Source organism: Umezawaea sp. NPDC059074 (assembly GCF_042738955.1).
Classification (GTDB): Bacteria; Actinomycetota; Actinomycetes; order Mycobacteriales; family Pseudonocardiaceae; genus Umezawaea.
In genome coordinates this window covers 1-54,711 of the sequence record NZ_JBHYHC010000010.1, presented here as the reverse complement: position 1 = coordinate 54,711, position 54,711 = coordinate 1, and the positions used below count along the sequence as shown (strand labels likewise).

Below are 54,711 nucleotides of genomic sequence, written 5' to 3'. Positions count from 1 at the left end.
CCCAGTCCTTCGACCACCGCACCAACCAGTGGTCCACGCCGGTCAAGTACGCCGACGGCGACTCGGACTCGCACAACTACCCGACGCTCGTGCAGGCCAAGGACGGGCACCTGCTCTCGTTCCGCGGCAGGCACAACGTCGAGCTGGTGCTCAACCGCGCGCCGGAGGCCCACTCCTCGGAGGGCGTCTGGTCCGAGCGGGTGATCTCCAAGGACGCCGCGACGTACCCGATGCCGTTCGTCACGGCCGACGGCACGATCTTCGTGTTCTTCCGGGAGACCTCGCACGACCTGGTCCCGGCGATCCCGACCGACACGCGTCCGATGCAGTACGTGGTGTCCAAGGACAACGGCCAGACCTGGAAGACCTCGCAGGAGCTGACCGGGAACAAGTTCGCGCTCGGGTCGGACACCCGGACCGACAACATGAACGAGACGTACTTCGGCCAGATCCGGCAGGAGCCGGACGGCCGGGTCCGGATCGTCTACACGCTGGCGGGCGGCGGCCCCGAGGGGCACCTGCACGACCGGTACCACCGCAACATCTACTACACCTGGTTCAACCCGAAGAACCTGCACTTCTACTCGGCGAGCGGCCGGGACCTGGGCACCCAGGTCGACGACGCGGACCAGGAGAAGTACCTCAAGGTCATCGAGACGCCGCTGACGCTGCCGAACGCCGTCAAGTCCCCCGACTACATCCAGCTGGTCGGGACGACGCTGGGGCAGCCGTTCCTGCTGTGGTTCAGCGGTGACGAGGCCAAGGGCCCGCTGCACAACTACCTGTCGTGGTGGAACGGGTTCAAGTGGCAGACCAAGGAGGTCGCGCGCGGTCTGCGGGTGCGGGAGATGGAGCCGCTGAACTTCGCCACCTGGCGGGTCTACGCGACCGAGGACGGCAAGCCGAACGTGAACACCTACAAGGTCACGCTGGGTCGCACGTGGGAGGCCGAGACGGTCATCCCGACCGCGAAGCCGGTGCAGCGCATCGAGCTGATCAAGGACTTCCGCGACCCGGTCCGGGTGCTGCTGTCCGGCGCCTCGTCCGCGCGGGAGGTCGCCGTGGCCGACGGCGACATCTCGGTGGCGGGCATCAAGCGCCGCTAGTCCCCTGAACGACAACGCCCCCGTGAGCAGGTGCTCACGGGGGCGTTGCGGCGTTCGGGTCGGACTACTGCGGGGTGGACTTGCGGCGACGCATCACCAGCAGGGCGCCCGCGCCACCGCCGACGAGCACGATGCCGATGATCAGCGGCACGAAGATCGACGCGCCGGTGCTGGCCAGACCGCCGGTCTCACCGCTGCTGCCACCGGCCGGGACGGGCTGGGTGGTCGTGGTGGGGGTGGCCTCCGTGGAGGACGGCGCCGACTCCGTGGTCGACGGCGTGGTCTCCTCGGTGGTCGTCGACGGCGGGGTCGAGGGGGCCTCGCCCTTCGCCCACGACGCGGTGCCGGTGGCCTTGAGGTCGACCTTGGCCGGGAACGCGACGATCAGCGACTGGGTCTGGAGCTTGTCGTTGCTGCTCACGAAGAGGCGGCCCTGGGTCAGCTCCGCGTTGGCCTCGACCGAGAAGGAGGCCTTGCCGTCCGGGGTGCCCTCGGGGACCTTGACGAAGAACTCCTTCGCCTTCACGCCCGCGTCCTTGACCGCGAGGGTGCCCTCCTTCGGGCTGGACAGCGTGTTGCCGTCCTTGTCCGCCAGGGTGACGCCCGAGGGGAGGTCCGCCTTGAGGACGACCTCGCCCGCCGTGGTGGTGACCGTGAACGGGCCGATCAGGTCGCCGGTCTTGCCCGTCTTGTCCGCGGGCTCGATGGTCAGCGTCGGGGTCGGCTGCTCCTTGACGCCCTCGTTCTTGGAGCCGGTCAGGTAGTCGTAGACGGCGACGACGTCGGCGTTCTTGACCTTGCCCTTGTCCAGGTTGGCGCCGTCGCTGTAGTGCCAGATGGCGGCCTGGGTCGCCCCGATCGCCTCTTCCTCGCTGACGTCCTTGCCGACCTCCTTGCCCAGCGCCTCCGCCTTGATCAGCGGGTACGTGTGCTGGAGGATCCAGCTGATCTTGTCGGCGTTCTCCTTGAACTTCGTGGTCGGGTTGGGGTGCTTGTCCCAGGCCACTTCCTTGAGCCCGTGACCGTCCTTGAGCGAGGTCGGCAGCTCGACGCAGTAGGACTGGACCTTGGTCTGGGTGTTGTCGATCTGGAGGCCGATGAGACTGGTGTCGAGCTTGTCGCCCTTGCCCTCCAGGAAGACGTCGACGCCGCCCTGGTCCCATTCGCCCTTGGGCTTGACGTGGACCTCCGCCGAAGCCGGCAGGGCCGAGGCCATGAGGGCGATGGAGGCGCCTAGGACTGCCGCACCAACGCGCGACGCGCTCAACCGGGATGCCATGGATCTCCTTCAAGCTCTCGAAAACTAGCCCGAATCGGGTGAGAAGAAGTGGGATCTTGTCGTCCGACAGGGGGCGGTACCCCGTTTTTTTCGTGGATCCGACAGGAATCGGCGGAACACTATCCGATCGCGTTACACCTGATCGTGTTCGGGTAACCCCTCGTGCCGTTATGGCTACGAACAGCGAGAACGCGGGTTGACACTCCACAGTGGACGATCAAATGACGATGATTGATCATGTTCACGGACCTGAACTTGCAGAATGCACGGTGCAGACCGCCTGGTCCATTAGCGCATTTCCGCAGGTGGACCCCTGTTAATGAGCATTCAACAGTCAAGGACTGACCGTTCTGCGATCACACTGTTACCGAACGGTGATCAGGGACGACCGCCGCCCCGCCCGCCGCTGGGCCGAACGGACCACCGGGCCGACCGCCGGACGCGCACACGGCCCGGAACGACCGGTCACGCCACCAGGTCTACCCGCTCGGTCGCCCGGATGTCGCTCGCGCGCAGCGACGTGCCCGGCAGGCACAGCGCGCCCACGTCGGGCGCCTGCCCGCTGAGGATCCACCGCGTCAGCCCCGCGAGCTGGTAGGCGATCATCGGCGGCACCGCGTCGCCGATGTGCCGGTAGGCGTTGCCCAGGATCGACACGTCGAACTTGAACCGCCGGGGGAATCCCTGGAGCAGCGCCATCTCGCGGACGGTGCACAGCCGGTGCTGCTGCGGGTGCGCGTACCGGCCGTTGCCGACGTGCGCGCACTCGCGCTTGATCGTGCGGGCGGGCTCGTCCCACCACATGCGGCCGTAGACGTCCGGGTGCGACCCCCACCGGCCCGTCTCGATGATCTTGAGCTGAGCGGGGTTCAGCAGCGCGGCCGTGGCCTCCGAGCCCACGAGGTCGGCCCACGAGCCGCCGTCCACCGGGATCGCCCGCATCCGGTGCAGCGTCCGGTCCTGGCGGAACGACGGCGACACGTGCGTCGGGTCCTTCGGGTGCGCGAACCCGGCGGGCACGGCGGGCAGCCGGGAGATCGCCCGGCGCACGGTGATCGCCGACGGCCGCACCTCGAAGCCGTCCCACAGGTCCTCCAGGCTCCGCAGCGGCAGCCCGGCGTCCACGGCCACCACCAGCGCCCGCTCGCGCAGCTGCGGCAGGCCGAAGCGGGACAGCAGGTGCGAGTCCGCCGCCACCCGGTAGCCGAGCTTCTCCAGCTCGTCGGCCAGGCCCTCGAGGTGGTGCCGCTGCCTGCCCTTCACCAGCTCTCGGGCGTTCTCCATCAGCACCACGCGCGGCCGCAGCTCGGCCGCGTACGCCGCCACCCGGCCGACGAGGGAGTTGCGCGGGTCGTCGCGCAGGTGGTTCGCGGCCGTGGTGCGGCTGAACCCCGAGCACGGCGGGCACGCCACCAGCACGTCCAGCTCGCCGCGCCGCAGCCCCCACGCCTCGCGCACCTCGGCCGGGTCGACCGCGGCCAGGTCCAGCTCCAGCGGGTCGATGCCGATGTTCGCGCGGTAGGTGCCGTTGCAGCGCAACGAACCGAGCTTCGACGACGGCTTGCCGATCTGCGCGTCGGCGGCTCCGACGACCGCGAAGTCGGGGTGCGCGTGGAAGCCCAGGCTCATCCCACCCGCTCCGGAGAACAGGTCCGCCACCCGGTAGGTGGCGCCGCGGAGAGGTACTGGCGCCGGCACGAGCGTGATCGTACGGCTGGGTGTCACCCGTTGTCGCAGACGACCCGTCCGCCCGGCGACACCGCGCTCCCCGCGCCATCCCGTAGGTTCCCGGCTATGGAGCTGCCGCCCGCCTGGCAACGGCCGGATCCGTTGCGTGGTCTGGAAGCCGTGCCCTGGAACGACTTGTCGGACGGGCGCGGGTCGGCGCGCGGGATCGACGAGCTGCTGCGCGGGGTCGTCGACGAGGACCTGTCCCTCCGCGCGGCCTCGTTGGCGAGCCTCGTCGACCGGCTGCTGCCCGAGGACACGGTGTCCGAGGCGAGCGCGTTCGCCGTGCCGTTCCTGGCCGAGCTGGGCGCGAACTACAAGGTCGCGCCGGACGTCCGCGACCGGCTGATCTTCCTGCTGGCCGCGCTCGGCCTGGCGGGGTGCGGGTTCACCGAGGACGGCAAGCGGACCTGGCGGCGGTGGAACGCGCTGGGCCGCGAACTCCCCCGGCTGTCACCCGACTGGATCACCCAGACCCGTTACGCCGTCGCGAAAGCCGCGCCGAAGGTGTTCGAGTCGCTGGCCAACGCCGAGGTGGCGTGCGTGGTCGCGCTGGCGACCGCCGTGCCGGAGGCCGTGCCGACCCAGACCGCGCACGTGGTGTGGGACATGGCCCACGGCTCGAACCACCGCTCGTCGGCCGTGCTGGTCGACGCGGCAGCCGTCGCCCACCACCTCGTCCAGGGCCGCGATTCCGACCACTGGGCGCTGCTGGGCACCGCCCAGGACTACCCGGACCTGTTGCGCGCCTACGAGGACGACGACTACCCGGCGCACCAGCCGGGCGCGGTCACGATGGCGTTGATGGGCTACCGGTTGGCCTTCCTCGCCGCGTACGGGTCTCCGGAGTGAGATGTTCGCTGGCGGAGCCTTCGAACATCTCACTCCGGAGACTTCAGCTTCCGGGAAATGACACAGCCAACCGGACTAGCTCACTCGATCAGGCCGTGACGGCTTCGCCCAGTTCGACCGCCACCAGGCCCTCTTCCGCGATCGGGATCGCGGGTTCCAGCGGGCCGAGGCACGTGCCCCACTCCTGGTCCGCCAGCGCGAACGCGGCGACCGTGAGCGCGGCGACGGGACGGCCGGACTGGAGCTGCTCGGCGTGGAAGTCCAGCTCCAGCCGGGCTCCCAGCGGTGACGGGCGCAGCCGGAGCGTGGCCTGCGGGGCCTCCTCCGGGTGCGCGAAGCGGCACGACCAGTCGGTGAAGACGATCGGCCGTTCCACGACCTCGGTCGGGGTGACCGCGCGGACGTTCGCGCCGACCGACCCCGAGCGGAAGTTGTCCGCGGCGCCGAGCAGCAGCTCCTCGAACTCCATGGACGAGATCCCGAGGTCGTGCCCGGCCACCAGCGCGACCTGGACCAGCGACACCGGCACCTGCGGCAGGGCGTCCTCGAAGCAGACCATCGCGCCGCCGTAGCGGGTGTTGATCTCCGTCGGCAGGAAGCCGTCCTCGGTGGCGATGCCGTCGAGGGTGAACGTGCCGCGGTAGTCGACCGTCTCGCGCAGCCGCTCGCCGACCCGGCGGGCCAGGTTGCGCATCTCGTCGCGGATCCACGTGGGCGGGTCGTAGTAGGACGCGCAGCCCGCGTAGAGGAACCTCGCCGAGCCGGCGCGGCGCGGCACGACCATCTCGATCGGCCGCAGCACCGCCGTGCCGTCCGGGAACACGATCCCGTGCACGCTGACCGGGATCCCTTCCAGGAACGGCATCACGCGGATGAAGTCGCACTTGGGCGCGAGCACCTCGAAGGCGTCCGCGGCCTCCTCGCGGGACCGGACCCGGCGGACGAAGTTCGCCCCGCCGTTGATCGCCGGACCGTCGCCGGACCAGACGACGCCCGCGCCGCGGTCCAGCTTCTCGGTGGCGGCCCAGAGGGCGTCGGCGTCGAGGTCCAGGACCACGGCCGGTGCGCGCGGCGCGGACAGCTCGTCCCACAGCGCGTCGATCGTGGTCTTGTTCTCCAGCTCGACCCACTCGGGGCGGCGGTGGTTGAGGACGGGTCGCCCGTTGAACTCGGCCGTGGAGACGTACGGGGTGCTGATGACCAGCGCCTCGCCCTCCGGGTCGAAGTCGTCCAGGACGGCGCGCACCTTGGCGTTCGGGCGCTCGAGGAGCTGGGTCACCCGGCGCTGCTCCGTCGCGACGAACCCGCCCGCGATCCCGAGCGGCACCCAGCGGGCGACCTCGGAGTCGTACAGGGGCGCGTGGTCGTCGGTCGACAGGACGAGCGTGTGGCGAGCTCCGAGCTGGTTCAGCTCGGAGACGCGACTACTGAGCCGCGTACCCCCGGCGAGCACGACCTTGCGGTCGCCGAACAACGTGCGAAGGCGCTCGTGGAGCGCGGAGAGTGCAGGAGTCATCGCCGAGATCTCGCTTTGATGAGCAGCGGAGGAGAGCACCGGCGAGCGCCGGGTGATCCGCACTGTAGAGGCACCCGGATGGATCGGCGAAGCACGGTCCGGCAACAACCGGGTGAAAGTCGCGGGACGGCCGCCGGACCAGGGCGGCCGCCGCGGTGTCGATCAGCGAGCGGCGTCGCGAAGTACCTGGTCAACCCGGTTGAGGAAGGCGCGCGCACCCTTGGGCTTCGGGAACGCGAGGTGGAGCGAGGACAGGGCGTCCGAGGACGCGGGTGCGGCGGCGACGATCGCCGCGGCGTCCTCCAGGAACCTCTGGCGCTTGGCCATCAGGTCGGCGTGCTCGGCCAGAGCACCGCCGATGCTCATGTGCACTACTGGATGCGGGTAACTCACTTGAGGTACATCGGTCCACTCGAACGAGACCTTGAGGGGCAAATTTGGCCAGGTGTCCTTAATCCGATCGGGCGACGTCTGCTGGGATGGGGGAATGCGAGTACTGGTCACCGGCGCGTCCGGGTTCATCGGCCGCTCGGTCGTCGACCTGCTGCTCGCCGACGGGTGGTCGACGAGGGTGCTGACGCACACCGCCCCGAGCCGCGACGACGTCGAGTCCGTGCACGGTGACCTGCGGGAACCCGCTTCGCTCAAGCCCGCGCTGGAGGGCGTCGACGCCGTCGTCCACCTCGCCGCGGCGGCACGGGTGCGGGAGTCGTTCGAGCAGCCGCTGCGCTACTACGACGTCAACGTGGGCGGCACGGTGAACCTCCTGGGAGCGCTGCCAGGACCCGTTCGTGTGGTGTTCGTCTCCACCGGGATGGTGTACGGAGCCCCCCTCTCGCAGCCGATCACCGAGGACTTCCCCCGTGCCCCCTCGAACCCCTACGCGGCCTCGAAGGCGGCGGCCGAGGACCTGATCGGGTGGACCGCCCGGTCCGGCCTGATCGGCGCGACGTCCCTGCGGGTGTTCAACGTGGCGGGCGGCGTCGACCGCGACGGCACCCGCGTGATCACCCGAGCGGTGGACGCGGTGGCGGGCGGGCAGCCGTTGACGGTGTTCGGCGACGGGTCGGCGGTGCGGGACTTCGTGCACGTCGACGACGTCGCGGCGGCGGCCGTGCTGGCGCTGGGCAGCAGCGAGCCGGGGCGGCACGACGTGTTCAACGTCGGCGCGACCGCGGCGAGCGTGCGGGACGTGGTCGAGTCCGTCGAACGGGTCACCGGACGTCCCGTCCCCCTCGTGCACGCGCCCGCGCACCCCGGTGAGGTGCGGGAACTCCGCGCGGACACGCGCAGGCTGCGCGAGGTGCTCGGCTGGGCGCCGACCCGCTCCGCGCTCGACGACCTGGTCCGCGACCAGTGGCTCAGGCGCGCCTAGGCACCGGGATCCGCTCCAGGTCCCTGGCGACCACGATCTCCCCGTCGAACACCTCGGCCGCCTCGGCGTGGAACCGCGACGAGTCCGGGTAGCGCTGCGAGAAGTGCGTGAGCACGAGCTTGCGCACCCCCGACTCGGCGGCGACGGTCGCGGCCTGGCGGGCGGTGAGGTGGCCGTGGTCGACCGCGTGCCGCTCGTCCTCGTGCAGGTAGGTCGACTCGATGACCAGCATGTCCGCGTTCTCGGCGAGCGCGTACACGCCGTCGCACAGCCGGGTGTCCATGACGAACCCGAACCGCTGGCCCGGCCGGGGCTCGCTCACCTGCTCCAGGGTCACGCCGCCGAGGACGCCCTTCTCCTGGAGCTCGCGGACCATGGGTCCGGCGATCCCGTGCTCCGTCAACCGGTCGGGCAGGATCCGCCGCCCGTCCGGCTCGACCAGCCGGTAGCCGAAGGTGTCGAGCGAGTGGTCGAGCCTGCGCGCCTCGACCACGCCGAACGGCCCTTCCGCGATCACGCCCTCCGCGGTGACGGGCTCCTGGCGGATGTCCGTGACGTCGTAGAACGAGCTGGCGTGCCGCAGGCGTTCGAAGAAGTGCTGCCCCGACGCCGGGTAGTGGGCGAAGACCGGGCGGGTCACCTTGTCCAGCGACAGCCGCTGCACGATCCCCGGCAGGCCGAGGCAGTGGTCGCCGTGGAAGTGCGTGACGCAGATCCGGGTGATGTCGCTCGCGGCCGCCCCGGCCATCAGCATCTGCCGCTGCGCGCCGTCGCCGGGGTCGAACAGCAGGCCCTCGGCGTCCCAGCGCAGCAGGTAGCCGTTGTGGTTGCGCGCACGGGTCGGGACCTGGCTGGCGGTGCCCAGCACGATCAACTCACGGATCGACACGGCACGACGTTAACGTTGGGGCCATGGAGAGCCTGCGCGCGGTGTCCGAGTGGCCGGTCGACAACGCGGCGACCGCCGTCGTCGCCTCCGACGGGCGGGTGGTGGGCAGTCACGGCGAGGTCGACCGGCCGTTCCCGCTCGCGTCCGTGACCAAGCCGCTCACGGCGTACGCGGTGCTCGTCGCCGTGGAGGAGGGCGCGGTCGAGTGGGACCAGCCCGCCGGGCCCGAGGGCTCGACCGTGCGGCACCTGATCGCGCACACGTCCGGGCTCGCGTTCGACAGCTCCGCGGCGCAGGCGTCGCCGGGCACGCGGCGGATCTACTCCAACACCGGCTTCGAGGTGCTCGCGAAGACCGTGGAGGAGGCGACCGGGATCGCGTTCCGCGACTACCTGGCCGAGGCCGTGCTCCAGCCGCTCGGCATGGGGTCCACCGCGCTGGACGGCAGCCCCGCCGCCGGGGCCGTGTCGACCGTGGCCGACCTCTCGCTGTTCGCGGCGGAGGTGCAGGCGCCGAAACTCGTGTCGGCGGAACTGGTGGCCGAGGCGACCACGGTCGTGTTCCCCGGCCTCGCGGGCGTCCTGCCGGGGTACGGCAACCAGCGCGCGAACGACTGGGGCCTCGGGTTCGAGATCCGCGACGGCAAGACGCCGCACTGGACCGGCTCGACCAGCTCCCCCGCCACGTTCGGCCACTTCGGCCAGAGCGGCACGTTCCTGTGGGTCGACCCGGCGGCGGGCGCCGCGTGCGTCGCACTGGCCGACCGCGCATTCGGGAAATGGGCAATTGAGACGTGGCCGTCGTTCACCGATTCGGTGTTGGCCGAACTGAAGTGACCGTCTTGAATGGGATTCGGTAACAAATTCTGAATACGCCGACTGCTAATCTCCGCCCCGTTCAGCCCGGAAGTGGATGGGGAAAAAGATGAAGAAGCTCGGCACAGCGTTGTTCGCCTGCGCTCTCGCCCTCGCGGTGGCACCGGCCGCCAACGCGGGAACCCAGCGGTCCTTGCAGGTAGTGGCACTGGGCGACTCCTACGCGGCCGGTACGGGCGCGGGTGACTACGAGCCGGGAACCGACGGCGTGTGCTACCGCAGCGCCAATTCGGCGGCGGCCGTCGTGGTGAGCGACCTTCGTTCCAGGGGAAAGAAGGTGGACTTCGCCAACGTCATGTGCAGCGGGGCCGCGATTCCCGATCTGAGCACCGCGTTCAAGGGCGAGGCGCCTCAGTTGGATTCGCTGAAAACCACCACCGACCTGGTGCTGCTCACCATCGGCGGCAACGACGTGAGCTTCGCCGACTACGCCGGGTTCTGCATCCAGGCCGACTGCACCGGGTCTCGACTGGTGCTCGACCAGCTGCCCGCCATGACCGCCAAGCTCACCGCGTTGCTCGGCGAGGTCAAGCACCGCAGCCCGCGCGCCCGCGTCGTGCTCGGCGGCTACGGCCGCGCGTTCTCCCCCGCGGCCAACGCCCCCGACGTGCCGCTCGACCCGATCTGCGGCGACGGCATCCTCACCCTCCCGGAGCGCGCCGAGGGCGCCGAGGTCTCCAAGGGCGTCGACCGGGCGATCCGCGACGGCGTCCGCGCTGCCCGCCGCGGCGGCGTGAACGCCGTCTACGCCAGCGCCTACACCGACGGCGGCACGCTCCGCGCCGAGTTCGAGGGCCACTCCGCCTGCCAGGCGGGCACCCCCTTCTACCGCGGCCTGGAAGCGCTGGCCCCCGGCCAGGAGGGCCCCGTCGCCGTCCTGCACCCCAGCAAGGCGGGCCAGGCGGCCTTCGCGAAGCTGCTGGAGTGCGCCCTCTAGACCCCGCGAGCGGCCCGCCCGCGCGTCAGGCGGGCCGCTCGTCCCCTCTTTGCGACTCCAACCGCAACGCCAGCTGCTGCAACACCGTCGCCACGTCCGCGTCCTCGCACTGCTCCTCGTACGCGTGCGCCACCGCCTGGAACCCCAGCGTCAACCCGGCCGTGAACGCCGCCACCCGAGCCATCACCTGCTCCAGCGCCAACCGCACGAACTCCGCCACGTCCTCCGTCGCCGAGTCCGGCACCGCCACGGAGTAGCTGAACACGTCCTCCTGGAGCAGCTTCAACGCAAGCCGCAGATCATCCGCTTCCCCGTCGCCGCCGTGCATCAGCGTCAGCACGCCGATGGCCCGCTGCATGATCTCCTCGTTGCGCATGAACCGAACGATCCCACCAGCGGACCCCATCGCGGCGGAATAACACCCGCTCAGTCCCGCGGTCGCCCCCTCGCGGCTCAAGATCCACCGGATCGGATGCCCGTTTCTAGATCGGCGCGACGAGTAGGGCTTTCCCCTGGGAGGCCGCGTAGCCGAGCGTGTAGCCCGTTCCGCTGCCCTGGTCGCCGGAGCGCGGGAACCCGATCACCAGGTCGCTCTTGTCGACCATCCACCGGTTGCGGGCGAGGTAGGCGTCGATGCCGACCTCGTCGATGTCCAGTTCCACGAGTTCGGCCAGCCGCCCGGCCTCGTGCCACTTCACGATCGCCGCGGAGGCCTGGTCCGGCTGGTCCCGCACGGTCCGCGGCACCACCACCGTCACCGCGGCCTTCGTCTCGGCGGCCAACCACTCCAGCGCCGCCGTGTCGACCCCGACGGCCCCGCCGACGAAGAACCGCGCCTCCGCCACCGCGAACGGCAGCACGTACGCCTCGAACACCTCGACCAGTTCCTCGGCGGACAGGTGCTCCACAGCCCGCGCCCCGGTGATCGTCACGGACCGAGCCATTCCACACCCCCGCCATGGTCATCAGCACCACAACGTTCTCACGCCCACCCGGGGACGTTCGACGGGCAGCACGCCTACCGGTCCTCGTCCCCTCCAGCCTTGACGAGCCGCCGCAACTCGGTCAACGCCCGGTGCTGCGCGACCCGAACCGCTCCGGGCGCCATCCCGACCGCGTCGGCCGTCTCCTCGGCCGACAGCCCGACGACGACCCGCAACACCAGGATCTCCCGCTGCTCCGCGGAAAGCGCTTCGACCAGCTCGGCCGAGAACCCCGGAGCCGACGCCACAGCGCCCCCGTACTCCCGCCCGACCTCCCGCAACGCGATGCCGTACACGAAAGCCAGGAACGACCCACCCCGCCGCCGAAACTCCGCCAGCCCACCGAAGGCCGTGGAACACACGTCCCGAGCCACCCCGTCCGCCACCGCGAACGACCCGCCCACCCGCCCGATCCGCCCCCGGCAGTACCGGACGACGACCGGCCAGATCGCCTCGACGTCAACCCGCCCGCTCACAGCGGACCGCCCACTGACCCCGGTCCCGCCACCCTGCTCGACGTCGGTGCCCATCACCGGCCTCCTCCACACTGCCGTCCCGCCATAGACAGGACTCCCCCACGTCACCCCCGTGACGCAGGTTTGGCAACACTGTTGAGAAGAACCTCTCGCCCCCAAAACGACCAGGGCCCCGTGGAAACATCTCCACAGGGGCCCTGCCGTTGTGCGCCCGAAGGGATTCGAACCCCTAACCTTCTGATCCGTAGGATGGTGCGGCCACGCTGACCTGGCACTCCGCCCCACAGCCCGTTGGTGCAGGGGGTGCACAGGTAGCCGCGGTTGGCCTGCCATTGCGGTCAGAACTGCGGTCACTTTCCGACCCGCCCGCACCCCCGGCATCACCTCGACACACAGCCGATCTCGCGGACAGTGGAGGCGAGTCAAGGCACGTCCTCCCGCCTTGACGCGGCGCTTCTGGCCGTGACCGATCATGGCGGTGTCGGGGCGATGCCTTCTGTATTACCAGGGGGCCTGGTACTCGTTGGCCGTTGGCGCGAAGCGTCGGCGGGCGTCGATCGCCGTGCCCAGCTCGCCGAGGCGACCAACCACGCGATCGTCCCGGCTGGTACTCGCTGGCAGCGTGCTCGTGCTCCCTGCGTGCCGCCGGTGGTGGCGCTGCCGCCCATCGCCCGAGCCACGCCGCCCGGCCGCTAGGCGGAGCGAAGCGGGAGCCTGGCGTGCCGGGATGGATGCGGACACGGTGCCAAGGTGACAGGCCCAGCGCGCCGCCACCGGCGGCGCGCCTTGATCCCATAGAGCTAAGTTCGGCAATAACACTATCTATTAGATGGATTAATCTAGGAGCGATCTGCAACATGCGGAGGTTTGAGAATTGTCAAAAACTCGCACAAGGCTTTACTGAGCTTGCGCCGCTGATTCCTACTCAGATCCGCCGAAGACAAGCAAATAAGCATATGCGCGAAGTTTATTGGAAGCACTTTATCTGGACTGAAAACGACATCACAGGCTTGCCCTCTTGCATCGCCTGACGTTATCGAGGCCAGGCCGTACTCTGCACCAGGTAAAATATCCTCCGGCGCCACACTGCGCTCTTTTAGCAAAGTTTCAGCATACGACGATAGCCCGTCATCGCCGGTCTCTATCATCATAAATGCGGTAGATAAGCGATAGCCCCCAGCGCCATCGTCAAACACCCAATGAGTCGGGTGAACGTGCCTGTACAGAACCTCGTCATCGGGGGCGTTAAACTCACTTCTTACTAATTCCGCATCTGGCTGTAAGCCGGAACTATCACTCACCGCGCCCCCCTACTCTGCGCGCGTAAAGCAGCAGACCTTGCTTCAACAAGGCAGCCTGGTCATTGGGGATAAACCAAGCATCTTCCATTTCTACTACGGAAACTCCGTCAACATCGGAGGCATACGCAAATATTTCCCCACCAGCCTCGACGCCAATCTCGATCGACTGCTCCAAGAAGTGCCACTCTGCCTGCACCCCACCAGAGGGAAGAGGAACAAGACTTGGGGCAGGGACCTTATAAGCGCCCACATCAATCAGAACACGGATCAGCTTTGCGACCGTCTCCGCGCTCACGGCATATGAACCAGGGCCGTTCCAGTTTGCCGGAAGACCGACCACGTCACGCAGAGCTCGGCCCATGGACTGGACCCAACTGCGGCCTTGACCACTAGAAATAGAGATCGGACGCTCGGGCCGCGTGTGGGTTGCAAGCGGTATCGCCTTGTCAGAGCGCTGCGGGCTTACCTCCCAAATCGGAGGTATGTTCGCAATCTTGCTGGCAGACTCGATGGATACCGTCATTGTCGCCGCCCCCACTTTTGTTGCATATCTTCCGATGTTGCTGAAAGAAATAGCTTCTCCAGTCGATCATGAATTCGCCCAAAGCTATCTTGATACACTTCGCCGACATTGATGTCAGTCGTCGAAATCAAAGTCAATCTGGAGCCATCGACACCATCCGGATCAACTTTCATAGTCGTCTGCTGATCAGCCGTACTGTCATCATCAACAATCCACTGAGCAGAAACTAGAGAGCTATCGGAAAAACTAGTGTTCCCTCGCTCATGCGACCATTCCGTTATCAATCCATGCAATAGGTCAGCTGGCTGCAAATCAATTCTATTGATGTAGTCAATTTGCACGCGCACAATTCTATCTGCCAGGAGCACGCCCGGCAGCTTAGTTTGCAGCCAGTCACTACTTTCACCGATAAGCTCTTCAAGCTCAAGCAAGAGTGCATGATAGTCGGGATACGGGTTCCCGCCTGAAGTATAACGCCACGAACAGATCAATCGATCGAACTGAAATCTAATCAACCGATCATTCGAGTCATTACTTATCCACCAGCAGTATGGGGGAGTTTGACCATCGGAAAAGATTTTTATTCCAGGAACATTTAACTCATTCCAGGGAGGCATGGCCGAACGCTCAGCAACCTTCGGATAACGAGGCCTGAGACGGCTCAATAGGTCCCCGACATGCGCAGCTAAAACCCCAGAAACAGGCTCAAACAAAACAGTCAGCGACACCTCCCTCACGGGGGGTTGAGTGAACCGTACGGTTGTCATCGCGTCAGCCTCCGCGTATCGGCGTACCCCAAGGATATAGAGCCGACCGGCACGATGACACTGCAAAATGGCTGATTACTCGACGGGCGTACACGATCGTGTGGTTCCCTGACTTGTCGCACAGAGAGTTCCAATCACTTGGCTTCAACCACCATTGGCCTAGTCGAACCCACTTCCGGCTGCGCCGAAAGATCAATTTCAGTCACGCAACGTGCACGGCCGCACACTTGCGGGACAACTTGCCGACTCGTAGCACTACGGCCTCGTCACCCGGATGGTTCATCCACACTACGACCTTGCCGCCAAATGCCAACCCCTAGACAATGATCATGCCCCCCTAGCTCGCAGACGTTGCACTTCCGCCCACTAACTCCATCGGTCACTGATGGATTACATCTGCAACACTGCCGACAGTCGCCACCACAACAAGCGCACCCGCACTGAGCAGTGCTTCACGCTTAGCCGCAGTTCGGGCCAGGCCGATCATCTTTATTCCAACCCGTGCTGCTGCCGTTACATCTGACACGGAATCTCCTAGGAGCACACAGCTTTCAGGTAGCACACCTAGCGCCTGCACCATCCTCCTAACCACGGACGGGTCCGGCTTGAGCTTCGCAGGATCCGCACCTTCCCGACCTCCAACAGCGTCAACGTAACGAGCTAGCGCATGCATGCCTAGATACTGGTCGATCGAAACAGCAGAGTTGTTACTTGTCACAGCAGCTCGACGTCCCAGCCCATGCCATATGCGCATGAGCTGATGAGAGCCACCTGCGGGCTCGGCAAGTGCAACTGCGTCGACCTCGGAGGCAGTCAGTGCAGCCTCGACGTGATAGGCATCCGCCTCGCTAAGTGTCGCTGCGTAACGGAAGACGTCAAAAGGATCTTCGCTCCTGGCGACCTCGAGTGGCATATCCCCGTGTCCCCTGCCCTCCAACACACGACGTAGCCGATCTGCAACTTGGCTAGCTGAGATGCCAGCGAAGACGCGGCAGATTGGACCGTCAAAGTCTAAGAACAAGGCTTCAGCATTGATCATGGTCATACGTAGGGCGTTAAAGTCCCTCGCGGAGACTCGTTGCCCGGTCATCGCGTGTACTCAACTGCGATGGTGTCCCACAGACTGTCGAACCATGCGCTTGCTTGGTCTACATACTGGCTGCCTGTGCTGCTGTCGTCGTCGGTGACACTGTGCTGGAAGAGGACAGTGTCCTTACCCATCAGGTCATAGATGGCCTGTGGCTCGCCACCCAGTGAAAGCACGTGTTCACGGACTGGGTAGAAGCCGAAGAAGGCTTCTTGGTTGTTGAGCATGTAGAGCTTGAACATCGGCGTTGCCCTGTGGATGCGGACCTCTGCGCTGACGTCCTTGACCAGGCCAAGAGTGCCCAACTCGTTGACGTTGTCCACGATGGCGAGGGTGTGGCGGCGCATGATCTCTGCGGATCGCTCGCGGAACTCGGGGCTGTCGGAGAGGTCTGCAACCTTGCTGGGGACTGACCACGGGACGGTGGGGTCTGGCACGAGGATGCGGACGTGGATGGATTCTGGGCGTAGGCGGCCGATGCGGATCTTGTCCAAGGGTTCTTGGACGATGCCGTGGAGAGTTTCGCCTGAGAAGCCAGCGAAGTCGATCGTGACGTGATCGGCCTCGAAGGCTCGTTCTACGTGAGGGCGTAGTCCTACTGGGCGTTCGGTGCGCTCTCGGACGAAGACGCCGCTGCCCTGTCGGGAGACGATCAGGCCCTCTTCGCGCAGCTCGCGTAGAGCGTTCTGCACGGTCATCGGTGCTACTTCGTACTTCTTCGCCAGCTCGGAGCGGGATGGCAGCTTGTCCCCCGCCTTGAAGACCTTGGTCAGGATGGCTGCCCGTAGAGCGTTCGCCACCTGCACGTACGGCGGGCGAGGGTCGTCCGGGTCCAGTGCCATGTCTGCCTTCCAACGATGGTGTGCGCCTGCTGGTGTCCGCCACGCAAGGGCCTGGACGCAACTCGCAGACGCATTGCGTCTAGCCATTGCACCGCGCCCACGCGTAGTTGTCTAGCCCGCCTAGTGAGCTAGCTCGATCGTGTATGGGCGAACCGCTTGACTTGTCTAGCCAGGCTGGCTTACCTTCGGGTTGTCCAACTTGGACAGGTTGGCTAGGCAACTTGGAGGTTGACCGGCATGGCGATTCCCTACGGCACGCGGTTCGCGGTGGGCTTTGAGCAGGTGTTCCCGATGGGGGCGCTGATGGTTGGTGAGGTGGCTCCGGACATGGACTACCTGAGCCAGGAGGACAAGGCGCGGGGTAAGCAGCCCAAGCAGCGCGTTGACGAGAAGACCGGCAAGCGGCAGTGGAAGGTCATGGTCACGGACCCGTCCGCAGAGAAGGAGCGGGACGCGTCGGTGACCGTGGTGGTCACTGCTGATCATCAGCCGGTGCCGCCGTCGTCGGTGCAGGTGATGCCCGGTATGGAGGTGCGGCCCGTTGCGTTCGAGGGGATGACGGTCGAGCCGCGTGTGATGGGTGAGAAGTTCAAGTACCAGGGGTTCACGATTCGGGCTGCTGGGATCGCGTCGCCGAACGCTGGGGCGGCTCCGAAGCGGAGCGGTGGTGAGGGCAAGCCTGCTGGTGGGCCTGCGCAGGGTGATGCGAAGACGGCGGCCTGACGGTGGCGCGGCCGTCGCGTGAGGCGGTCGCCCGCTGGAACACGGCTTATGCGGAGCAGACGGCGGCGTTGTTCGCGGCTTCCCGGACCGGGGAGTTGGTGGCGGTGTTGCGGCTGGCCCGTGGTTATTCGGTCCTGGCGCAGGCGTGGCGGATCTTGGCCGCTGATCTGGCGGTGCCCTTGTGGGCTCGTCACGCCTGCTCCATCGCGGCTGAGGAGTTCGAGCGGCGTGCGTGGATCGAGGACTCCCGCGCCGGCTCGGCTGAGCAAGGGGAGCAGTGAGCTTATGGACACCGATGTGACCGCGGTGGCTTTGAGTGCCTACCCGGTGCTGCACCGGTTGGTGGAGTTGAGGGCGTCGGGGTGGGCGTTCGTGCACCGGTCCGACGCGGGTGGGGTCTCGCAGGTCGACGCGTTCCGGGCCTGGCCTGGTGGGTGGTTGGACTGCCTGCGGGTTCTTTCGGCAACCGATTCGATGGGGATTCGCACCGACGGTGGTGATCCTCCGGGGCTGCTGTGGGAGCGGGTTGGTGAGCTGGGGGACGTGGTCGACGGGCTGATCACATTGCCTGCGCCGGCCGAGCGGCTTGCTCCGCGGTTGGTCCGGTGTGCGGCGCCGCAGATCTGGACTCCTGGGATGCGGGGGCGGCGATGAGTGGCGGGCAGAAGCGGGCACAGCCTCGGCGGGGTCAGTACAACCGGATCATGGGCGCGCATCTGCGGGCGCTGCGACGGGAACTTGATGTTCAGCCTGGGGTGATGGCGCGGGCGTTCGGTGTCTCCACCGCGCTGATCTCGAAGGTCGAGCAGGGGCGGCGCGGGTTGTCGACGCAAGCGCTGGGCATGTACTGCGATGTCCTGGACGTCAGCCCGCTTGATCTCCTCATGGATGTGGCGGAGCAGTACCGGGCGGAGTGCGACCCCTTCTTGCCCGATGGCTATCGCGCCATCCGCAGGTCGGTCCGGGTGGTTGACGGCTTGGCGCTCTACGTCGATCTGCCTGAGCGGTACCTGCCCGCTGGCGCTCTGCGGCTGGCAACGGCGGCCCTCAACGACGCCTGACGGCGTCCGGAAAACGGTGAAGGGAGGCGGCAATGGGAGCGGTGGCCAAGGTTGACCCGTGGAAGGCCGCTCGGGAAGTGCGGACCTTGAAGGAGGCGCACGAAGCGCTGGGGAAGTTGCAGCCCGCACCGAGTTCGGCCCCGGCCGTGCTGCGGGACTACTACCTGCGCAGTGCAGTGATCTACGGCCAGGTCGCCGAGACCGATCGGGATCACCACCACGAGGCGCTGTACTGGTCGGCTCGTGAACGGGCGAAGGGAGAACGGCTCAGTCCCGAGGAGTAAACAGTCCTGTTAGGACATACCGCGTGATCTTGTCGGGTCATGCGGCGATGCCGCACGTCTTGTTGCGGCACAAGGGAAGCGTAAGACGCAGGAGCGGAACACGGCTACCAACCTCGCCGCTCCTGCGCTGTCCACCACGCGTAACGGAGTGAACGACATGAGCGTAGAGCCTGGGCGTGTTCCAGCGCCAGACGGGAATCTTGGTCGGCTGCTGTGGGCGCAGATCATCGCCTCGAAGCAGACCGTGTCCACGTACACGGTCGACTTCCGGAGCGGTGAGACCGTGGAGTTGGAGCTGACCCAAGCGCAGGCGGAAGGCTACGAGTGCTTGACCTGCAAGGCTGAGTGCGGGACCGGGACGGGGGCGTTCCTGCACGCGGGGTGGATCAACGACTTCAGCTCGGCGTTCCGCTGTGCCGCCTGCGTCGAGGGTGACGTCTGATGCGCGCCCCTAGGTCGAGCCGGTGGGTTGACCCGGCTCCGTTGGAGATCGCACGTCCGCGGCTGCCCTGGTGGCTTCTGCTGCCGTGGTGGCTGTTGTGGATCGCTGTGCCGGTCGGTGGCGTGATTTTGTTGCTGCGCTTGGGGTTCCGGCTCATTCGGCGTTACCCGATCTCGGTCGCGGTGCCGTTGTGCGGGGTCGCCTTGGTGCGGTACTGCGGCTGGTGGTGGTTGGTGTTCGTGGTCTTGGCGCTCGTCGCCGGATTGCTGATCTGGGGCGGGCTCTACCCGGACCCGTGTCGGCGGTACGCGGTGCTGCCGGTGCTCTCGGAGTGGCGGCGGGCGACGGTCTACGCGTTCCGGTGGCGGACGGTCATGCGGCTGGCTGACCTGGTCAAGCGTGACCGAGGCAAGGAGTACCGGCCTCGGCTGCGGGCGGTGCGGGCTGAGGGGTGGCGGGACCGCGTTCGGGTGCGGATGATCCCGGCCCAGTCGCCGGAAGCGTGGGAGCTGCGGCGGGACAACCTGGCGCACTCGTTCGGCGCTCGCTCGTGTCGGGTGCGGGTGCTGCGGCCTCGGGTGGTCGAGCTGGACTTGATCCACCGTGACCCGCTGGTCCGACCGCTGCCCGTCCCCGCTCTGGACGTGGACGCCAACGCGGTGGATCTGAAGAAGGTCACCGTTGGCCGGACTGAAACCGGTAAGCCGTGGCGGCTTCGTCTGCTCGGGTCTCAGCTCCTCGTGGTCGGCGTTCCTGGGGCCGGTAAGGGCTCGGTGCTGTGGTCGATCGTGTGGCAGCTCGCCCCTGCTGTTCGCGCAGGACTGGTGCGCCTGGTGGGCATCGATCCCAAAGGCGGTATGGAACTGGGTCAGTGCCCAGAAGCCTTCGACCGCTTGGTCTTCGGCAACGGTGCCGATGTGGTCGAGCTGCTGGAAGAGATCGCCAACGAGGTCAGGGAGCGCGCGGCTCGTTACCGGGGCATTCGACGCCTGTGGGCTTGGGATACCGGCGAACCGCTCACGGTGCTGATCGTGGACGAGTTGGCCGACGTCATCGCCTATCAGCCCGACAAGCAGCTTCGGGACCGTGCGGCTCGGGCCGTCCAGACGATCACCTCGCAGGGGCGTGCACCTGGTTACGTCCTGGTGGGCCTGGTCCAAGACCCGCGCAAGGAGATCGTCTCGTTCCGCCACCTGTTCACGACCCGCGTTGCCCTTCGGCTGGACGAACCGCAACAGGTGGACATGGTCCTGGGCGACGGTGTCCGCCAGCGTGGGGCCGCTGCTCACGAGATCGCGGAGAGCACTCCGGGCGTTGCCTGGGTGAAGCAGGACGGGCAGCGCGAACCTGATCGGGCGAGGGCCTTCCACGTAACCGATACCGATCTTGAGGTGCTGCGGGTCTACGTCACCGCGCCCGATGCCACGGTGCACCCGTTCCCGACGCGTCCCGACAACGGCGAAAGGGGCGTGGCGGCATGAGCGTCACCACGACCCCCGTCGACGTCCTGGGGCAGACCCGTGCGGCACGGATGCGGCAACCGAGGTCCCTCGACGTCACCAAAGCTGCCGCTGAGCAGCATGGCGTCTGCGTCCGGCCGTTCACGATGGAAGTGCAGGACCCGGACGCCTACGAGATCCGCTACGTCGCGGTGCCCTGCGGGTCCACGGTCGAAAGCGTCTGCAAGCCCTGTGCCCGGAAGGCGAAGGCGCTGCGGATGGTCCAGTGCCGCGAGGGCTGGCATATGGAGACCGAACCCGACTTCACCCCGGAACCGCCGACCGCTGATCAGACAGTGCTGTTGGAGCTTCGCGCGGACCTCGTTGCGCTCTACCGGGAGAGCGAAGGGGCTGACGCTGACGACTTCCGCGAAGAGATCCACAACATCGATGACGATCTTCGGCAACTCGGAGTCCGCGGGCGCTTCCCGTCTCCGGATCTCCCTGCCAAGCAGGCTCCGAAGCGGTCGACCAAACGCCGTCAGGAAGCGCCGAACCTGCCTCGGCGCAAGGTCGAGAAGCGGACTCTCGGGCGGGAGTTCGCGGGTGCCTACCGGCCGTCCATGTTCATCACGCTGACCCTCGACACCTACGGCCGTGTCCGTGACGACGGCACTCCGGTGGACCCGAACACCTACGACTACCGGCGGGCGGCTCGGGACGCAGTGCACTTCGCGAGCCTCGTTGACCGGTGGTGGCAGAACCTGCGGCGGGTCATCGGCTGGGAGGTCCAGTACTTCGCCACCGTCGAACCGCAGAAGCGCGCAGCTCCGCACCTCCATGCGGCAGTCCGCGGCTCGATCTCGCACGAGGTCATCCGCCAGGTCACCGCTGCCACCTACCACCAGGTGTGGTGGCCCAACCACGACGAACGCACCTACCTCGACGGGCACCTTCCCGCCTGGGACGCCAACCGCAAGGCCTTCGTGGACCCGGACACCCGACACCCGCTCACCGAGTGGACCGATGCCGTGGAAGAAGCGGACGTCCCGGCGCACGTGGTGACCTTCGGTCGGCAGGTCCATTCCAAGGGAATCCTTGGTGGCACAGAGGAATCCGGTCGCCACATCGGCTACCTGACGAAGTACCTCACCAAGTCGATCGGCGAGGTCGTCGAGCAGAACACCAACCGCCAGCGCCAGCACGCGGACCGCCTGGCCGACGAACTGGCCGTGACGCCCTGCTCCCCCACCTGCGCGGTGTGGCTGCTCTACGGCGTCCAACCCAAGGGCGCCAACTCCCGCACGACTCCGGGTCACTGCAAGGGCCGTGCACACCGGCGAACCACCCTCGGCCTGCCTGGTCGGCGGGTCTTGGTGTCGCGGAAGTGGTCTGGCAAGACGCTCGCCGACCACAAGGCCGACCGGAAGCGCTTCGTCACCGAACTCCTGGCCACGGTCGGCATCGAGAAGCCCATTCAGGACACCTCGCGGCTGGTCTGGAACAAAGTCCGGCCCGGCGACCCGAACGTGCCTCCGCGAAACCACCTCCTCATGCACGCCATAGCCCAGCGCGTGACGTGGAAGGCCGAATACGACCGGGCACTACTCGCGGCCAGCGACCCGCCAGAACTTTCGGCAACTCCGCAAGCAGCCTGATCAACGGGGGGACAGTTCGATGCCTGAGAACAACAAGAACCAACTACTGCCAGTTCAGACCGTCGCTGACCTTCTCGCGGTCAGCCGATGGACCGTCTACCGGCTGATCTGGGACGGCGTCCTCCAATCGGTGCAGGTGGGCCGCTGCCGCCGCGTTTCACGCGCTGCGCTCGACGACTACTTGGGTGATCTGCTCGGAGAGGTGGCGTGATGGAGCCGCAGAAGTCCGGTACTCGGCGTGCCAATGGCGAAGGAACGATCAAACAGCGCAAGGACGGCCGGTACGAAGCGCAGGTGTTCGTCACCACGCCTGATGGGCAGTGGACGCGCAAGAGCGTCTACGGGAAGTCCTGGGAGGACTGCAACAACAAGAAGATCGAGCTTCAGGACGCCAACCGGCGGGGAATTCCGGTGTCGAACACGAAGCTGACGGTCGCGCAGTTCTTCGCGTACTGGCTGAAGGAGATCGCAGAGCCTTCGGTTCGGCGCACCACCTTCAGCTCGTACGAAGGCCTTACGCGGCTCTACATCATTCCGGGCATCGGGAAGAAGAAGCTCAAGGAGTTGACCGCCCAGCACATCCGCTCGTGGCTCAACACGGTCAGCAAGACGTGCCAGTGCTGCGCCCAGGACAAGGACGTCAAATGGGCGGAGAAGCCTGGTCGGGAAGCTCGGTGCTGTGCCAGGAAGCCGAAGGAGTGCTGCAAGTCGGTCCCTGCTTCGGCAAGCATTCGCTACCTGCTCCGACTGCTGCGGGCAGCTCTCCAAGACGCGATGGAAGAGGATCTGCTGTCCCGGAACGTCGCCACGCTGGTCAAGCTGCCGGGTACTGGGAAGCGGCAGCACCGGGCGTGGAGTGCGGCGGAGGCGACCAAGTTCCTGGCCACGGCCAAGGAGCACCGCCTGTACGGGCTGTGGGCGGTCGGCCTGGCCATCGGGTTGCGGCGAGGTGAGGCGCTCGGTCTGCGGTGGCAGGACGTGGACCTGGTGGGCGGCAAGGTCACCATCGCGCAGGCGCTGCACCGCGTGGACGGCAAGTTGAGCCTTGACGAGGTGAAGACCGAAGCGTCGGCCGCGACCATCCCGTTGCCCACTCCCCTGGTCGCCATCCTGCGGCGGCACAAGGCCGGGCAGGCTGGTGAACGGTTGGCCGCGGGTGAGCGGTGGCGGAACTCGGGGTTGGTGTTCACGACGCCCATCGGGACGCCGATCGAGCCTCGCAACATCAACCGGACGTTCGAGGCGCTGTGCGTCAAGGCGGACGTGCGGGTGATCCGGGTGCACGACATGCGACACACGGCGGCGACGATCTTGTTCACCCTCGGGGTGGAGGCGGCGACGGTGCAGAGGATCTTGCGGCACAGTTCGATCAGTGTGACGACCGGCACGTACATCGAGGTGATCGACAGCGTCCAACACGATGCGGTCAACCGGATGGGCGTGCTGTTCGATGAGGCGACCGGCGAGTGAAGTGCGGTCACAACTGCGGTCAGGGCCCCTGTGGAAACTTCTCCACAGGGGCCCTGACCAGTGTGCGCCCGAAGGGATTCGAACCCCTAACCTTCTGATCCGTAGTTCTTGGGCTAGGGGTTCAGGATGTCACCGGGTGTTGCTCCTGTGCTGGTCAACGCCATGCAGGCGACACCGGCACCTGCCCTGAACGGGTACGGACTGAGCCCCCGTCTGAGACCCCCGACCGGCAGTGCACTACTTGGCTTCGTGGGTGGCCGGGGTGAAACCGGGCTCACACAAGGTGTCGATGGCTACTCCTCCGCTCCCGTACACGAGGGTCTCGCTGTCCCAGGCAAGTTCAACCTCATCGATGCCACGGTTGCGGATCATCCAGTCATAGTTCTGCAGCGCGATGCGCGTCTCATCAAGCATGGCTTCAAGGTATCGAACGAGAACGTAGTTACGATCAAGAGCTTCGCTGGGACCACAACCTGCGGCTCCCGACAACGGTTCAGCATCCTCATGAATACAGCCCCCAGCCCGTCCTCACCTACACGCCGAGACCAAGGCTGAGCATGAGCAGCGTCCACTCTGATCAGAATTTGATCTTACCATTCATTTTTGGATCTGAATTTTCGTCAAGTCCAGAGTCCCCGCCACAATAAGAATCACCACGACAATAAGAGTAAAGATTGCCCATACCGATGTCGCAATTTTTGAGAACTTATCCAAGGGGTCGATTACTCGAACTATTAGCGCAGCCAAGCGACTAGCAGGCTTTACACGAAGCGCAGATCGCGGCGAACCATCGGAGTCAAATGCGTCGACAGCTTGGCCCACCTTGGCATAGAAACTGAGATGAGCAGGACCTGCAAGAACTATGGTCACATCGCGCAGAATATCGACAATGGCCGAGGGATGGCAATAAGATAAGGAATCCGTACGCTTTAGATAGTTTTGCAGAAACTGGCCGCATCCATACAGAATAGATGCGACCGGATGGTTATACGAAAAATAATCGACTCGTCGACCAGCCCCCCTAAGAGCGCGCGCAGCACGATCCAATTCCTCCCTTCTCAGCTCGAGAGCACCCAATATCTTTCTACCATCAGCCACCGGGCCAGGGGATTCGATCTTCGAATTGAGGCATTCATTGACAACTACAGCAGCATGCTCCAGCGGCATCAAAAGCTGAATGGAATAATACAGAGCTAGGCCGACCAGCAGTGATAATAATTCCCCCGCGAAAACTAGAGCCACAAGCTGATCCAGCCAATCAACTTCAATAAAATGAGGCCAGAGAGACCATATTACGCGTGAATTCTTCTTGTCCAAAAGATCTCGAAATACGGCAATTGTTGCGCAATTTCCAATGGCGACCGAAAGTACCACCGAATATCTTAAGTGGATAAATAGAAATATCAATCTCAGAAATCTAACCCGTCGAATCTTTCCGACTTGACCGGCGCGAAATAGGAACACCGGAAAGGGCCATAGAGAATCGCGCCTCAACTGAAGAGAATAATATAGAAAGGCCATTATGGACGCAGCTCCGAATGCACAACCTACTACCGAAATCACCGGCACGGAGGCGTCAAACCGACCGCTCTTCAGCCAATACAATGCACGGTAACACAGCACAACAGCTAAACCGAGAAATAATCCGGAAACCACGGGAACCACTACTCGAATAAATACTTCCGCCAGGTCTCTTGTTGTCGCAAAGACAGCCTTCAACTTGGATCTCTTCCACAAAATTCGCCTCATACGCCACCATAAACTGGGTGCAATTAGGGGCATTACTCGTCGCGGACCAGTTTCACGAACCATCGATAATCGACTAAGATCGCTAATTTTGTAAGCTACTCCACCAAGCAGGGCACACCCAGCAAACACCAGCAGACTCACCGCCGGGCTGGACAGCAGCACCAGGAGAACCAAACGAGTTTGCATGATCTTTAATAGCACAATCCACCCAACTCGGGTAGATCGCTACTCGTGACTGGTAAAACGCATATACCTACTGAACGAGCCTAGTCAATCACCAGATCGTGGATTATCCGCCTCGAGATCCGCAAAATTGCCATGCTCCAGGTATGCGGTGCCCCCTCCGGCGTGCGCGACATGAGCCTGTGAGACTCGTCGAGCAAGCCGCGGGATCAGGTAGTTACCGATGTTCACCACCGGCACCCACTCCCAGCGGTCTAGCTCGGAGCCGTCCAGCTTGATCCGCTGCTCGTCCACGCCTAGCTCACCGCAGTCGAACAGCCAAAGGACCTTGTCGCCCTCGCCCTCGTTTGGTGCCCAGTCCACGGCCAGCAGGCGCTCCGGAACGCGTTCGAGTCCCAGTTCTTCACGCAGTTCGCGCCGACACGCCGCGGCTGGCGACTCCCCCACGTCGACGTAGCCGCCAGGCACGTCCCAGCCGTTGCCGTAGGTCTTGTGCACCAGCAAGACCCGGTCTTGGTCGTCAACGAACAACGCCCCGGCAGCCATCCGGGGCGTTGCGAAGCGGTCGGCATCCGTACCCATGCGCCGAGCCTACGGGCGCTGCTATTCCAGCCGCAGGCGTTGGGCGAGGCCTGCGAGGGCGTGACCGGGCTTGGTGCGTTGCTGCCGCATCCATGTGAGCACGAGCTGGCGGCTGAGGTAGTGGTGACGGACCTGTTCGGGGGCACGCCGCTCGGCTGCGAGCACGATCGCGAGGGCTTCGTCGGTCCTGTTCCAGGCGCTGAGCGCGCGGGCCGTCTCCAGGGAGTGCCGTACCTGGCGCTCGACGGGGAGGCCGGAGGTGTCGACGGCTGGGCCCAAGTCGACAGCGACCTGGACGTCACCGAGCTCCATGGCCGTGGCGACTCGGTGGATCTCGACGTTGGTCGGGCCGAACGCGGTCCACATGTGGTTGCCGTCGGCGCCTTGGCGGTCCGCGGCTTCGCTCGCTTCGCGGAGGAAGTCTTGGGTGCGTCCGCGGTCGTCGGTGCGTGCGGCTGCCATCGAGCCAGCCAGGAACAGGCTGCCGTAGATCGACAGCATCGCGTTGTCCGCGTTCGATAGCTCGGGCTGGAGCAGGCTTGCGGCCGTCTCGGTGAGCTGGACGGCAGGTGCGTAGCGGCCAGTGGACAGCAGGGCGTGGACCACCAGGCGGAGCAGTGAGCCGAGGATGACCGGGTTGCCAGCCTGTTGGGCCGCGGCTAGGCCGCGCTCCGCCGCGATCCACGCGAGGTCGGTCTCACCAAGCTTGGTGAGCATCGACGTGGCCGCCTGGTAGCTGAGGGCCAGCAGTCCCTGCGCTTCGGCGCCGTGTGCCTGCACTGCTTGGACCGCGTCGGCCAGCAGCAGCGGGGCGCGACCGGCGACGAACCCATACTTAGACGCCTGGTAGGCGTCGAACACGACTCCGACCTCACGCCGTAGGTCGTCAAGGTCGATCGGTTCGGCGTCGCTGCTCGGCATGGCCAGCAACGGCGTGAGCTGGCGGTAGTCCATGAGTGCGGCCCGCAGGGCGGGCACGGTCTTCATGCCGCTTTCCGCGTTCCAGTCGAGCAAGGTCGGTTCGCCGATCAGGTCGCCGACCGAGATGTCGAGCGCGTCCGCGAGGTTGCGGATCACGGACAGGCGGTCCAGGTCGATCCGGTTGTTCTCGATCTTGCTCAGCCAGTCGGTGGTGCGGCCTACTCGACCGGCCAGCACCTCCTGCGGCACGCCCCTGCGTCGCCGGTACCAGGCAACTCGTTCGCCGATGGTCAGTGAGTTCGTCATTCCGCGCATGGCCTCAGCCTCTCCGCAGATCGTCGACCCACCCCGGAAGGTTTTTCCGGGGTCCGTCGCCCACTTCGCCTGAAGCTACCCACATCGCAGTGATCTCGGGAGGCAAGTGGTGTCACAGGGGGACGACGACGTGAAGGTGGTGACCGCAGCCATCCGCGACCTGACTATGCAGGTCGACGAGCGGCTGGACCGCCTGATGGTCATTCGGCGTCGGCAGCTAGCCGCCGCTCGATCGCGTCGACTCGATCGACGAGAACCGTAATCGCGTCTTTCAGCACCGCCAGTTCGGTGAGGACGGGGTCCCCGGCGTCCGGGTCGCCTGGGTCCTTGCCCTCGAGCACCAACCACAGGTGGTCGCTGGGCCAGCCGAGCGCTTCGGACATCGCGGTGAGGGTGCGCTTGCTGCGGTCCCGCGGCTGGAGGTTGAGCTGGATCTCCCGGACCGTCTGCAAGGCCAGTCCGGAGCGCTCTTTCAGCTCGGTCTGCTTCATGTCGAGTTCGGCCATTCGAGTGGTGATGGCCGCCGAGACGGCGTCCCAGTCCTTCGACACAGAACCTCCCTGAGCTGCTGATTTCAGTACTAACGCTAGCGGTTCGCCAGCGAACCGCACGGTCGGGGCAGAGCCCCATGACTTGACGTTGCTAGTTTCAGTCCTAATATCAGCACTAGCACTAGTTGCCCGTCTCTCAGGGCTCTCCGATCTAGCTAGGAGCAGCAGATGACTCAGCAGTTGACGCGGATGCACCGGGTCAAGGCCGTGGCCGAGATGCTGGACGTGTCGGTCGCGACGATCTACCGGGCGATCGAGTCCGGCTCCCTGCGGGCGTTGAAGGTCGGCACCGGCAAGGGCGCGCTGCGCATCCCGGCCGACGCCATCCAGGAGTACGTCACCGCCTGCCAGCAGGCGGCGCTCGCGTCCGTGCCGTCGCTGCCGGTGGTGGCGTGATGTTGGGACACAACGACTTCACCCTCGCCGACATCGACGAGACCCGGCCCTGCATCGGCACCGACCCCGAGTTGTGGTTCGGCCCGGCCGACGACGTCGCGCCGGACCTGCGCGAGTCGCACGTGGAGCGGAACGCGCGGGAGAACTTCGCCAAGCAGCTGTGCGCCGACTGCCCGTTCGCGGCCCAGTGCCTGGAGCAGGAGCTGCGGCACGGCGTGGGTGAGCAGTGGGGCGTACGGGGCGGCATGACGGCTGGCGAGCGTCAGCGCCTGCTGCGCCAGCGTCGCGCCGCGGAGCTGCGTCCCGTCGCGACCGAAGCGGCGGTGGCGTGATGAGCGTCGACTTCTCCCCCACCATTCGCCAAGCGGCGCAGCTGTTCGCGTTGGCGCAGCACCTGACCCGCCACCCGCACCTGCGGACCGTGAACATCTCCGAAGACGCGTTGCAGCTCCAGTACTCCGACCACCCGGCCGCTGACCTGCTGGCGTGGGCGGACAGCCTGGCCGAGTCCCGCGCGTCGGTGCAGGCCACCAACGGCCTGGCATTCGTCCGGCTCGGCAACGAGTTGCCGCCGTGCGTGGCCAGCGTGTGGACCACGGTGCCCGGTTTGGCGGCCGTTCTCGGGCTGGACGACAACGCTCGGTGGACGCCGCTGGACCTCGACGTCCTTCGGGTATTCGCCACCACGTCCGCCCGCGAGGTGGCGTGATGCGCGCATCGCGGGTGGACTTCCAGACGGTCGTGTTGCCGTGGAACGGGGTCGCGGTGATCTGCCGTGGTCTGCGGGACGGCTTGCCGATGTTCGGCTGGCGCGGCAAGCCCGGCGCCGTTCCCGCGGGACTCCACACCCGTCGTCAGTTGCGGGCCAAGGGTTTACGCCCCGGCGGGGCGGACCCGGACGCGTTGCTCGTGTTCGGCCACCAGCTCCCGGCGCGGACCGAGGAGGTCTGCGAACTGTGGCGCGAGGAGATCGCGGTCCCGGTCCGGTCCATGACGCCGCGGATGTGGCTGGCGCACGAGGCCGCGATGCGTGCCCGCCGGTTCTGCCGCGACCACCAGGACTACGTGAACCACTGCGTGCGTGGCCCGCTCAAGCAGTGCAGCACGTGTTTCGCCAACGACACCAACGAGTCCGAGAGGAGCGCCGCCTGATGGACCTCGACCTCTGGCAGGACTGCCCCGCGTGCCAGGGCAGCGGGTTGAAAAGCGATTGGTACCACGACTGCGGCGTGTGCGACGGCACCGGTGCCGTGCCCGTGTTGTGGCCCGAACAGGACGAGGACGAGGAGCTGTCGTGACCATCGGACGCATGTTGACGCTGCCGCTGTGGGTGGCGCTGGGTCTGGTGCAGGTGCTGGTGATCCCGGTCGGCGCGGCAGCGCTGGCCTGGTGGCTGGCCTCGACCCCGTGGGCGCTGGGCATCACGGTGGCGGCGTTGTTCTACCTGCTGTGCATCCGCTGGGCCGCCAGGGCCGCGCACGGTGGCTTGGTCCGCATGGTCGCCGCGCGGGCGGTTGCTCGGTCGGAGATGCGGGCCGCGGTGCGGGAGTCCAAGCGCGCCCGGCTCGACGAGGACCAGGTGCCCACCGTCTACGCCGGTACCTCGGAGGTGCGGGCGTCATGACCGGACGCAAAGCGGCTCTGTTCGCCGTGATGGGTGGCGCGCTGGTGCTGACCATCAACGGTGAGGTCCGCGCGGTGGAACCGATGCTGGGCCCAGGCTTCGGCATTGTGCTGGCGGCCGTGTTTGCGGTGTCCACGCTGCTGGCGCTCAACTACGTCATCGACGGCACCGGCCCGGTACGGCGGTGGGCGTGGGCAGTCCTGTTGTTCGCCGGTGGCATGGAACTCGGGTTGAACACCTGGCACGCCGTCACCAGCGTCCTGCACGGACCCGACGGCGCGCCCGTACTCGTGGACGGCCTAACCGTGCCCGCACTCCCGTTGGGCGCAGCGGTCGCGGTCGGCGCCGGGCCGGTACTGCTGGCCGGTCTGCTCTCGCACTTGGTGTCCCTCGCGATGACTGAGGAACAGCGCGCCGCCGTCGAGCAGGAGGCCGAGCGGACCGCTGCACGGGCCGCTCGGGTACCGGCACGGCCGACGCACACCGCCTACCGCGTGGCGGGTACCGAGCAGGGTTCCGCGTTCCGGACCGACTCCGGTACCGCGCTCGACACCTCGCACCGCACCGCGCTGCCCGCTGGTGCCGACACGACCTCGGTACCGGCACCCGCCGCCGCAGCGGTACCGACCAAGGAACCCCAGTACCGGCCCGCCGGTACCGCGACGACCGGTACCGAGGTTGACAGCGACCAGGGCAGCACCGACCCGACCGTCACGTGGGGCACGGACCTGTGGCAGCGGGCCATCACCAAGGCGCGGGAGTACCACGCCGCCAACGGCAGCCACGTCCGCGTGGACGACATGCAGGCGCTCGGGATCGGCCGCAACCGCGCCGTCGCACTGCGCCGGGACGTGCTTGCCCACCTGCTCTCCCACCCCGCTGCCTGACCTGAAGTGGCCACCACCTGCACCACCCAAGACAGGAAGGGAGGCGACTCCCGATGACTCAGACTCTCCCCGCCCCCACCTCGGCACCCGGTGCCCCCAGTACCGCAATCCCTGCCAGCTCCACCCCGCCGGTACCGACCGTGCAAGGCGAGATCGTCACCGGCCCGCCCGGTGGCCCCGGTACCGGCCCACGCCGGTCCCCCGGCAGTACCGCGAACGTGCCCGCCGCGTTGGTGGTACCGGCCAAGCCGACCGCGTTCGCCGCTGCGGAACTGACCACGATCCTGGGCAGTACCGCCGCCTACGCCGGTGGGGTTCCCGGACTCGTCACCGTCGCTGGTATCGCAGCAGGCTCGGCAGCGGTCGCCGGTATCCGCCGCGCCAAGACAAATCGACGAACCCGCAAGGCGACTGGTACCGGCGGAAGGCGTACCGCTGCCGGTCGCGGTACCGGCAAGCCCACCGGACGGTTGCGACGAGCCACGTCGGCGTTGGCCGGCAAGGGCCGTCGAGCCGCTGCCGCCAGTCGCGCCGGAACCGCCAAGCGCACCTCGCCCGGCGCCCGTACCGCTGCCGCCCGCCAGGCGGCCGGACGAGGAACCGGTACCGGAGCGGTCCAACGTCGACCCGGCCGAGTCGCGCGGGCTCTCGGCGCGGAACGGCGCGCAGTTCGCAAGGCCGCCCGAGCAGCTGGCGGCGCTGGCCGGACGGACGGAGTCTTCGGACGTCGCCGGTCTTCGACCGCTGGTAAGGGTTCCCGCGGCTGGTTCGGCTGGCGTAAGGCCACCGGTGCTGGACAGCGGGCGGGCAGCAGCAAGTCCAAGCGCACAAGCGCGGGCGGGTCGGGAACGCGGAGCACTGGCTCCACCTCGCGGTGGGGCGGTCGATCCGGTGCACCCGGCAGTTCTTCCGCTCGCAGCGGCCGACGGCTGGCCGCCAAGGGAATGACCGCAGCTGCGCGCACGGGCCGGAGAGTCCGGATGGTGCGGCAGACCGTGACCAGCGCTCCGTCGGCTCGGGCCGCGCGGGCTGGCACCTACCGCAAGCTCTACCGCCCGGCCACCGGCAAGCGCCAAACGATCAAAACCCTCCCGAAGAAGGTCGCGGCCGGGAGTTGGAGCGGCGCCGCGTGGGCGTTCGCTCTCGGCTACCTGGCCTGGTCCCAGCACTGGGAGGCCAAGCAGCGCGTCGCTCAGCAGACGGCTACCCGTAGCCGCGGCTACGTCGTGGCCGAGCGCGTTCGCCCGGCCGAAACCCCCACCAGCGCGGTGCCCGTCATCGGCGGGCAGCGCATCCCGATCGCGGTCCCAAGCCGCCCGGTGCAGCGCGCTCTCGGCTCACCGGTCCACACCATCACGGCCCTGACCAGCACCAACGGAGGAACCATGTTCTCGATCGCCGATCTCGCCGCCGAGCAGGCCGCCCGGACCGCCCGCTACGCGCCGGACACCATGGCGACCTTTGGCCACGACTTGGACCAGTGGCCGCAGGCCATCGGCCACCTGGCCATCGCGCTGTCCACGTTCGTCAAGAAGGGGTCCAGCGAGTACCCGGTGAACCCGGCCGTGCTGGAGAAGCTGTCCGAGGTCTACCGGGCGCTCGGCACCGCCACCGCAGCCGCGGCCGAGGTGCCCGGCCTGTTCAGCCGGGCGCATGCCACCGACCTGGAGCGCCACCAGGCGCCGCGCCGTGGCGAGCACCTGTGGAACGTCAACAACCGCTAGTTCGCCCCGCACACCGTTACGCACCAACGAGAACAGGGAGCCGATCATGACCGCCACCACCAGGCGCGGGGGACTGGACTGGTCCGCCAAGCACACCATCACCACCGGCACGCTCAACATCACCGGCGGTGTGCTGGCCGGCGGCATGGTCGGTTCCCTGTTCGACCTGCCGCCGGTCTACGCCGCGGCTGGTGCGGGTGTCGGCGCGGTGGCCCACGCGGTCACGGCCGCCGGCACCGGCCGCGCCGGGGTCTTGGCCCGCGTCGCCGGATGGGCCGGTGGCGGCGGGTGGATGGTGTGGGCGCTGGAGACCTCGCCGTGGAACCCGCTGTGCATGGCCACCCTCGCCGCGCTCGGAGTCGCCGGTGGCGTCACCGCCAGCGTGCTGCGGGCCACGGACACCAAGACCACGCAGCTCCGTGCCGGGGTCGCCAAGGTCGTCGCACGTCAGCGCACCGCCGACGAGTGGGAAGACCGCATCGCCCGCGTCTGCGGCATCACCGGCGTGACCACGGCCGGGGTGGAGGCGTGGGAGGAAGGGACCGGGTTCACCCTCGACCTCAACCTCCCTGCCGGTGGCCACACCTGGCGGGACCTGGTCAAGCACCAGGCCGGGCTGGCGTCCGACGCCGACCTGCCCAACGGGTGTGGAGTCGAGGTGCTGCAAGGGTCTTCGCGGCGCACCGCACTCCTGCGGGTGTCCACTGTGGATGCCTTCCAACTGGACCGGGCGTACCCCGAGGACTGGTCTCCGTTGTCGATCCTCAACCCCGTCCCGCTCGGGCAGCACCGCGACAGCAGTGTCGCGGGTCTGTCGCTGCGGGAGGACACGTGCCTGCTCACCGGGCAGAAGGGCGGCGGCAAGACCAACGAGTTGCAGGTGATCAACGCCGGTCTGGTGCGGTGCGTGGACAACCTGGTGTGGCACATCGACCTCAACGGCGGTGGCATGGCGCTGCCGTGGATCCAGCCCTGGCACGAGCGCGGCCCCGACGGCGGAGTTCCGGTGCCCGCTGTGGACTGGGTCGCTTCAACCGCGGGTGAGGCCACCAGGATGTGCGAGGCCGCGCTGCGGATCGCCAAGGGACGCAAGGTCGCCTACCAGGCGCTATGCCGCCAGGCAGGCACGGACAAGCTGCCTGTGTCCCCGGAGGTCCCGCAGATCACCATCGTGGTGGACGAGTGCGCCGAGATCATGGGCGACGGCACCAAGTACCCCAAGCTGCGCGACATGCTGGAGGAGATCCAGCGCATCGCCCGTGCCATGGCGGTCAACCTGGTGTTCTGCGGCCTGTCCGCGACCACGGACGTGATCGGCTCGACCGCCGTACGCAAGCAGTCCCGCGCCCGGATCTCCATGCGGGTCTCCGACGCCGAGGAGCTGAACTACCTGTTCGGCTGGAACTGCAAGGCGCTCCCGGAGGACATGCCCTACCCCGGTTGCGGCCTGTACTTGCAGGACACCACCGGTCAGCCCGTCGGCTTCAAGGGCTACCGGCTGGTGGGCCAGGCGCTGGAGGCGGGCGCGGTCGAGGTGGCAGGTCTGCGCCCGGAGCTGGACCAGGTGTCCGCGGACTTCGCGGGCACGGACTACGCCACCCGCTGGGACCGCGCCGACCACCTGTTCCTCGCAACCCCGGACACCGACGACGAGGACCAGGTGCCCGCCGCCGTGCCGAGCGCGCCACGGTTCGACCCTGCCGCGCTGGCGGCCGGGCACGACGCGTTCGTCCCGCGCCAGCACACGCCCAACGAAGTGGAGGCACCCGAGTTCAACCCGGCCGACCCGCACACCTGGCCCGCCATCGACGTTTCCGGCCTCGTGGTCCCCGCCGGTGGGGTGGCCGTCGCGGTCGCGCTACCGGACCTCGTGCGCCAGGTGCTCGACGCCATGGACGCCGCCGGTGGGGAGCGGATGCACTCCGCCGCGCTCGCGAGGGCGATCGGCACCACGCAGGACACGTTGGGCACCCTGCTCCCGCAGGTGGGCCTCAAGGCCCTGCCGAACTCGTTCTGGGTCGGCCCCGACCGCAGCCGCGGCTACGCCCGCGCCGACGTCGAATCGGTAGCGGAGCGCATCCAGTCCGGGGAGATCGCGGTCCCCCACGACGTCGCCAACTGGACGCCCAACCCCACCACCTGACCGACACGCCCCGGTGGGTCACGGGTGTGTCAGGCCGACACACCCGCACACCCCCGGAACACCTGGCGACACACCCCGCTCAAACACCGCTTGATCAGCGGAAAGGCATCTCCGACACACGGGGGTGTGTGGGTGTTCCGGTGTGTCGGTGCCACCCCCTCCCACCGACTGATCACGCCGCTCGACGGGGGTAGCCCGGCACCGACACACCCACCCGCGTCAGCTCCGCCCACACCACCGGTCAGCCGCGCTCACGGCTCGACTTCGCACGCCCACCAACAACTACTCACTGTCACCAATGCTGCCCGGCGCTGCGAGTGCAGACCACACCTCGCAGCGCCGGGACACCCACCACCGGGAGGTCACCATGGCTCGCCAGTCCACCACCGACATGCTCACCGTCGCCTTGGACGCCGTGGCGCGGGGTTGGCACATCTTCCCCATCCGGCCGCGCTCCAAGAAGCCCCCGGCCCTGCACGGCAAAGACGACTGCCCCCGCACCGGGATCTGCGCCACCACCCACCAGGGCTGGGAACAGCGCGCGATGAATGACCCCGACCACGTCCGCTGGTACTGGGGCAGCGACCGCTACCGCGAGTGCAACGTCGGCATCGCCACCGGCCCGTCCGGGCTGCTCGTGGTCGACCTGGACACGATCAAGTCGCCCGCCGACGTGGTTCCGGACGGCTGGAAACGCAGGGGGGTCCGAGACGGGCTCGACGTGTTCGCCCTGCTGTGCGACGAGGCAGGCGACCACAGCCCGTGGGAGACCCTGTCCGCGAGCACGCCCAGCGGTGGAACGCACCTGTTCTTCCGCTCCCCCACCGACGTCCGGCTGCGCAGCACGCAAGGGGAACAGGGCAACGGGCTCGCGTGGAAGATCGACACTCGCGGGTGGGGCGGCTACGTCGTGGCTCCCGGCTCGACCACTCCCGACGGCTCATACCGGTTCACCAACGACCGGCCCGTGCTGAACCTGGCCACCTGGTTGGTCCAGGCCCTCACTCCCAAGCCCGTCACGGCCACCACAGCGGCCCCTCAGATCCGCTCGGAGCGGTTGCCCGCCTACGTCGCGGCAGCGGTCCAGGGTGAGTGCGACCTTGTCGCGGCAGCCGCTCCGAGCGAGCACAACCGGGTGCTGTACTCGGCTTCCGGGCAACTGGGGCAACTCGTCGGCGGAGGGATGCTCCCTACGTTTCAAGCCGAAGAAGCGCTCTACGCAGCCGCCGCCCACATGATCACCGGTCAGTGCGGATGCACCGAGCCCGAGATCCGCCGCGTGATCGGCAAGGGCTTGCAGGCAGGGCAGGCACGCCCACGGACCGCACCCACCAACGAGTCCCGCCGTGGCGCCGCATGAACGTCCTGGAGCTGTTCGCCGGTATCGGCGGTTTCGGACTCGGTCTGGAGCGCGCCGGGATGACCGTGGTCGGCCAAGTGGAGATAAATCCGTTCTGCCAACAGGTGTTGGCCCAGCACTGGCCGGAGGTCCCCCGCCATGACGACGTCCGCACCACCGCCACTTGGTGGCACTCCCAGCCCCGACCGCACGTCGACCTGGTCGCCGGGGGCTTCCCCTGCCAACCCTCGTCCGAAGCCGGACCGCGGCTCGGCACCAGCGACCCCCGATGGCTCTGGCCCGCGATGGCCGACGTCGTCGCCGATCTCCGACCCCGGTGGGTGCTGTGGGAGAACGTGCCCGGTCTGCTCACCCGAGGACTGGACATCGTCCACACCGACCTTGTTCGACTCGGATACCGGCACCGCGTGGGGTGGGCCTCCGCTTGTGCAGTGGGCGCCCCACACGCACGCAAACGCCTGTTCGGTGTGGCCCACACCGACACACCGCGACGGGACACGGGGAGCGGGCTACGACCGACCCGGACGACCCCTGTCCGAACGCGTCGGTGGCCCGCTGAACCCGACGTGGGTCGAGTGGCTCATGGGCTTCCCGGACGAGTGGACCGCGTTGCCGCACTCGGCAACGCCGTCGTCCCCCACCTCGCCGAACACCTCGGCCGACTGATCTCCGCCGTACACGACGAACGCAGGAGCGCCGCGTGACCACCGCCCGACCGCTTCGCGCCGTCACCGCCCCTTCCGTGGACGAGGCTGAATCGCGTGCCTCTGCCGAAGTGGCCCGTGCTCGTGCGGAGCTGCCGCCGCTGGACCCGGCGGTGTTCGACTGCTACCTCGGCACACTCGTGGACCAGCTCGCGCACTCCACAGAGGGCGACCCGATCGGCATCCTCGCCTCGCTGATCTGCGCCGCCGGTGTCCACCTCGGGCAGCGCCCGCACATCCGAGCCGGTGACGACCCACACCCGCTGCTCGTGTGGCCGCTCATCATCGGTCGCACCGGCGGTGGGCGGAAAGGTGCCTCATGGTCCACGCCCAAGCGACTGCTCGCGGCCACCGACGCCGAGTTCACCACCCGCAACATCAAGTCCGGACTCACCTCCGGTGAAGGCTTGGCGGCCGTGTTCGCCGACAACGACCCCGACGAGGACGAGGCATTGGCCAGCCGCGGCAAGAAGTCCGGCGGTGCTTCGCTGCTGCCGCCCGGTGACCTGCGGCTGCTGGTGTTCGAACCCGAGTGGGCCGGGGTGATGTCGCGGATGAAGCGCGAGGGCAACGCCTTGTCCGCGACGCTGCGCCAGGCGTGGGAGGGCGGGGACCTGTCCACGCTCAACGTCACGGCGCGGATCGCGCCCAGCTCGCACGTGGGGCTGCTGGCACACATCACGCCCGACGAGTTCCGCGCCAAGGTGTCGACCTCGGACCTGGCAGGCGGCACCTACAACCGGTTCCTGCCCATCGCGGTCGCCCGCTCCAAGTTCCTGCCGCTGGCCGGGGGCGCGGCCCCGGAGTTGGTCGCCGAACTGGGCAGCGTGCTGGCTCATCGGCTCCACAAGGGAGCGCGGGCGGGCGCGATCGGGTTCACCGACGAGGGCGCGCTGCTGTGGCGGACGCTCTACGTCGAGTTCGGCATCGACCACGGAGAAAACGGCCCTGTGGAGCAGTTCCTGTCCCGCACCGCGCCGAACTGCCTGCGCATCGCGGCCATTCACGCTGTGCTCGACGGCGCTGACCTGATCGACGTTCGGCACCTCACCGCGGCTGCCGCGCTGGTGCGTTACTCGATCGCGTCGGCACGCTCGATCTTCGCCGGGGACCCGACGTTGACCAAGCTCGCGACCTGGATCGGCGAGGCCGGGCACCAGGGGCGCACTCGCGAGGAGATCCGCTCGGACTTCTTCAAGCGCAACAAGAACGCCGAACAGGTCACGGCGCTGCTCGGTCAGCTCGTCGACTCCGGCCAGATCACCAGCACCAAGCGAGCGGCTGCCGGTGGCAAGGGCGGCAAGCCGACCGAGGTCTACGCGGTCACGGCACCGCCACGCGGTTAACGCGGTTACGCGCTAACTCGCTGACCAGCCAAAACAGTCATCCGGTCAACGACCGAACCGCGTACGTACGCGGTTTGCTCCCAGCAAAAGCCCAGGTCAGACCCAAACCGCGTGACCGCGTAAACCGCGTACGCCAGGAAGGAAGAACCGACCATGACGACGGAACCCGAGTCCGAGCACCCACCGACCTTGCTCACCGTCGAAGCAGCGGCCGAACGGCTCAGCCTCGGTAGAACCACCATGTTCGGTCTCATCCGCACCGGTGAAGTCCATTCCGTTCGAGTCGGGCGACTGCGGCGCATTCCCGTCACCGCATTGCAGGCCTACGCGGACCGGTTGTCCGCCGAGCAGAACGTAGCCTGAACCACCAGAAAGGAACACCAGCAATGCCCCGCAAGAAAAGAGCAGAAGGCACGCGCGCGCCGAACGGCGCGTCCAGCATCTACGAAGGTGCTGACGGTAAATGGCATGGCCGCGTCACCATGGGTCTGCTCGACAACGGCAAGCCCGACCGCCGTCACGTCAAGCGGAAGACCGAAAAGGAAGTGATCGACGCCGTCAGGGAGCTGGAGCAGGAGCGGAAGAAGGGGCAGGTGCGCAAGCCCGGAAAGCCGCAAACGCTGGAGGCGTGGTTGACACACTGGCTCGACAACATCGCCGAGCCGTCCGTGCGCCGGAAGACGTTCGTCTACTACGAGGGCGCGGTGCGGATGTACCTCATTCCCGGCCTTGGCGCGCACAGGATGACGTCGTTGCAGCCGGAGCACGTGGAGAAGCTGTACACCAAGCTCCACCACGAGGGACGTAGTGGTTCGGTGCGGATGCAGGTCCACCGCACCCTGCGAGCCGCGCTCAACGAAGCCGTCCGGCGCGACCGCATGAGGACCAACCCGGTTCTTCTGGTGAAGTCCCCGACTGTCGTGGAAACCGAAGTCGAGCCGTTCACAATGGACGAGGCGCGCCGAATTCTTGAGGCGTCCAGGGAACGGCGCAACGGCGTTCGGTTCGCGGTCGCGTTGTCCCTCGGCATCCGCAAAGGCGAGGCGCTAGGCCTGAAGTGGACCGATCTCAACACCGACACCCGGAACCTCACGATTCGCCGGGCTCTGCAACGGCAGACGTGGCGGCACGGGTGCGACGACCCGTACGAGTGCGGAAAGGCGCATCACAAGCTGTCGCTTTGCCGGAAGTCGTGCCCCGTGCACAAAAGGGCTTGTCCGCCGTTGTGCCCACCGGATTGCAAGCGACACGCCCGCGGCTGCCCGAAGCGCCACGGTGGCGGCTTGGTCATCACCGAGGTGAAGTCGCGGGCGGGTCGGCGGGTCATCAACGTCCCCGAACCGCTGCTCGACCTGTTGCGGCTTCACGACGAGGCCCAAGACGACGAACGGCACTTGGCCGGTGATCTGTGGCAGGAAAGCGGGTGGATGTTCACCCAACCGAACGGGAAGCCCATCGACCCGCGTGCCGATCACGAGGAGTGGAAGTCACTCCTAGCCGCGGCTCGGGTGCGGGACGCGCGGTTGCACGATGCCCGGCACACCGCCGCGACCATGCTTCTCGTACTGGGCGTTCACGAGCGCGCGGTGATGGACATGATGGGGTGGTCGTCGGCGGCCATGAGACGGCGCTACATGCACGTGCCGGACCAACTGCGGGAGCAGATCGCGGATCAGGTCGGCGGGCTGCTGTGGACGACGTCACAGGGCGAGGACGACCCGGAGCTGACGGCTGAGCAGTGGGACGCGGTTCGGCGGCTCGCGGAGGCGCTGCCGCCGCAGCTGCGGGAGCGTCTGGCGGAGGTGTTCCCGGACGACGAGCCGGGTTCGGCGGGTGTGCCCGCTCGCGTCTGAACGGGGCAACTGAGACCCGGTTTGAGACCCAGAGAGGCCCGGCACCATAGGTGCCGGGCCTCTGACCTGGTGCGCCCGAAGGGATTCGAACCCCTAACCTTCTGATCCGTAGTCAGATGCTCTATCCGTTGAGCTACGGGCGCATATATTCAGTTGTCACCTGGCCGAGGCCAGGTGTTGCGGAGGCTCCGGGATTTGAACCCGGGATGGGCGATAAACCCAAACCGCATTAGCAGTGCGGCGCCATAGACCAGACTAGGCGAAGCCTCCCGGAGCCCTCGGCTACGACGCATAGATTACACACACCTCCGCTCCAGTAGCAAAACGCCCCCTCCAACGGCCCCGAAGGACCGTTGGATTTCGCGTTTTCGCTGGTCAGGGCACTACCGGTGATCCACGCCTTGAGCCGCACAGGCAGGTGAACGGCACATGACGGGGGCGTTGGTGATCTTCGTCTCCCCGACTACTTCCGAACGAGGTCGAGGAATGGGCGGAGGGAGTCGGGATTGCGCAGGGCGTCGCGGCTGACGGCTCGGTCCGGTGGGGTTCCGGCGAGGATCTTCTTGACCGGGACCTCGCACTTCTTGCCGTTGAGGGTGCGGGGGATCTCGTCGACGACGATGAACTCGTCGGGGACGTGCCGCGGGGACAGGTTGGTGCGCAACTCGGTGCGGAGGGTCTTCTCCAGGGCGTCCGACCAGTCCTCGTCGAGGACGAGGAAGCACAGGAGTTCGCCGTCGGACCTGCCCGCGCCCGAGGTGTCGATGACCAGCGAGTCCGCCACGCCCCGGACCGCCTCCACGACGCGGTAGAACTCGCTGGTGCCCATGCGGACGCCGCCGCGGTTGAGGGTGGAGTCGCTGCGGCCGTAGATGACGGCCGAGCCGCGCGGGGTGATGCGGATCCAGTCGCCGTGCCGCCACACGCCCTCGTAGTCGGCGAAGTAGGCCTCGTGCAGGCGGCTGCCGTCGGCGTCGCCCCAGAAGAAGACCGGCATGGACGGCATGGGCCTGGTGACGACCAGTTCGCCGACCTCGTCGACGACCTCGTTGCCCTGCTCGTCGAACGCGGTCACGGCGGCGCCCAGTGCCCGGCAGGACAGCTCGCCCAGCCACACCGGGAGGTCCGGGGCGGCGCAGACGAAGGCCGTGCACAGGTCCGTGCCGCCCGAGACGCTGGCGATCTGGACGTGCTCGCCCAGCGCCGACGCGATCCAGCGGAAGCCCTCCGGCGTGAGCGGGGCGCCGGTGGAGCCGACGACGCGCAACGCCGTGAGGTCGAACCGCTCGGCCGGGTGGAGGTCTTCCTTGAGGCACGACTGGATGTACGGGGCGGACGTGCCGAAGTACGTGACGCGGTGCTGCTCGGCCAGGTGCCACAGGGCGTTGAGGTCCGGGGAGGCCGGGCTGCCGTCGAACAGGACCACGGTCGAGCCGACCAGCAGGCCGGCGATGACGTAGTTCCACATCATCCAGCCGGTCGTGGTGAACCAGAAGAAGCGGTCGCCCGGCCCCAGGTCGCCGTGCAGGGCCAGCATCTTGAGGTGCTCCACGACGATGCCGCCGTGCCCCTGCACGATGCCCTTGGGCAGCCCCGTGGTGCCCGAGGAGTACAGGACCCACAGCGGGTGGTCGAACGGGACGGGCTCGTACTCCAGGGGCGCTCCGTCGTGCTTGGCCAGCAGCGCGGCCCAGTCGAGCGTGCCGGGCAGCGTGCCGCCGACGTAGTCGATGAGCACGGTCGCCTTGAGCGAGCCGATCTCGGTCCGCAGCTTGTCCACGGTCGGCCGCACGTCGAACGTGCGGCCGTTGTAGTGGTAGCCGTCGACCGCGATCAGCACCGTGGGCTCGATCTGGGTGAAGCGGTCCGAGATGGCGCGCGCGCCGAAGTCCGGGGAGCACGACGACCAGGTGGCGCCGATGCTCGCGGCGGCGAGGAACGCGATCAGGGCTTCCGGCGAGTTGGGCACGAGTGCCACGACCCGGTCGCCCCGCGTCACGCCGAGCGCCAGCAGGCCCGCGCGGACGGCCGCCACCCGGCGGCGCAGCGCCGCGAACGTGAGCTGGGACGTCAGGCCGTCCTCGCGGTGGAAGATCACCGCCAGGTCGTCGTCGGCGCGGCCTGGGCCGGGGCGGAGGGCGTGCTCGGCGTAGTTCAGGGTCGCGCCGGGGAACCACTGGGCTCCCGGCATCGACTCCGACGCCAGCACCCGCGTGGGCGGGGTGTGGAAGGCGACGGCGAAGAACTCGGCCAGCGCGCCCCAGAAGGCCTCGAGGTCGGTCGTCGACCAGGTCCACAGTGCGGCGTAGTCAGCGAAGTCCAGTCCGCGCTCGGCTCGTAGCCAGTCGCGGAACGCGGCCATGCGGCTGTCCGCGACCCGGTCGGGGTCCGGTCGCCACAGGAGTTCGGCCTCGGCGTGCGTGTCGGTCATACCCCGTTCCTAGCCGATCGGACGGCCGAGAACCACAGGTGGGACCCACACAACCGGTCAGCCGCGCCTGGCGGCCGCCACCAGGTCCTCCAGCGCGGACGTGAGCCGCGCGGGATCGGTCGGGGCGAGCACGAACCAGCCGTCGTGCCTACGCACGAGGTAGCGGCCCTCGCGGCTGTCGAGCCACGACAGGGCGAGGCCGGTCTGGTGGAGGTAGCCCGCGCGGTTGCGGGCGATCAGCCCCACCTGGCCGCCGCCGGTGCGGGTCGTCACGGCGCGCAGCAGGGTGTTCGCCTCGGGGTCGTGCACCCCGGCGTACCGGAGGACCTCCAGGAAGCCCCCCACGCCGTCGCGCTCGCCCGCCTGGCCCGCCGCCACGTAGTCGGTCCACCGGAGGTTGACCGACCGCCCCGCGCCCGGCTGGGCGGCCGGGAGGGTCGACACCGTGGTCGACGCCAGCGCGGTCGGGTGGAACGCGGCGAGCTGGACCTGCTCGCCGACGCGGGCGATGAACGCCCCGTGCCACCCCGACGTGGCCAGGCCCCGCAGGGTCTCGCCGCGCCGGGAGAACACGACCTCCAGGCCCGTGTCGAACTCGGCCAGCCCGCGCACCAGCGCGTGCAGCTCGCCGTCCGGGCGCGCGACCGTGCCGAGACCACGCGCGGACAGCGTGCGCGAGCTCGTCGCCACGAGTTCGGCGCGGTCGGCCTCCGTGCGGCCGTAGTGCTTCACGCCGACCGGGACGGGGTGGCGGTCGCCGTGCACCGCCCGCCACAGCGTGAAGAACTCCTGCGCGGCCAGTCGGAAGACCCTGGACGGCTGGGTCACGTGCCGATCACCGGCGGGGCGGCCTTCTTGTCCACGCCGAACAGGTTGTCGTCCTCTTCGAGGTAGCGGGCGCGCTGGTGGTCCTGGCTGTCGTCGCGGCCCGCGATCGGGGCTCCGGCGGCCATCGGCGCGGCACCCATCATGCTGCCCGCGGCGGGCGGGGCGCCGGACATCTTGGGTGCCTGGAAGCTCGCGGTCGTGGAGCCGGAGACGCGGGAGTCCGCGCCGCCGATCACGCCGCTGGCGCCACCGGGGTTCACCGGGCCAGCGCCACCGCCACCGCTGCCGGACGTCGACGGCGGCGTGGCCGAGTAGCCGCCCATCGAGTAGCCGCCACCGCGGGCGGCGGGCGCGTACCCACCGCCACCGCCGTAGCCACCGCCGCCACCGGACGTGGTCGTGCGGCCCGCGACGGGCGGGGAGGTCACCGGAGCGGGGCCGAGCACGACGGGAGCGCCGTCGACGCGGGGCACGGGCGTGCCGCTGCGGTCGAGGCCCAGCACGGGCTTCGCCTCGGGCGGGGCTACCGGGTTCACCGGCGGGCTGAACGCGGGCACGGTCTGGTCGACCGCGAACGAGCCCTGCTGGAACGCCGCCATCACGTCCGCCGCCGTGCGGTGGCCCGCGTCGGCGGCCGTCGTCGCGGCCACGACCGGCGCGCCGACCAGGTCGATGCCGGTGAACGGCGACGTGGCCGGGGGCACCAGCGCGTTCGTGGCGGGCGGCACCAGCGTGTTCGTGGCAGGGGGCACCAGGGCATTCCCGACCGGCGCCACGGGAGGCGCGACCACCTGGCCGACGGCGGGCGGCACGGGCGTCGGAGCCGGGGCGGGCACGGGCATCTGCTCGCGCGCCGTCACGACGTGCTGGATCTCCACGCCGATGCACTCGGCCACGTTGTTGGCGTGGTCGCTGGTGTTCTCGGCCCACTTCACGACCGTGAGCAGCCCGTCGCGCGCCTTCTCCGCGGACTCGCCCTCCCAGCCGCCGGAGGACGCGAAGATCGCGCTGATGAGCTGGTCCTTGACCTCGGCGAGCGTGGTGCCGAGCGTCGTCCAGTTGTCCTTCACCGACGCGGCGCTGGTGAGGTCGACGCCCGTGTGCACCATGTCGTAGAGCTCCTGGTGCGTGTAGGTCATCCAGTCGACCTTCTCGCCCAGCTCCGATGGCTCCTTCGACCGGTGCTCCGGGTACGGGTTCGGGGGGTTGTCCCTGTGGTCGCCCGACATCAGCCCTTACCGCCCATCGTCCGCGCCATGTCGTAGTCGGTGTCGTCGGTGTGCTTCGAGGCCTGCCGGACGGTCGTCTCCACGTCCTCCAGCACCTGCATGAACTCGCGGATCACGAAGACCGCGGACTCCTGGTCGCCCACGGCGACCTCGCGCAACCGGCGGCTGATCGAGCGGCCGACCCAGTTGTCGCCGAACTGGAGCGGGATGTCGAGCTGCCCGCGCACGGTGTCGTAGAGGTCCTGCACGCGGTCGCGCGCGTCGGCGATCGACTTGATCAGGTCCGCGGCGGACCCCTTGTCGAGCTGGACCTTGCCCTTGTCCACGGCCTGGTCGACCGCGGCCACCGCGCTGTGCGCGGTGACCAGGTCCGCCTGTGCGACGGCGGTGAAGTTCGGTTGCGGCACAACCGCTCCGGCGACTGGGACCGGCTGCCCCAGCGACACGGTGTTGTCCTCGGTCATCGACTACCCCCTCGCACTGCAAGTGCCCGCACGTCGGCCGCGGATACCTCCCTTAGATGTACTCGCGCGACCGTTCGGTTCCAATCCGCCGGAAAGACCTTCTAGCGCAGGTGCGAGTCGAACCAGTTCAGCACCCGGTGCCACGCCTCGGCGCTCGCGGCGGGCGAGGTGTCGAAGCGGTGGCTGGACTCGGCGAACCGCACCACGTCCGTGGCGACCTCACCGGACGCCGCCGCGTCCCGCAACTTCTCCACGTCCGCAAGGGAGATCTCGCCGTCCTCGTCGCCGTAGAGGCCGAGCCACGGGCAGGTCAGCTCGGCCGCCACCTCGACCAGCGACGGCAGGCCGTCGGACAACGGGGTGAGGATGCCGCCGCCACCGATCGTGACGGCCGCGCCGATGGTTCGGCTTCCCGCAACGACCATCGCGACCGAGCCGCCGAGGTCGAAGCCCAGCACGCCCATCCGGTCCGCGGACACGCCCTGCTCGCCCAGCCACACGAACGCGACGTCGGTGTCGGCGAGCACCGCGTCCCCGGACAGCCTGCTGACCTGGTCCGGCACGTCGCCGTCGGCCACCTCGTCGGCGTCGTGGTAGAGGTGGGGCGCGACCACGAGCCAGCCCTCGTCGGCGAGGGTGCCGACGAGGCCGCGCACGGTGTCCGTGACACCGCGGGCCTCGTGCAGGACGACGAGCCCGCCGCGGACGGCGTTCTCCGGCTCGGCGACGGTCAACCTCAGCTCACGGCCGTCGGTGAGCGGGATCGTCTCGGTCCGGGTCTGAGTCATCGGTCTACCTTTCCACGCCCAGGTGAACAGACGTCAACGTGACCAACCAGACGGACCAATGTCCCCCCGACCGCGTTTGACGGGATAACGTCCAGCTCAGGCCCGCAGCGGTGCAGGCCGGAAGGAGTTCTTCCCGATGACCGTGCGAACGCGCGCCGACCTGGACGCGCTGCCGTCCTACGTCCCCGGCAAGACCGTGCCGGGTGCGATCAAGCTCGCCAGCAACGAGGTGTCGGCCGGGCCGCTGCCCAGCGTCGTGCGGGCCGTCGCCGAGGCGGCGACCGCGATGAACCGCTACCCGGACACCGGGTGCACGGACCTGGTCGACCGGCTCGCGGACAAGCTCGGGGTACCCGCGGCCCAGATCGCGACCGGCAGCGGCTCGGTGACGTTGTGCCAGCAGCTCATCCAGGCCACCTGCGCGGACGGCGACGAGGTGCTGTTCCCGTGGCGGTCGTTCGAGGCGTACCCGCTGCTGACCCACGTCGTGGGCGCGGTGCAGGTGCGCGTGCCGCTCACCGGCGCGCACGGGCTGGACCTCGACGAGATGGCCGCGGCGATCACGCCGAAGACCCGGCTGGTGTTCGTGTGCAACCCGAACAACCCGACCGGCACCGCCGTGCGCGCCGACGAGCTGGAGGCGTTCATCGCCAAGGTGCCGAGCGACGTGCTGGTCGTGCTCGACGAGGCGTACAAGGAGTTCGTCGACGACCCGCACGTGCCGGACGGCGTCGAGTTCGCCAAGGTGCAGTGGGCTCAGGGGCGCACCAACGTGGCCGTGCTGCGGACGTTCTCCAAGGCCTACGGGCTCGCGGGCCTGCGCGTCGGCTACGCCGTGGCGTCCGAGCCGGTCGTGGAGACGCTCCGCAAGGTGTACGTGCCGTTCGCCGTGAACACGCTCGCCCAGGTCGCCGCGATCGCGTCGCTGGACGCCGAGGACGAGCTGATGGAGCGCTGCCGCGCGATCGTCGCCGAGCGGGGCCGGGTGCGCGGCGCGCTGCTGGACGCCGGGTTCGAGGTGCCGGAGTCGCAGGCGAACTTCGTGTGGCTGCCGCTGGGCGAGCGCGCGATGGAGTTCAACGAGCACTGCCTGGCGCACAAGGTCGTCGTGCGCGCGTTCGCCGGGGACGGCGCGCGGATCACGATCGGCGAGCCGGACGAGAACGACGCGTTCCTCGCGGCCGCGCGCTCCTGGTCAGCCCAGTAGGAGCTTCGCGATAGCGGCGAGGCCCACGACGACGATGACGGCGCGGAGGGCGGTCGGCGGCAGCTTGCGGCCGACCTTCGCGCCGATCTGACCGCCCACGACCGAGCCGAGCGCGAGCAGCAGCACCGGCAGCCACGCCACGTGGGCGATGAAGATGAACAGGATGCCCGCGACCAGGTTCACGAACGCGGTCAGCACGTTCTTCAGCGCGTTCAACCGCTGGAGGTGCTCGGTGATCAGCACGCCCATCATTCCCATCACCAGAACGCCTTGCGCCGCACCGAAGTAGCCGCCGTAGATCCCGCCTGCGAACACGCCGAACCACAGCAGCAGCCCGCCGTCCGCGGGCCGTTCGGCGGTCCGCTCGGCCAGCTTCCGGTTGAGCCACGGCTGGAGCACCACGAGCACAAGCGCGATGACGATCAGCACCGGCACGATCGCCGAGAACGCCTTCTCCGGCAGCGTGACGAGCAGGATCGCGCCGACGATCGCGCCGAGGATCGACGCGGGCAGCAGCCGCTTGATCCGCGCGCCCTGCCCCTTGAGCTCCTCGCGGTAGCCGAACGCGCCGCTCAACGACCCCGGCACCAGGCCGAGGCTGTTCGACACGTTCGCCACCACCGGCGGGTACCCGACCGCGAGCAGCACCGGGAACGTGATCAGCGTGCCCGACCCGACCACGGTGTTGATCCCCCCGGCGAGCACGCCCGCGACCACCACGGCGAGCATCTCCAGCGCGTTCACGCCATCCCCCACGGTCGTCCGGTCACAGCAGCACTATGCCCCTCGGCCACGCCGAGACGTCGGATGTGTGGCACGTGCGACAGTCCATCAGGGAGCCGACACGCAGAACTCGTTGCCCTCGGGATCGGCCATGACCGTCCACTCGATCTCGTCGTCCTCGACCCGCACGACCTTCGCCCCCAGTGCGACCAGCTCGTCCACGTCACCCTGCACGTCGATGTGCATCCGGTTCTTCCCGGCCTTGAACTCGGGCACCGGGTTCACCCAGATGAGAGGGCCGCGGCCTTCGGGGTCCTGGATCGGCACGGGCCAGTCGACGGGCCAGTCCTCGGCGACCTCCCGCCGCTCGTACCCCATCGCGGCACACCACCAGTCGGCGATGAGGTGGTGATCACCGGCGTCCAGGCAGAGGTCCTTGAAACGAGCCGTCATCCCCCCAACATGACAGGGGCGGCGCCGCACCGCGACACCACCCCTGTCAGTCGATCGACCGCCGTCAGGCGGCGGGCAGGACGTACACAGCGGGCACGTTCATGTCGCCCACCACCAAGCGGAACTCCATCCACCTGTTCGGGGCGAGCTGCCACGGCCCGGCGACCTCGGGCTTGTAGTAGCCGACCGGCACCTCGGTGAAGGCGAACCGACCGGTTTCGTCGCTCACCGTGCTCGCGACCGCTTCCCCCGTGTCGCGGGCGCGCAGGGTGAGTTGGACGCCCGCGACTGGAGTGCCGGGCGTGGAGAACCCGTGGTCCAGCAGCACCCGCCCACTCGCGTCCACGACCGCGCCCGGCACCTCGGCCCGGTCACCGGAGCGGGGAACGCCGTTGCCCATGCTCCTGCCGGGCCCGAAGGCGCACCCGACGGTGACGAACCCGACCGCCGCGGCCCCTGCGGGCAGCGGTGCGGTCACCTGGACGACCTTGGTCTCGCCCGCGTTGAGGGAAACGCCGGATCCACCGTCCTTCAGCGGCCCCCAGCCGTCGGTCGTGTTGTACAGCTCGGACTGGCTGCCCATCCCGCTGCACTCCGCGTAGACGACGGGAAGCGCGTCGCCGGTGTTCGTCAACGTCACCGTGATGCCGACGGTGTCACCGGCGGCGTAGACGTCCCGGTCGAACGCGACGGTGGCCTTCAGGGTGTCCGACAGCGGCCGGGCCGCCTTGCGGACGAGGTCGACGTCCGTGTTCAGGACGACGGTGAAGGCGTCCTCCGACGGCACCAGCCATCCGGTGTCACTGGTGTAGTACGCGCGGTAGACCCCGGTGGGGATGTCGGTGAAGCGCGCCTCGCCACCCGGTCCGGTGGTCGCCTCGTAGTCGCGCCCGCCCGCGATGTTGTTCGGGCCGAACAGGTGGACACCGACGCCCGCGACGCCCTCGCCGTCGTCGAACCCGTCGCTGCGGTTGGTGTCGCCGTAGACGAGGACCTTCGCGCCGCCCTTGCCGAACGTGACGCCCGCGGTGGCCTCGAAGGCGTTGTTCGCGAGTTGGGGTTCCAGCGAGGACGTCTCGACCGCGCCCTTGAACACCAGGCGATCAGCGGTCAACGGCCTGTTCACCGGTGCCGAGAAGTGCGCGACGTACTCGGCTCCCGCCTCGATCCGAACCCCTGGCCCGCCGATCCCCAGCTCCCCGTAGGACCGGGGGAAGAAGCCGGAACCCCCGCCGTCCTTGCTGATCCGCACTCGGTCCGCGGGCTTCTTGCCGACGTTCTTGACGGTGAAGGTCACGGACACCGTGTCGGCGGTGTCGTAGTCGGCCTTGTCGAAGGTGACGACGGGTTCGAGATCGGCCGCCGGAAACCCGGCCGACGCGGTGCCGGTGAAAAAGCCCCCCATGACCAGGGCCGTCGCGGTCGTGACCGCGGCGATTCTGGTCAGCACAGTGGAATGCAAGTGGTTCCCCCCATTTGTCGAACACAGTCCGCAGGGGTGGCACCGTGTGGTGCCACCCCTGCGGACAACCGGAAAACTAGTCGGCCTTCCCCTTGCGGCGGCGGCCCAGCAGGATCGCGCCCGCGCCGAGTGCGAGGACGAGGACGCCCAGCAGCGTGATGCCGATGACGCTGGCGCCGGTGTAGGCCAGGTCGTCCGCTGGTGGGGTTTCGTCGCCGCCGCCCTCGGCGGGCGGTTCGGTGGTGGTCTCGGGCGGGGTCGTGGTGTCGGGGTCGGTGACGTCCGGGCCCGGTTCCACGTGGATGTCGCGCTTGGTGTCGGTGCCGTGGACGATCTCGTAGAGGTCCTCGTCGACGACCTTCCACGGGCCGACGACGACCGGGCGGTAGCGGCCCGTCGGGACGTCGGTGAAGGTGAACTTGCCGTCCGCGTCCGTGGTGGCGCGGGCGATCGGGTCCGCGGTGTCCGGGTCGACGAGGACGATCTTCGTGTCGGCCACGGTGGTGCCGTCGGGCTTGAGGAGCGAGCCCGACGCGCCCGCCACGACGCCGGTGACCTTGGCGGTGTCGGTCGCGGTGAGGAACGACGTGCCGATCTTCGGGCCGAGGGCGCACTCGACCGTGACGTAGCCGCGGTCCTTCGCGGTCTGCGGGATGGTCGCGGTGACGTCCACGGTCTTCGTCTCGTCGACCGCGAGGTCGACGCCGGGGCCGTCGACCTTCAGCGCGCCCCACGCGTCCGTGTCGTTCGGCAGGTCGCCGATGCACCGCGCGATGACGGTCAGCGGCGCGCCGCTCTGGTTGGTCAGGGTGACCTTGAGAGAGGCGTCCGACTCGAAGCTGTCCGCGGTGAACTCGACGGACGCGCGCAGCTTGGGCGCGGTGTTCGGGTCCGGGACCTCGGCACCGGCGACGACCGTGAGGCTCGCGGCGGTCTCGGCCCCGCCGGTGACGTGGACGAGGTGGTCGATGCCGCCGGTCTGGGCGTCCTTCCACGGGCCGAGCACGACCACGTTCACGGTCCCGGCGGGCAGGCCCGTCAGGCTCCACGCGCCAGCGCTGTCGGTGGTCGCGCGGCCGAGGACGGCGCGGGTCGTGGTGTCCAGCGCCACGAGGGTCGCACTCGCCACGGCCTTGCCGTCGTTCTTCAGGTCGCCCTTCAGGTCGCCGACCGCGCCCACGACCTTGGCGCTGCCGTCCGCCTTCGCGTAGCCGGTGACGTTCGTGCCGTCGTTGCCGAACTCGCACGCCACGGCGACCCCGCCGTTGTTGTACGCGCCGTCCGGCACGACGTCGGTGACCTTGACGGTCTTCGTCTCGCCCGCGGCGACGGCGACGCCGGTCCCGCCGGGGGCGAGCGCGGCCCAGCCGGGGCCGGTGCCGGGGATCAGGTGGCCCGCGTCGGACCGGCAGACGGCGACGACGCCGGGCAACGGGTCCGCGCCCTTGTTCGCCAGCGTCACGGTGACGCCGACCTGGTCGGCCTTGGCGTAGCTCGCCTTGTCGAACTCGACCTTCGCGGTCAACGACTCGGTCACCGGTCGCACGGCCGCGAGGTCGAGGTCCGTCACCTCGCCCGACTTGACGGTGAACTCGCTGCTGCCGGGCTTCACCAGGAAGCCGTCGGTGCCGCCGAACGCCAGCCGGTACTTGCCCGAGGGCACGTTGCGGAAGGAGAACTGGCCCTTGCCGTCCGTCACGGCGGTGAGCGCGCCGACGCCGCGGACCTCGATGCCCGCCTTGCCCTCGGACTCGCCGCGCTTGCCGTTGTGGTCGGCGTCGACGTAGACGGTGCCGGTGACCGCGCCCACGGGGTTGACGATCTTCGTGGTCGCGGTGGCCCTGTTGTCGTCCGGGGTCGGGTCCACGACGCCGTCGGCGACGGCCTGGACGACGAGCGTCCCGACGACCTCGTTGCCGTTGGCGGGCTTGCCGACGACGACGGCGGAGACCTTGCCCTCGGGCTCGATCCGCTTCAGGTCCGCGAACGCCGCGGTCGTCTTGTCCGACGGGACGTAGTTGCCGGAGAAGGTGACCTTCACGCCCTCCGCGGCGACCGTGCCGACGTTCTCGACCGTCACCGTCGCGGCGAGGTCCGCGCCCGGCGGGTACTCCGCCTTCTCGTAGGCGACGGTCACCTTCAGGTCGGGCTCCTTGGCGGGCACGGCCGAGGCGACGCCGGTGAAGGCGCCCACCAGGAGCAGCGCCAGTCCGGCGGCGATCGTTGATCTTGCGGACACAGTGGATCCCCCCACGGGAACGTGCGTTGGTTCGTTCGGACTACTCGGTTTCGGGCTTGGCCCGACGTCGACGAACGACGATCACCGTAGCGGCTCCGCCGATGAGCACAAGGGCTCCGAGCGCCGAAAGTCCGATGATGCTGGCGCCCGTCGAGGCGAGGCCGGACGAGTCGTCGCCCGCGCCGTCGGACCCCTGCGGGGCGGGAGCGTCGGAGCTGGTGGGCGTCGGCGTGGCCGACGAGCTGGGCACGACCGTCTCGGGGTCGGCGACCTCGGGGCCCGCGACGACGGACAGGTCGTGCACGTGCGGCACGTCCTTCACCAGGCTGAACAGGGTGTCCTTGCCCGGAACGAGCTGCCACGGGCCGACCACGACCGGGTCGTAGCGACCGGCGGGCACGCCCTTGAACTCGAACTTGCCGTCGGCGTCGGTCGTCGCGCTGGCGACGGGGTGCGTGGTGCCGGTGTCGACGAGGACGATCTTGGTGGCCGCGAGCGGCTGGTCGCCGGTCTGCGTGAGGCGGCCGGACGCGTCGGCCGGGTCGCCGGGGACCTTCGCGGTGTCCACGGCCTGCGGGTAGCCCTCGCCGCCGTCGGTGTCCGGGCCGAAGAAGCAGGTGGCGGACACGAAGCCGTACGCGGACGCGCCCTGCGGGATCGCGGCCTTCACGTCGACGACCTTGGTCTCCCCGGCCGCGAGCGACACGCCCTTGCCCTCGTAGCGCAGGTCGCCCCAGCTCTCGTCGGTGTTGTACAGCTCGTACGACTCGCCCGGCCCGGTGCAGAACGCGTGCACGGTGGGGATCGCGTCGCCCTTGCTCTTCAGCGTCACCTTCACGCCGAGGGACTCGCCGGCGGCGTAGGAGTCCTTGTCGAACTCCAGCTTCGCCTCCAGCCGGTCGCCGACGCCCCGGTCGGCCTTGCGGATGACCTCGACCTGCTTGCCGGTCTCGACCTTGACGTTCAGGTCCGGCGTCACGACGAACGCGCCGACGCCGACGTAGGTCGCGCGGTACGAGCCCGTGGCCAACCCGGTGAAGACGGCCTTGCCGTCCGCGCCGGTGGTCGCGTCGTACTCCTTCGCGCCGCCCGCCGGGCCGATGAGGTGCACCTTCACCCCGGCGACGCCCTCGCTCGCGTCGACCTTGTTGTTGCTGTTCGCGTCGCTGTAGACGGTGAACCCGGCCGAGCCGGCGCCGAACGTGACGGCGGCCTTCGAGGTGAACGAGTTGTTGGTCTTGTTGGCCTCGGCCGACCCGGTCACCACCTGGACCTGGAGCACGATCTGGCCGTCCACGACCTGCGTGACCTTGCCGCTGAGGTGCACGACCTTGCTCGCGCCCGCCTCGATGCGGACGCCGGTCGACGTCTGCTCCATCCCGGCCCACGAGCTGATCTCCGGCCGGAAGCCCGACGTGCCGCCGCTCGTGCCGACCCGGACCTTGTCCGCGGCGGCCGACCCGACGTTCTTGACCGTCATGGTGGCCGTGACGGTCTCGCCGGAGTCGTACGACGCCTTGTCGAACGCCCCGGTCACCTCGAGGTCGGCCCCTGCGGGCTGCGCGACGGCAACGCCCCCGAGCGAGAGCGCCAGCGCGGCTATCGCGGCGCCGATTCCGATCATGGTGCGTGTCGACAAGAGCGAGCCTTCCCCCGAAGTGCGGCCGGGCGGTCGAACGGCCATCCCCCGAGGCCACCGCTTGCTGGGGCGGATTACCCCGCCTGGTAGACCAATCGTTGTGGCCCGCACGGCCGTTACCCCTGTTGCATTGCGATCAGCTCACGACGCCGTTCCACCCGAGAACGCCGAACGGCACGCCCGCCAAATAGCCGTGAATTCCCGCAAGCGGATAGGGGATCATGGATTCCGGCAGGGCCTCCCACCGGAACCAGCCGATCTCGTAGCACTTCTCCGGCTCCCGGTTGACGGGCTCGCCGCTCCACGCGCGCGCCTCGAAGAACAACCCCATCCGCGACGCCACCCCGTCCCCCTGGACGTGCGCCGTGTGCACGAGCCGCAGGTCGTCGACGTCGATCCGCACGCCGACCTCCTCGTCGGCCTCGCGCGCCACCGCCTCCAGCACGGACTCGCCCGCCTCCAGCTTCCCGGCGGGCAGGTGCCACATCCCGTCCCCGAACGCGCCGCGCCGCTTCGACAGCAGCACCTCGCCGTCGCGGACGAGCAGCACGTGGACGTCGATCACGATGAGCCAGTCGGACATCGCCGCAGTGTCCTGGATGCTCTTGCGGTGCGTAACCACGAGCCCTCCGCCTACGACTGCCCGATGTGCCGCCTGGTGGCGGGCAAGGACACCCCGATGACCCCGGCCGAGGCGGTCGTCTACCGCGACGACCACACCACCGCCCTGGTCTGCGGCAAGTGGTGGTCCGCCAGCCCCGGCCACCTCCTGGTCGTGCCGACGACCCACGTGGAGAACCTCTACGACCTGCCAGACGACCTCGCCGCCCCGCTCCTGCGCACGGTCCGCCGCATGGCCGTCCTGCTCAGCACCGCGGACGGCTGCGACGGCACCTCGATCCGCCAGCACAACGAACCGGCGGGCGACCAGGACGTCTGGCACCTCCACATTCACGTCTTCCCGCGCTGGCACAACGACGACCTCTACGGCCGCTCCGACGACATCCACCTGCCCACAAAGGAAGAGCAGATCGCCCGCGCCGAGGTGCTCCGCAAGGCCCTCTGACCGGCCGGTGGCAGGTACTCCGCCGTCAGGCGGACCGGCACACGCCCGTAGGCGGTCTCCTGGCCAAGGAGGTCACACGCCTCCGACCGGGGCGACCACACGCCCGCGAAAGGTCCCCCGGCCAGGGGGACCCCTGATTTTTACGTTACGGCAGGGGTACGACAGTTTTCGGTGACCCGGTGTTGATCAAGCCACTGCCAGCGCGTTTCACCCCCTGACACGCCCGTGGGC

General features: G+C 68.2%; 59 protein-coding genes and 2 tRNA genes (1 of these 61 only partly in view). 30 read left to right on the top strand and 31 right to left on the bottom strand.

Annotated features, from left to right (window positions below):
* Positions 1-1,106 carry the 3' portion of a BNR-4 repeat-containing protein gene (locus tag ACFWW9_RS07475; protein WP_390372790.1) on the top strand. 211 nt of this gene lie to the left of the window's left edge, so 1,106 of the gene's 1,317 nt are visible here — the last part of the coding sequence; its start codon lies off the left edge, out of view; it ends in the stop codon at positions 1,104-1,106.
* A 64-nt stretch (positions 1,107-1,170) separates the two neighbouring features.
* On the opposite strand, the gene ACFWW9_RS07470 is transcribed toward ACFWW9_RS07475, so the two are convergent.
* Both ACFWW9_RS07470 and ACFWW9_RS07465 read right to left on the bottom strand, forming a co-directional pair.
* Positions 1,171-2,322 carry a thioester domain-containing protein gene (locus ACFWW9_RS07470; protein WP_390372787.1) on the bottom strand — a complete coding sequence of 384 codons (1,152 nt, stop codon included), beginning with the start codon at positions 2,320-2,322 and terminating at the stop codon, positions 1,171-1,173.
* A gap of 528 nt (positions 2,323-2,850) precedes the next feature.
* A complete protein-coding gene (locus tag ACFWW9_RS07465; protein ID WP_390372784.1) occupies positions 2,851-4,083 on the bottom strand; it encodes a DNA cytosine methyltransferase in 1,233 nt (410 codons plus the stop codon).
* A gap of 96 nt (positions 4,084-4,179) precedes the next feature.
* Between ACFWW9_RS07465 and ACFWW9_RS07460 the strand changes: the two genes are divergently transcribed.
* Positions 4,180-4,965 carry a hypothetical protein gene (locus ACFWW9_RS07460; protein ID WP_390372781.1) on the top strand — a complete coding sequence of 262 codons (786 nt, stop codon included), beginning with the start codon at positions 4,180-4,182 and terminating at the stop codon, positions 4,963-4,965.
* A gap of 88 nt (positions 4,966-5,053) precedes the next feature.
* Here ACFWW9_RS07460 and ACFWW9_RS07455 read toward each other — a convergent pair whose 3' ends face one another.
* Both ACFWW9_RS07455 and ACFWW9_RS07450 read right to left on the bottom strand, forming a co-directional pair.
* Positions 5,054-6,481 (bottom strand): hypothetical protein, encoded by a 1,428-nt coding sequence (locus tag ACFWW9_RS07455; protein WP_390372779.1) that lies wholly within the window; start codon positions 6,479-6,481, stop codon positions 5,054-5,056.
* A 162-nt stretch (positions 6,482-6,643) separates the two neighbouring features.
* Complete coding sequence (locus ACFWW9_RS07450; RefSeq protein ID WP_390372776.1) at positions 6,644-6,847, bottom strand: hypothetical protein; 204 nt, start codon at positions 6,845-6,847, stop codon at positions 6,644-6,646.
* A gap of 121 nt (positions 6,848-6,968) precedes the next feature.
* Here ACFWW9_RS07450 and ACFWW9_RS07445 point away from each other — a divergent pair, with 121 nt between their 5' ends.
* Positions 6,969-7,856 carry an NAD-dependent epimerase/dehydratase family protein gene (locus tag ACFWW9_RS07445; RefSeq protein WP_390372774.1) on the top strand — a complete coding sequence of 296 codons (888 nt, stop codon included), beginning with the start codon at positions 6,969-6,971 and terminating at the stop codon, positions 7,854-7,856.
* On the opposite strand, the gene ACFWW9_RS07440 is transcribed toward ACFWW9_RS07445, so the two are convergent.
* Positions 7,843-8,745, bottom strand: a complete 903-nt coding sequence (locus ACFWW9_RS07440) for a ribonuclease Z (protein ID WP_390372770.1) — start codon at positions 8,743-8,745, stop codon at positions 7,843-7,845. The genes ACFWW9_RS07445 and ACFWW9_RS07440 overlap by 14 nt on opposite strands.
* Before the next feature lie 23 nt (positions 8,746-8,768).
* Here ACFWW9_RS07440 and ACFWW9_RS07435 point away from each other — a divergent pair, with 23 nt between their 5' ends.
* Both ACFWW9_RS07435 and ACFWW9_RS07430 read left to right on the top strand, forming a co-directional pair.
* Positions 8,769-9,581 (top strand): serine hydrolase domain-containing protein, encoded by an 813-nt coding sequence (locus ACFWW9_RS07435; RefSeq protein WP_390372767.1) that lies wholly within the window; start codon positions 8,769-8,771, stop codon positions 9,579-9,581.
* 88 nt (positions 9,582-9,669) lie between these two features.
* Positions 9,670-10,557: an SGNH/GDSL hydrolase family protein gene (locus ACFWW9_RS07430; RefSeq protein WP_390372764.1), complete on the top strand. Its 888-nt coding sequence runs from the start codon at positions 9,670-9,672 to the stop codon at positions 10,555-10,557.
* 25 nt (positions 10,558-10,582) lie between these two features.
* On the opposite strand, the gene ACFWW9_RS07425 is transcribed toward ACFWW9_RS07430, so the two are convergent.
* From ACFWW9_RS07425 to ACFWW9_RS07390, 8 genes are all read right to left on the bottom strand, one after another.
* The gene (locus ACFWW9_RS07425) at positions 10,583-10,933 is read right to left on the bottom strand and encodes a hypothetical protein (RefSeq protein ID WP_390372761.1); all 351 of its coding nucleotides are present in this window, start codon (positions 10,931-10,933) and stop codon (positions 10,583-10,585) included.
* A gap of 106 nt (positions 10,934-11,039) precedes the next feature.
* Positions 11,040-11,501 (bottom strand): hypothetical protein, encoded by a 462-nt coding sequence (locus ACFWW9_RS07420; protein ID WP_390372758.1) that lies wholly within the window; start codon positions 11,499-11,501, stop codon positions 11,040-11,042.
* A gap of 74 nt (positions 11,502-11,575) precedes the next feature.
* A complete protein-coding gene (locus tag ACFWW9_RS07415; RefSeq protein WP_390372755.1) occupies positions 11,576-12,070 on the bottom strand; it encodes a sigma factor-like helix-turn-helix DNA-binding protein in 495 nt (164 codons plus the stop codon).
* Positions 12,071-12,855: 785 nt separating this feature from the next.
* Complete coding sequence (locus ACFWW9_RS07410) at positions 12,856-13,317, bottom strand: hypothetical protein (protein WP_390372753.1); 462 nt, start codon at positions 13,315-13,317, stop codon at positions 12,856-12,858.
* Positions 13,310-13,612 (bottom strand): hypothetical protein, encoded by a 303-nt coding sequence (locus ACFWW9_RS07405; RefSeq protein ID WP_390372750.1) that lies wholly within the window; start codon positions 13,610-13,612, stop codon positions 13,310-13,312. Before ACFWW9_RS07405 ends, ACFWW9_RS07410 begins: the two co-directional genes overlap by 8 nt.
* Before the next feature lie 224 nt (positions 13,613-13,836).
* Positions 13,837-14,607, bottom strand: coding sequence for a TIGR04255 family protein (locus ACFWW9_RS07400; protein ID WP_390372748.1), 771 nt, complete (start codon positions 14,605-14,607; stop codon positions 13,837-13,839).
* A 379-nt stretch (positions 14,608-14,986) separates the two neighbouring features.
* Positions 14,987-15,520 carry an HAD family hydrolase gene (locus ACFWW9_RS07395; protein ID WP_390372972.1) on the bottom strand — a complete coding sequence of 178 codons (534 nt, stop codon included), beginning with the start codon at positions 15,518-15,520 and terminating at the stop codon, positions 14,987-14,989.
* Between the two features lie 173 nt (positions 15,521-15,693).
* A complete protein-coding gene (locus ACFWW9_RS07390; RefSeq protein WP_390372745.1) occupies positions 15,694-16,536 on the bottom strand; it encodes a GntR family transcriptional regulator in 843 nt (280 codons plus the stop codon).
* Between the two features lie 237 nt (positions 16,537-16,773).
* Between ACFWW9_RS07390 and ACFWW9_RS07385 the strand changes: the two genes are divergently transcribed.
* From ACFWW9_RS07385 to ACFWW9_RS07345, 9 genes are all read left to right on the top strand, one after another.
* Complete coding sequence (locus ACFWW9_RS07385; RefSeq protein ID WP_390372742.1) at positions 16,774-17,259, top strand: hypothetical protein; 486 nt, start codon at positions 16,774-16,776, stop codon at positions 17,257-17,259.
* Positions 17,260-17,261: 2 nt separating this feature from the next.
* The gene (locus ACFWW9_RS07380; RefSeq protein ID WP_390372739.1) at positions 17,262-17,540 is read left to right on the top strand and encodes a hypothetical protein; all 279 of its coding nucleotides are present in this window, start codon (positions 17,262-17,264) and stop codon (positions 17,538-17,540) included.
* Positions 17,541-17,963: 423 nt separating this feature from the next.
* Positions 17,964-18,320: a helix-turn-helix domain-containing protein gene (locus tag ACFWW9_RS07375; RefSeq protein WP_390372736.1), complete on the top strand. Its 357-nt coding sequence runs from the start codon at positions 17,964-17,966 to the stop codon at positions 18,318-18,320.
* 41 nt (positions 18,321-18,361) lie between these two features.
* Positions 18,362-18,604 carry an AMED_5909 family protein gene (locus tag ACFWW9_RS07370; RefSeq protein ID WP_390372733.1) on the top strand — a complete coding sequence of 81 codons (243 nt, stop codon included), beginning with the start codon at positions 18,362-18,364 and terminating at the stop codon, positions 18,602-18,604.
* A 157-nt stretch (positions 18,605-18,761) separates the two neighbouring features.
* Positions 18,762-19,046 carry a hypothetical protein gene (locus ACFWW9_RS07365; protein ID WP_390372730.1) on the top strand — a complete coding sequence of 95 codons (285 nt, stop codon included), beginning with the start codon at positions 18,762-18,764 and terminating at the stop codon, positions 19,044-19,046.
* Positions 19,047-19,087: 41 nt separating this feature from the next.
* On the top strand, positions 19,088-20,527 hold the full coding sequence (locus ACFWW9_RS07360) for an FtsK/SpoIIIE domain-containing protein (protein ID WP_390372726.1): 1,440 nt from the start codon (positions 19,088-19,090) through the stop codon (positions 20,525-20,527).
* A complete protein-coding gene (locus ACFWW9_RS07355) occupies positions 20,524-22,143 on the top strand; it encodes a replication initiator (RefSeq protein WP_390372723.1) in 1,620 nt (539 codons plus the stop codon). Before ACFWW9_RS07360 ends, ACFWW9_RS07355 begins: the two co-directional genes overlap by 4 nt.
* 19 nt (positions 22,144-22,162) lie before the next feature.
* Entirely contained in the window at positions 22,163-22,354 is a 192-nt protein-coding gene (locus ACFWW9_RS07350; RefSeq protein ID WP_390372721.1) for an excisionase family DNA-binding protein, read from the top strand.
* Positions 22,354-23,613 (top strand): tyrosine-type recombinase/integrase, encoded by a 1,260-nt coding sequence (locus tag ACFWW9_RS07345; protein WP_390372719.1) that lies wholly within the window; start codon positions 22,354-22,356, stop codon positions 23,611-23,613. Before ACFWW9_RS07350 ends, ACFWW9_RS07345 begins: the two co-directional genes overlap by 1 nt.
* Positions 23,614-23,850: 237 nt before the next feature.
* Here ACFWW9_RS07345 and ACFWW9_RS07340 read toward each other — a convergent pair whose 3' ends face one another.
* From ACFWW9_RS07340 to ACFWW9_RS07320, 5 genes are all read right to left on the bottom strand, one after another.
* On the bottom strand, positions 23,851-24,027 hold the full coding sequence (locus ACFWW9_RS07340; RefSeq protein ID WP_390372716.1) for a hypothetical protein: 177 nt from the start codon (positions 24,025-24,027) through the stop codon (positions 23,851-23,853).
* Positions 24,028-24,210: 183 nt separating this feature from the next.
* Entirely contained in the window at positions 24,211-25,524 is a 1,314-nt protein-coding gene (locus ACFWW9_RS07335) for a hypothetical protein (protein WP_390372713.1), read from the bottom strand.
* Between the two features lie 108 nt (positions 25,525-25,632).
* Entirely contained in the window at positions 25,633-26,127 is a 495-nt protein-coding gene (locus ACFWW9_RS07330) for an NUDIX domain-containing protein (RefSeq protein WP_390372710.1), read from the bottom strand.
* A gap of 21 nt (positions 26,128-26,148) precedes the next feature.
* Positions 26,149-27,363, bottom strand: a complete 1,215-nt coding sequence (locus ACFWW9_RS07325) for a helix-turn-helix domain-containing protein (protein ID WP_390372707.1) — start codon at positions 27,361-27,363, stop codon at positions 26,149-26,151.
* A gap of 200 nt (positions 27,364-27,563) precedes the next feature.
* Positions 27,564-27,914: an XRE family transcriptional regulator gene (locus ACFWW9_RS07320; RefSeq protein ID WP_390372705.1), complete on the bottom strand. Its 351-nt coding sequence runs from the start codon at positions 27,912-27,914 to the stop codon at positions 27,564-27,566.
* A 168-nt stretch (positions 27,915-28,082) separates the two neighbouring features.
* On the opposite strand from ACFWW9_RS07320, the gene ACFWW9_RS07315 reads away from it, so the two are divergent.
* From ACFWW9_RS07315 to ACFWW9_RS07250, 14 genes are all read left to right on the top strand, one after another.
* Positions 28,083-28,310: a helix-turn-helix transcriptional regulator gene (locus ACFWW9_RS07315; RefSeq protein ID WP_390372702.1), complete on the top strand. Its 228-nt coding sequence runs from the start codon at positions 28,083-28,085 to the stop codon at positions 28,308-28,310.
* Entirely contained in the window at positions 28,310-28,642 is a 333-nt protein-coding gene (locus ACFWW9_RS07310) for a WhiB family transcriptional regulator (RefSeq protein ID WP_390372700.1), read from the top strand. The genes ACFWW9_RS07315 and ACFWW9_RS07310 overlap by 1 nt, the downstream gene beginning before the upstream one ends.
* Positions 28,642-29,019 carry a hypothetical protein gene (locus ACFWW9_RS07305; protein WP_390372697.1) on the top strand — a complete coding sequence of 126 codons (378 nt, stop codon included), beginning with the start codon at positions 28,642-28,644 and terminating at the stop codon, positions 29,017-29,019. Before ACFWW9_RS07310 ends, ACFWW9_RS07305 begins: the two co-directional genes overlap by 1 nt.
* On the top strand, positions 29,019-29,462 hold the full coding sequence (locus ACFWW9_RS07300; RefSeq protein WP_390372695.1) for an RRQRL motif-containing zinc-binding protein: 444 nt from the start codon (positions 29,019-29,021) through the stop codon (positions 29,460-29,462). Before ACFWW9_RS07305 ends, ACFWW9_RS07300 begins: the two co-directional genes overlap by 1 nt.
* Positions 29,462-29,608: a hypothetical protein gene (locus ACFWW9_RS07295; RefSeq protein WP_390372694.1), complete on the top strand. Its 147-nt coding sequence runs from the start codon at positions 29,462-29,464 to the stop codon at positions 29,606-29,608. Before ACFWW9_RS07300 ends, ACFWW9_RS07295 begins: the two co-directional genes overlap by 1 nt.
* Positions 29,605-29,934: a hypothetical protein gene (locus tag ACFWW9_RS07290; RefSeq protein WP_390372692.1), complete on the top strand. Its 330-nt coding sequence runs from the start codon at positions 29,605-29,607 to the stop codon at positions 29,932-29,934. Before ACFWW9_RS07295 ends, ACFWW9_RS07290 begins: the two co-directional genes overlap by 4 nt.
* Entirely contained in the window at positions 29,931-30,821 is an 891-nt protein-coding gene (locus ACFWW9_RS07285; RefSeq protein WP_390372690.1) for a hypothetical protein, read from the top strand. The genes ACFWW9_RS07290 and ACFWW9_RS07285 overlap by 4 nt, the downstream gene beginning before the upstream one ends.
* Before the next feature lie 980 nt (positions 30,822-31,801).
* Positions 31,802-32,545, top strand: a complete 744-nt coding sequence (locus tag ACFWW9_RS07280) for a hypothetical protein (protein WP_390372688.1) — start codon at positions 31,802-31,804, stop codon at positions 32,543-32,545.
* A gap of 46 nt (positions 32,546-32,591) precedes the next feature.
* Positions 32,592-34,688, top strand: coding sequence for a hypothetical protein (locus tag ACFWW9_RS07275; protein WP_390372686.1), 2,097 nt, complete (start codon positions 32,592-32,594; stop codon positions 34,686-34,688).
* 367 nt (positions 34,689-35,055) lie between these two features.
* Positions 35,056-36,048 carry a bifunctional DNA primase/polymerase gene (locus ACFWW9_RS07270; RefSeq protein ID WP_390372684.1) on the top strand — a complete coding sequence of 331 codons (993 nt, stop codon included), beginning with the start codon at positions 35,056-35,058 and terminating at the stop codon, positions 36,046-36,048.
* Complete coding sequence (locus ACFWW9_RS07265) at positions 35,943-36,752, top strand: DNA cytosine methyltransferase (RefSeq protein WP_390372682.1); 810 nt, start codon at positions 35,943-35,945, stop codon at positions 36,750-36,752. Before ACFWW9_RS07270 ends, ACFWW9_RS07265 begins: the two co-directional genes overlap by 106 nt.
* Positions 36,753-36,823: 71 nt before the next feature.
* Positions 36,824-38,098: a DUF3987 domain-containing protein gene (locus tag ACFWW9_RS07260; RefSeq protein WP_390372681.1), complete on the top strand. Its 1,275-nt coding sequence runs from the start codon at positions 36,824-36,826 to the stop codon at positions 38,096-38,098.
* Positions 38,099-38,251: 153 nt separating this feature from the next.
* On the top strand, positions 38,252-38,461 hold the full coding sequence (locus tag ACFWW9_RS07255; RefSeq protein ID WP_390372679.1) for a helix-turn-helix domain-containing protein: 210 nt from the start codon (positions 38,252-38,254) through the stop codon (positions 38,459-38,461).
* A gap of 23 nt (positions 38,462-38,484) precedes the next feature.
* Positions 38,485-39,951: a tyrosine-type recombinase/integrase gene (locus ACFWW9_RS07250; protein ID WP_390372676.1), complete on the top strand. Its 1,467-nt coding sequence runs from the start codon at positions 38,485-38,487 to the stop codon at positions 39,949-39,951.
* 67 nt (positions 39,952-40,018) lie between these two features.
* On the opposite strand, the gene ACFWW9_RS07245 is transcribed toward ACFWW9_RS07250, so the two are convergent.
* The 7 genes from ACFWW9_RS07245 to ACFWW9_RS07215 all read right to left on the bottom strand — a co-directional run bounded on the left by ACFWW9_RS07245 (position 40,019) and on the right by ACFWW9_RS07215 (position 45,691).
* Positions 40,019-40,094, bottom strand: a tRNA-Arg gene (locus ACFWW9_RS07245).
* Between the two features lie 37 nt (positions 40,095-40,131).
* Positions 40,132-40,221, bottom strand: a tRNA-Ser gene (locus ACFWW9_RS07240).
* Positions 40,222-40,414: 193 nt separating this feature from the next.
* On the bottom strand, positions 40,415-42,382 hold the full coding sequence (locus ACFWW9_RS07235; RefSeq protein ID WP_390372673.1) for an acetoacetate--CoA ligase: 1,968 nt from the start codon (positions 42,380-42,382) through the stop codon (positions 40,415-40,417).
* Positions 42,383-42,439: 57 nt separating this feature from the next.
* Entirely contained in the window at positions 42,440-43,210 is a 771-nt protein-coding gene (locus ACFWW9_RS07230) for an ESX secretion-associated protein EspG (protein ID WP_390372671.1), read from the bottom strand.
* Complete coding sequence (locus ACFWW9_RS07225) at positions 43,207-44,439, bottom strand: hypothetical protein (RefSeq protein ID WP_390372668.1); 1,233 nt, start codon at positions 44,437-44,439, stop codon at positions 43,207-43,209. Before ACFWW9_RS07225 ends, ACFWW9_RS07230 begins: the two co-directional genes overlap by 4 nt.
* The gene (locus ACFWW9_RS07220; RefSeq protein ID WP_390372665.1) at positions 44,439-44,903 is read right to left on the bottom strand and encodes a hypothetical protein; all 465 of its coding nucleotides are present in this window, start codon (positions 44,901-44,903) and stop codon (positions 44,439-44,441) included. The genes ACFWW9_RS07225 and ACFWW9_RS07220 overlap by 1 nt, the downstream gene beginning before the upstream one ends.
* A gap of 101 nt (positions 44,904-45,004) precedes the next feature.
* The gene (locus ACFWW9_RS07215) at positions 45,005-45,691 is read right to left on the bottom strand and encodes a dienelactone hydrolase family protein (RefSeq protein ID WP_390372663.1); all 687 of its coding nucleotides are present in this window, start codon (positions 45,689-45,691) and stop codon (positions 45,005-45,007) included.
* Positions 45,692-45,827: 136 nt separating this feature from the next.
* Here ACFWW9_RS07215 and hisC point away from each other — a divergent pair, with 136 nt between their 5' ends.
* On the top strand, positions 45,828-46,898 hold the full coding sequence (hisC, locus tag ACFWW9_RS07210; protein WP_390372659.1) for a histidinol-phosphate transaminase: 1,071 nt from the start codon (positions 45,828-45,830) through the stop codon (positions 46,896-46,898).
* On the opposite strand, the gene ACFWW9_RS07205 is transcribed toward hisC, so the two are convergent.
* The 6 genes from ACFWW9_RS07205 to ACFWW9_RS07180 form a co-directional block, all read right to left on the bottom strand.
* Entirely contained in the window at positions 46,887-47,642 is a 756-nt protein-coding gene (locus ACFWW9_RS07205; RefSeq protein WP_390372656.1) for a sulfite exporter TauE/SafE family protein, read from the bottom strand. The two genes, hisC and ACFWW9_RS07205, sit on opposite strands and share 12 nt — an antisense overlap.
* A gap of 87 nt (positions 47,643-47,729) precedes the next feature.
* Positions 47,730-48,074 carry a VOC family protein gene (locus tag ACFWW9_RS07200; protein WP_390372653.1) on the bottom strand — a complete coding sequence of 115 codons (345 nt, stop codon included), beginning with the start codon at positions 48,072-48,074 and terminating at the stop codon, positions 47,730-47,732.
* A gap of 64 nt (positions 48,075-48,138) precedes the next feature.
* Positions 48,139-49,524, bottom strand: coding sequence for a hypothetical protein (locus ACFWW9_RS07195; RefSeq protein WP_390372650.1), 1,386 nt, complete (start codon positions 49,522-49,524; stop codon positions 48,139-48,141).
* Positions 49,525-49,612: 88 nt separating this feature from the next.
* Positions 49,613-51,775: a hypothetical protein gene (locus ACFWW9_RS07190; protein WP_390372648.1), complete on the bottom strand. Its 2,163-nt coding sequence runs from the start codon at positions 51,773-51,775 to the stop codon at positions 49,613-49,615.
* A gap of 40 nt (positions 51,776-51,815) precedes the next feature.
* Complete coding sequence (locus tag ACFWW9_RS07185; protein ID WP_390372645.1) at positions 51,816-53,399, bottom strand: SdrD B-like domain-containing protein; 1,584 nt, start codon at positions 53,397-53,399, stop codon at positions 51,816-51,818.
* Between the two features lie 151 nt (positions 53,400-53,550).
* Entirely contained in the window at positions 53,551-53,997 is a 447-nt protein-coding gene (locus tag ACFWW9_RS07180; RefSeq protein ID WP_390372643.1) for an NUDIX domain-containing protein, read from the bottom strand.
* Positions 53,998-54,024: 27 nt separating this feature from the next.
* Between ACFWW9_RS07180 and ACFWW9_RS07175 the strand changes: the two genes are divergently transcribed.
* Positions 54,025-54,480: an HIT family protein gene (locus ACFWW9_RS07175; RefSeq protein ID WP_390372641.1), complete on the top strand. Its 456-nt coding sequence runs from the start codon at positions 54,025-54,027 to the stop codon at positions 54,478-54,480.
* Positions 54,481-54,711: the final 231 nt, after the last annotated feature.

What these genes read in the sequence shown, in the direction of transcription:
- ACFWW9_RS07470 (WP_390372787.1), bottom strand. Translation starts at nt 2,322, where the DNA reads ATGGCCTCGGCCCTGCCGGCTTCGGCGGAGGTCCACGTCAAGCCCAAG.
- ACFWW9_RS07460 (WP_390372781.1), top strand. Translation starts at nt 4,180, where the DNA reads ATGGAGCTGCCGCCCGCCTGGCAACGGCCGGATCCGTTGCGTGGTCTG.
- ACFWW9_RS07455 (WP_390372779.1), bottom strand. Translation starts at nt 6,481, where the DNA reads ATGACTCCTGCACTCTCCGCGCTCCACGAGCGCCTTCGCACGTTGTTC.
- ACFWW9_RS07450 (WP_390372776.1), bottom strand. Translation starts at nt 6,847, where the DNA reads ATGAGCATCGGCGGTGCTCTGGCCGAGCACGCCGACCTGATGGCCAAG.
- ACFWW9_RS07445 (WP_390372774.1), top strand. Translation starts at nt 6,969, where the DNA reads ATGCGAGTACTGGTCACCGGCGCGTCCGGGTTCATCGGCCGCTCGGTC.
- ACFWW9_RS07435 (WP_390372767.1), top strand. Translation starts at nt 8,769, where the DNA reads ATGGAGAGCCTGCGCGCGGTGTCCGAGTGGCCGGTCGACAACGCGGCG.
- ACFWW9_RS07430 (WP_390372764.1), top strand. Translation starts at nt 9,670, where the DNA reads ATGAAGAAGCTCGGCACAGCGTTGTTCGCCTGCGCTCTCGCCCTCGCG.
- ACFWW9_RS07425 (WP_390372761.1), bottom strand. Translation starts at nt 10,933, where the DNA reads ATGCGCAACGAGGAGATCATGCAGCGGGCCATCGGCGTGCTGACGCTG.
- ACFWW9_RS07420 (WP_390372758.1), bottom strand. Translation starts at nt 11,501, where the DNA reads ATGGCTCGGTCCGTGACGATCACCGGGGCGCGGGCTGTGGAGCACCTG.
- ACFWW9_RS07415 (WP_390372755.1), bottom strand. Translation starts at nt 12,070, where the DNA reads ATGGGCACCGACGTCGAGCAGGGTGGCGGGACCGGGGTCAGTGGGCGG.
- ACFWW9_RS07400 (WP_390372748.1), bottom strand. Translation starts at nt 14,607, where the DNA reads ATGACAACCGTACGGTTCACTCAACCCCCCGTGAGGGAGGTGTCGCTG.
- ACFWW9_RS07395 (WP_390372972.1), bottom strand. Translation starts at nt 15,520, where the DNA reads ATGCCACTCGAGGTCGCCAGGAGCGAAGATCCTTTTGACGTCTTCCGT.
- ACFWW9_RS07390 (WP_390372745.1), bottom strand. Translation starts at nt 16,536, where the DNA reads ATGGCACTGGACCCGGACGACCCTCGCCCGCCGTACGTGCAGGTGGCG.
- ACFWW9_RS07385 (WP_390372742.1), top strand. Translation starts at nt 16,774, where the DNA reads ATGGCGATTCCCTACGGCACGCGGTTCGCGGTGGGCTTTGAGCAGGTG.
- ACFWW9_RS07375 (WP_390372736.1), top strand. Translation starts at nt 17,964, where the DNA reads ATGGGCGCGCATCTGCGGGCGCTGCGACGGGAACTTGATGTTCAGCCT.
- ACFWW9_RS07365 (WP_390372730.1), top strand. Translation starts at nt 18,762, where the DNA reads ATGAGCGTAGAGCCTGGGCGTGTTCCAGCGCCAGACGGGAATCTTGGT.
- ACFWW9_RS07355 (WP_390372723.1), top strand. Translation starts at nt 20,524, where the DNA reads ATGAGCGTCACCACGACCCCCGTCGACGTCCTGGGGCAGACCCGTGCG.
- ACFWW9_RS07350 (WP_390372721.1), top strand. Translation starts at nt 22,163, where the DNA reads ATGCCTGAGAACAACAAGAACCAACTACTGCCAGTTCAGACCGTCGCT.
- ACFWW9_RS07345 (WP_390372719.1), top strand. Translation starts at nt 22,354, where the DNA reads ATGGAGCCGCAGAAGTCCGGTACTCGGCGTGCCAATGGCGAAGGAACG.
- ACFWW9_RS07340 (WP_390372716.1), bottom strand. Translation starts at nt 24,027, where the DNA reads ATGCTTGATGAGACGCGCATCGCGCTGCAGAACTATGACTGGATGATC.
- ACFWW9_RS07330 (WP_390372710.1), bottom strand. Translation starts at nt 26,127, where the DNA reads ATGGGTACGGATGCCGACCGCTTCGCAACGCCCCGGATGGCTGCCGGG.
- ACFWW9_RS07325 (WP_390372707.1), bottom strand. Translation starts at nt 27,363, where the DNA reads ATGCGCGGAATGACGAACTCACTGACCATCGGCGAACGAGTTGCCTGG.
- ACFWW9_RS07315 (WP_390372702.1), top strand. Translation starts at nt 28,083, where the DNA reads ATGACTCAGCAGTTGACGCGGATGCACCGGGTCAAGGCCGTGGCCGAG.
- ACFWW9_RS07310 (WP_390372700.1), top strand. Translation starts at nt 28,310, where the DNA reads ATGTTGGGACACAACGACTTCACCCTCGCCGACATCGACGAGACCCGG.
- ACFWW9_RS07305 (WP_390372697.1), top strand. Translation starts at nt 28,642, where the DNA reads ATGAGCGTCGACTTCTCCCCCACCATTCGCCAAGCGGCGCAGCTGTTC.
- ACFWW9_RS07300 (WP_390372695.1), top strand. Translation starts at nt 29,019, where the DNA reads ATGCGCGCATCGCGGGTGGACTTCCAGACGGTCGTGTTGCCGTGGAAC.
- ACFWW9_RS07295 (WP_390372694.1), top strand. Translation starts at nt 29,462, where the DNA reads ATGGACCTCGACCTCTGGCAGGACTGCCCCGCGTGCCAGGGCAGCGGG.
- ACFWW9_RS07285 (WP_390372690.1), top strand. Translation starts at nt 29,931, where the DNA reads ATGACCGGACGCAAAGCGGCTCTGTTCGCCGTGATGGGTGGCGCGCTG.
- ACFWW9_RS07280 (WP_390372688.1), top strand. Translation starts at nt 31,802, where the DNA reads ATGGTGCGGCAGACCGTGACCAGCGCTCCGTCGGCTCGGGCCGCGCGG.
- ACFWW9_RS07275 (WP_390372686.1), top strand. Translation starts at nt 32,592, where the DNA reads ATGACCGCCACCACCAGGCGCGGGGGACTGGACTGGTCCGCCAAGCAC.
- ACFWW9_RS07270 (WP_390372684.1), top strand. Translation starts at nt 35,056, where the DNA reads ATGGCTCGCCAGTCCACCACCGACATGCTCACCGTCGCCTTGGACGCC.
- ACFWW9_RS07265 (WP_390372682.1), top strand. Translation starts at nt 35,943, where the DNA reads ATGCACCGAGCCCGAGATCCGCCGCGTGATCGGCAAGGGCTTGCAGGC.
- ACFWW9_RS07255 (WP_390372679.1), top strand. Translation starts at nt 38,252, where the DNA reads ATGACGACGGAACCCGAGTCCGAGCACCCACCGACCTTGCTCACCGTC.
- ACFWW9_RS07250 (WP_390372676.1), top strand. Translation starts at nt 38,485, where the DNA reads ATGCCCCGCAAGAAAAGAGCAGAAGGCACGCGCGCGCCGAACGGCGCG.
- ACFWW9_RS07235 (WP_390372673.1), bottom strand. Translation starts at nt 42,382, where the DNA reads ATGACCGACACGCACGCCGAGGCCGAACTCCTGTGGCGACCGGACCCC.
- ACFWW9_RS07225 (WP_390372668.1), bottom strand. Translation starts at nt 44,439, where the DNA reads ATGTCGGGCGACCACAGGGACAACCCCCCGAACCCGTACCCGGAGCAC.
- ACFWW9_RS07220 (WP_390372665.1), bottom strand. Translation starts at nt 44,903, where the DNA reads ATGACCGAGGACAACACCGTGTCGCTGGGGCAGCCGGTCCCAGTCGCC.
- ACFWW9_RS07215 (WP_390372663.1), bottom strand. Translation starts at nt 45,691, where the DNA reads ATGACTCAGACCCGGACCGAGACGATCCCGCTCACCGACGGCCGTGAG.
- hisC (WP_390372659.1), top strand. Translation starts at nt 45,828, where the DNA reads ATGACCGTGCGAACGCGCGCCGACCTGGACGCGCTGCCGTCCTACGTC.
- ACFWW9_RS07200 (WP_390372653.1), bottom strand. Translation starts at nt 48,074, where the DNA reads ATGACGGCTCGTTTCAAGGACCTCTGCCTGGACGCCGGTGATCACCAC.
- ACFWW9_RS07185 (WP_390372645.1), bottom strand. Translation starts at nt 53,399, where the DNA reads ATGATCGGAATCGGCGCCGCGATAGCCGCGCTGGCGCTCTCGCTCGGG.
- ACFWW9_RS07180 (WP_390372643.1), bottom strand. Translation starts at nt 53,997, where the DNA reads ATGTCCGACTGGCTCATCGTGATCGACGTCCACGTGCTGCTCGTCCGC.